47 protein-coding genes and 1 other RNA gene (2 of these 48 cut by a window edge) are annotated in these 57,671 nt (G+C 30.7%); 27 read left to right on the top strand and 21 right to left on the bottom strand.

The window, feature by feature from the left end; all coding sequences use genetic code 11:
• Nucleotides 1-56, bottom strand: the start of a protein-coding gene (locus tag B5464_RS12770) for an ABC transporter ATP-binding protein (protein ID WP_079738683.1). 643 nt of this gene lie to the left of the window's left edge; 56 of the gene's 699 nt are visible here — the first part of the coding sequence; the start codon lies at nt 54-56; the stop codon falls past the left edge of the window.
• Nucleotides 57-234: 178 nt separating this feature from the next.
• Between B5464_RS12770 and B5464_RS12765 the strand changes: the two genes are divergently transcribed.
• The 7 genes from B5464_RS12765 to B5464_RS12735 all read left to right on the top strand — a co-directional run bounded on the left by B5464_RS12765 (nt 235) and on the right by B5464_RS12735 (nt 5,038).
• Nucleotides 235-651 carry a thiol-disulfide oxidoreductase DCC family protein gene (locus B5464_RS12765; RefSeq protein WP_079738682.1) on the top strand — a complete coding sequence of 139 codons (417 nt, stop codon included), beginning with the start codon at nt 235-237 and terminating at the stop codon, nt 649-651.
• Between the two features lie 2 nt (nt 652-653).
• On the top strand, nt 654-932 hold the full coding sequence (locus B5464_RS12760; protein ID WP_149025850.1) for a hypothetical protein: 279 nt from the start codon (nt 654-656) through the stop codon (nt 930-932).
• A gap of 1 nt (nt 933) precedes the next feature.
• The gene (locus B5464_RS12755; protein ID WP_079738681.1) at nt 934-1,590 is read left to right on the top strand and encodes an HAD family phosphatase; all 657 of its coding nucleotides are present in this window, start codon (nt 934-936) and stop codon (nt 1,588-1,590) included.
• A 107-nt stretch (nt 1,591-1,697) separates the two neighbouring features.
• Nucleotides 1,698-2,075, top strand: a complete 378-nt coding sequence (locus B5464_RS12750; RefSeq protein WP_079738680.1) for a nuclear transport factor 2 family protein — start codon at nt 1,698-1,700, stop codon at nt 2,073-2,075.
• A gap of 197 nt (nt 2,076-2,272) precedes the next feature.
• Complete coding sequence (gene egtB / locus B5464_RS12745) at nt 2,273-3,421, top strand: ergothioneine biosynthesis protein EgtB (protein WP_079738679.1); 1,149 nt, start codon at nt 2,273-2,275, stop codon at nt 3,419-3,421.
• Nucleotide 3,422: 1 nt separating this feature from the next.
• Nucleotides 3,423-4,370: an L-histidine N(alpha)-methyltransferase gene (locus B5464_RS12740; RefSeq protein WP_079738678.1), complete on the top strand. Its 948-nt coding sequence runs from the start codon at nt 3,423-3,425 to the stop codon at nt 4,368-4,370.
• A gap of 11 nt (nt 4,371-4,381) precedes the next feature.
• Entirely contained in the window at nt 4,382-5,038 is a 657-nt protein-coding gene (locus tag B5464_RS12735; protein WP_079738677.1) for an aspartate/glutamate racemase family protein, read from the top strand.
• Nucleotides 5,039-5,090: 52 nt separating this feature from the next.
• Here B5464_RS12735 and B5464_RS12730 read toward each other — a convergent pair whose 3' ends face one another.
• Nucleotides 5,091-5,537 (bottom strand): peptidylprolyl isomerase, encoded by a 447-nt coding sequence (locus B5464_RS12730; RefSeq protein ID WP_079738676.1) that lies wholly within the window; start codon nt 5,535-5,537, stop codon nt 5,091-5,093.
• 332 nt (nt 5,538-5,869) lie between these two features.
• Between B5464_RS12730 and ttcA the strand changes: the two genes are divergently transcribed.
• Entirely contained in the window at nt 5,870-6,661 is a 792-nt protein-coding gene (gene ttcA / locus B5464_RS12725; protein WP_079738675.1) for a tRNA 2-thiocytidine(32) synthetase TtcA, read from the top strand.
• A gap of 12 nt (nt 6,662-6,673) precedes the next feature.
• Here ttcA and B5464_RS12720 read toward each other — a convergent pair whose 3' ends face one another.
• The gene (locus B5464_RS12720) at nt 6,674-7,069 is read right to left on the bottom strand and encodes a DNA-binding protein (protein ID WP_079738674.1); all 396 of its coding nucleotides are present in this window, start codon (nt 7,067-7,069) and stop codon (nt 6,674-6,676) included.
• Between the two features lie 407 nt (nt 7,070-7,476).
• Between B5464_RS12720 and B5464_RS12715 the strand changes: the two genes are divergently transcribed.
• From B5464_RS12715 to B5464_RS12700, 4 genes are read left to right on the top strand one after another with little or no spacing between them, the layout of a single operon-like run.
• Nucleotides 7,477-9,480, top strand: a complete 2,004-nt coding sequence (locus B5464_RS12715) for an ATP-dependent endonuclease (protein ID WP_079738673.1) — start codon at nt 7,477-7,479, stop codon at nt 9,478-9,480.
• A 32-nt stretch (nt 9,481-9,512) separates the two neighbouring features.
• Complete coding sequence (locus B5464_RS12710; protein ID WP_079738672.1) at nt 9,513-10,379, top strand: YkgJ family cysteine cluster protein; 867 nt, start codon at nt 9,513-9,515, stop codon at nt 10,377-10,379.
• Nucleotides 10,380-10,431: 52 nt separating this feature from the next.
• A complete protein-coding gene (locus tag B5464_RS12705; RefSeq protein WP_079738671.1) occupies nt 10,432-11,634 on the top strand; it encodes an exonuclease SbcCD subunit D C-terminal domain-containing protein in 1,203 nt (400 codons plus the stop codon).
• 12 nt (nt 11,635-11,646) lie between these two features.
• A complete protein-coding gene (locus B5464_RS12700; RefSeq protein WP_079738670.1) occupies nt 11,647-15,300 on the top strand; it encodes an AAA family ATPase in 3,654 nt (1,217 codons plus the stop codon).
• A 178-nt stretch (nt 15,301-15,478) separates the two neighbouring features.
• Here B5464_RS12700 and B5464_RS12695 read toward each other — a convergent pair whose 3' ends face one another.
• From B5464_RS12695 to B5464_RS12685, 3 genes are read right to left on the bottom strand one after another with little or no spacing between them, the layout of a single operon-like run.
• A complete protein-coding gene (locus tag B5464_RS12695; RefSeq protein ID WP_079738669.1) occupies nt 15,479-15,805 on the bottom strand; it encodes a hypothetical protein in 327 nt (108 codons plus the stop codon).
• The gene (locus tag B5464_RS12690) at nt 15,802-16,647 is read right to left on the bottom strand and encodes a sulfurtransferase (protein ID WP_079738668.1); all 846 of its coding nucleotides are present in this window, start codon (nt 16,645-16,647) and stop codon (nt 15,802-15,804) included. Before B5464_RS12690 ends, B5464_RS12695 begins: the two co-directional genes overlap by 4 nt.
• Nucleotides 16,648-16,659: 12 nt before the next feature.
• Nucleotides 16,660-17,988 (bottom strand): dicarboxylate/amino acid:cation symporter, encoded by a 1,329-nt coding sequence (locus tag B5464_RS12685; RefSeq protein ID WP_079738667.1) that lies wholly within the window; start codon nt 17,986-17,988, stop codon nt 16,660-16,662.
• Nucleotides 17,989-18,111: 123 nt separating this feature from the next.
• On the opposite strand from B5464_RS12685, the gene B5464_RS12680 reads away from it, so the two are divergent.
• Nucleotides 18,112-18,747 (top strand): DUF937 domain-containing protein, encoded by a 636-nt coding sequence (locus tag B5464_RS12680; RefSeq protein WP_079738666.1) that lies wholly within the window; start codon nt 18,112-18,114, stop codon nt 18,745-18,747.
• Between the two features lie 69 nt (nt 18,748-18,816).
• On the opposite strand, the gene bshA is transcribed toward B5464_RS12680, so the two are convergent.
• Together bshA and B5464_RS12670 are read right to left on the bottom strand one after the other, a co-directional pair.
• Complete coding sequence (gene bshA / locus B5464_RS12675) at nt 18,817-19,944, bottom strand: N-acetyl-alpha-D-glucosaminyl L-malate synthase BshA (RefSeq protein ID WP_079738665.1); 1,128 nt, start codon at nt 19,942-19,944, stop codon at nt 18,817-18,819.
• 142 nt (nt 19,945-20,086) lie between these two features.
• Complete coding sequence (locus B5464_RS12670) at nt 20,087-20,932, bottom strand: transketolase (protein WP_079738664.1); 846 nt, start codon at nt 20,930-20,932, stop codon at nt 20,087-20,089.
• Between the two features lie 323 nt (nt 20,933-21,255).
• Between B5464_RS12670 and B5464_RS12665 the strand changes: the two genes are divergently transcribed.
• The 3 genes from B5464_RS12665 to B5464_RS12655 all read left to right on the top strand — a co-directional run bounded on the left by B5464_RS12665 (nt 21,256) and on the right by B5464_RS12655 (nt 26,497).
• Complete coding sequence (locus B5464_RS12665; protein WP_079738663.1) at nt 21,256-22,941, top strand: helix-turn-helix domain-containing protein; 1,686 nt, start codon at nt 21,256-21,258, stop codon at nt 22,939-22,941.
• Between the two features lie 89 nt (nt 22,942-23,030).
• Nucleotides 23,031-24,719 (top strand): AraC family transcriptional regulator, encoded by a 1,689-nt coding sequence (locus B5464_RS12660; protein WP_172830886.1) that lies wholly within the window; start codon nt 23,031-23,033, stop codon nt 24,717-24,719.
• A gap of 53 nt (nt 24,720-24,772) precedes the next feature.
• On the top strand, nt 24,773-26,497 hold the full coding sequence (locus B5464_RS12655; protein ID WP_079738661.1) for an AraC family transcriptional regulator: 1,725 nt from the start codon (nt 24,773-24,775) through the stop codon (nt 26,495-26,497).
• Here B5464_RS12655 and B5464_RS12650 read toward each other — a convergent pair whose 3' ends face one another.
• Both B5464_RS12650 and dnaB read right to left on the bottom strand, forming a co-directional pair.
• Nucleotides 26,498-27,682, bottom strand: a complete 1,185-nt coding sequence (locus tag B5464_RS12650; RefSeq protein WP_079738660.1) for an asparagine synthetase B — start codon at nt 27,680-27,682, stop codon at nt 26,498-26,500. It abuts the gene before it with no gap.
• Nucleotides 27,683-27,829: 147 nt separating this feature from the next.
• Nucleotides 27,830-29,344, bottom strand: a complete 1,515-nt coding sequence (gene dnaB, locus B5464_RS12645) for a replicative DNA helicase (protein WP_077809084.1) — start codon at nt 29,342-29,344, stop codon at nt 27,830-27,832.
• Nucleotides 29,345-29,482: 138 nt separating this feature from the next.
• Between dnaB and B5464_RS12640 the strand changes: the two genes are divergently transcribed.
• The 5 genes from B5464_RS12640 to B5464_RS12620 all read left to right on the top strand — a co-directional run bounded on the left by B5464_RS12640 (nt 29,483) and on the right by B5464_RS12620 (nt 37,178).
• The gene (locus tag B5464_RS12640) at nt 29,483-30,553 is read left to right on the top strand and encodes a DUF3810 domain-containing protein (protein ID WP_079738659.1); all 1,071 of its coding nucleotides are present in this window, start codon (nt 29,483-29,485) and stop codon (nt 30,551-30,553) included.
• 103 nt (nt 30,554-30,656) lie between these two features.
• Entirely contained in the window at nt 30,657-33,608 is a 2,952-nt protein-coding gene (locus B5464_RS12635; protein ID WP_172830885.1) for an amidohydrolase family protein, read from the top strand.
• 11 nt (nt 33,609-33,619) lie between these two features.
• A complete protein-coding gene (locus tag B5464_RS12630; protein WP_079738658.1) occupies nt 33,620-34,915 on the top strand; it encodes an amidohydrolase family protein in 1,296 nt (431 codons plus the stop codon).
• A 214-nt stretch (nt 34,916-35,129) separates the two neighbouring features.
• Entirely contained in the window at nt 35,130-35,924 is a 795-nt protein-coding gene (locus B5464_RS12625; RefSeq protein WP_079738657.1) for an RNA methyltransferase, read from the top strand.
• Nucleotides 35,925-35,939: 15 nt separating this feature from the next.
• The gene (locus B5464_RS12620; RefSeq protein ID WP_079738656.1) at nt 35,940-37,178 is read left to right on the top strand and encodes a M48 family metallopeptidase; all 1,239 of its coding nucleotides are present in this window, start codon (nt 35,940-35,942) and stop codon (nt 37,176-37,178) included.
• On the opposite strand, the gene B5464_RS12615 is transcribed toward B5464_RS12620, so the two are convergent.
• Nucleotides 37,175-37,642, bottom strand: coding sequence for a hypothetical protein (locus B5464_RS12615; protein ID WP_079738655.1), 468 nt, complete (start codon nt 37,640-37,642; stop codon nt 37,175-37,177). The two genes, B5464_RS12620 and B5464_RS12615, sit on opposite strands and share 4 nt — an antisense overlap.
• A 113-nt stretch (nt 37,643-37,755) precedes the next feature.
• Between B5464_RS12615 and B5464_RS12610 the strand changes: the two genes are divergently transcribed.
• The 6 genes from B5464_RS12610 (at nt 37,756) to B5464_RS12585 (ending at nt 45,294) form a co-directional block, all read left to right on the top strand.
• Nucleotides 37,756-39,978: a bifunctional (p)ppGpp synthetase/guanosine-3',5'-bis(diphosphate) 3'-pyrophosphohydrolase gene (locus tag B5464_RS12610; RefSeq protein ID WP_079738654.1), complete on the top strand. Its 2,223-nt coding sequence runs from the start codon at nt 37,756-37,758 to the stop codon at nt 39,976-39,978.
• Between the two features lie 73 nt (nt 39,979-40,051).
• Entirely contained in the window at nt 40,052-40,501 is a 450-nt protein-coding gene (locus tag B5464_RS12605) for a Fur family transcriptional regulator (protein ID WP_077809077.1), read from the top strand.
• Between the two features lie 41 nt (nt 40,502-40,542).
• Nucleotides 40,543-41,814: an adenylosuccinate synthase gene (locus B5464_RS12600; protein ID WP_079738653.1), complete on the top strand. Its 1,272-nt coding sequence runs from the start codon at nt 40,543-40,545 to the stop codon at nt 41,812-41,814.
• Between the two features lie 218 nt (nt 41,815-42,032).
• Nucleotides 42,033-43,577, top strand: coding sequence for an OstA-like protein (locus B5464_RS12595; protein ID WP_079738652.1), 1,545 nt, complete (start codon nt 42,033-42,035; stop codon nt 43,575-43,577).
• Nucleotides 43,578-44,759: an aspartate aminotransferase family protein gene (locus B5464_RS12590; RefSeq protein WP_079738651.1), complete on the top strand. Its 1,182-nt coding sequence runs from the start codon at nt 43,578-43,580 to the stop codon at nt 44,757-44,759.
• Between the two features lie 184 nt (nt 44,760-44,943).
• Entirely contained in the window at nt 44,944-45,294 is a 351-nt protein-coding gene (locus B5464_RS12585; RefSeq protein WP_077809074.1) for a hypothetical protein, read from the top strand.
• A 150-nt stretch (nt 45,295-45,444) separates the two neighbouring features.
• On the opposite strand, the gene B5464_RS12580 is transcribed toward B5464_RS12585, so the two are convergent.
• The 10 genes from B5464_RS12580 to B5464_RS12535 all read right to left on the bottom strand — a co-directional run.
• Nucleotides 45,445-46,341, bottom strand: coding sequence for an anti-sigma factor (locus B5464_RS12580; protein ID WP_079738650.1), 897 nt, complete (start codon nt 46,339-46,341; stop codon nt 45,445-45,447).
• Between the two features lie 77 nt (nt 46,342-46,418).
• Nucleotides 46,419-47,090: a Crp/Fnr family transcriptional regulator gene (locus tag B5464_RS12575; RefSeq protein WP_079738649.1), complete on the bottom strand. Its 672-nt coding sequence runs from the start codon at nt 47,088-47,090 to the stop codon at nt 46,419-46,421.
• Nucleotides 47,091-47,158: 68 nt separating this feature from the next.
• Nucleotides 47,159-47,854 (bottom strand): peptidoglycan DD-metalloendopeptidase family protein, encoded by a 696-nt coding sequence (locus B5464_RS12570; RefSeq protein ID WP_079738648.1) that lies wholly within the window; start codon nt 47,852-47,854, stop codon nt 47,159-47,161.
• A gap of 63 nt (nt 47,855-47,917) precedes the next feature.
• Nucleotides 47,918-50,185: an aconitate hydratase gene (locus B5464_RS12565; protein ID WP_077809070.1), complete on the bottom strand. Its 2,268-nt coding sequence runs from the start codon at nt 50,183-50,185 to the stop codon at nt 47,918-47,920.
• Nucleotides 50,186-50,391: 206 nt separating this feature from the next.
• The gene (locus tag B5464_RS12560) at nt 50,392-53,166 is read right to left on the bottom strand and encodes a bifunctional aconitate hydratase 2/2-methylisocitrate dehydratase (RefSeq protein ID WP_079738647.1); all 2,775 of its coding nucleotides are present in this window, start codon (nt 53,164-53,166) and stop codon (nt 50,392-50,394) included.
• A gap of 230 nt (nt 53,167-53,396) precedes the next feature.
• An RNA gene (rnpB, locus tag B5464_RS12555) (RNase P RNA component class A) lies at nt 53,397-53,703 on the bottom strand.
• Between the two features lie 187 nt (nt 53,704-53,890).
• On the bottom strand, nt 53,891-55,030 hold the full coding sequence (dnaJ, locus tag B5464_RS12550) for a molecular chaperone DnaJ (RefSeq protein ID WP_079738646.1): 1,140 nt from the start codon (nt 55,028-55,030) through the stop codon (nt 53,891-53,893).
• Between the two features lie 69 nt (nt 55,031-55,099).
• Entirely contained in the window at nt 55,100-55,648 is a 549-nt protein-coding gene (locus B5464_RS12545) for a nucleotide exchange factor GrpE (protein ID WP_077811333.1), read from the bottom strand.
• Nucleotides 55,649-55,749: 101 nt separating this feature from the next.
• Nucleotides 55,750-57,060, bottom strand: a complete 1,311-nt coding sequence (gene murA / locus B5464_RS12540) for a UDP-N-acetylglucosamine 1-carboxyvinyltransferase (protein WP_079738645.1) — start codon at nt 57,058-57,060, stop codon at nt 55,750-55,752.
• Nucleotides 57,061-57,066: 6 nt separating this feature from the next.
• On the bottom strand, nt 57,067-57,671 hold the 3' portion of the coding sequence (locus B5464_RS12535) for a DUF4290 domain-containing protein (RefSeq protein ID WP_077809066.1). The gene runs 46 nt beyond the window's last position; the window shows 605 of its 651 coding nt (coding positions 47-651); its start codon lies beyond the right edge, outside the window; it ends in the stop codon at nt 57,067-57,069.

Here is a 57,671-nt window from a genome sequence, read left to right as displayed (position 1 = left end):
TGTAGAGAATCTTTACCAATAGGGTAAGATTTATGTAGTCCTTCTATTTTAATCATTTGGTGGTTGTTTTGTATAAAAGTATTGATTACCAATGAGTACACTTACTAATTTTTTGTTAAAAGCAAGAGTTCACATTTCAAATACACACATAAGACGTCTTAAAATAAATTATGTTACAAGAAATTTTAAAAAACTTAAAGTATCTTTGTTATAAATTTATGAGAACCTTTTTAAATGCTTGATATACCTAAAGACAAGAAGATAATTTTATTTGATGGTGTTTGTAATTTATGCAATAATGCGGTTACAAAAACGATTAAATACGATAAAAAAAACGAGTTTCTTTTTACTGCGCTTCAATCTAAAAAGGGTACAGAAATTATAAACTATTTAGGCATTGATACGCGTAAACTAGACTCAATTATTTTATATGAACCTGGCGTTTCTTATGATGTAAAAGCAACAGCAGCTTTAAAAATTATGCAGTCTTTTGGCGGTTTATGGCATTTAACACGCATATTTTACTTATTTCCAGAGAGTTTTAGAAATCATGTGTACGAGTTTGTTGCTAAAAACCGTTACAAATGGTTTGGCAAAAAAGAGCAATGCATGATACCCACCAAAGAGTTAAAAGCAAAATTTTTAGATTAGTTATGAAATTGATTAACGCCTTAAAATGTGGGGTAATCTCATTTGTTTTAACAATAGTAATAATTGTTCTATCAATTTATATGAATGAGACAAATACTTATGTTTCTTCTACAATAGTAGGTTTAATAGCAGCTATTATTTTATTATTGTCTATTATCGGAATGATATTTTTAATTACAGAAAGGAAGAAGCCTCAAAAAAATCAAATATTTGTGTCTTTTCTAATAAACTTATTGTTTTTAATGATGTATTCTTACTTAATAATTTCTAATTGGAAATAAAATGAAATTACCTTCACAAATAAAGTGTGTTATTTTTGATATGGATGGTGTAATTATAGATTCTGAAGAGATTCATAAAAAAGCCTATTACGAAACTTTTAATTCTTTAAACCTTACCGTTTCTGATGCTTTGTATAAATCTTTTACGGGATCTTCTACAATAAACGCTTTTCAGAAATTAGTAAAACACTTTCAGCTAAATGAAAATCCAGAAGATTTGGTTTTAGATAAACGCAGGCGATACGTTGACTTTTTCGAAAACGACCCGCACTTGCATTTGGTTGCTGGTGTAGAAGATTTAATAAAATACCTCTACCAGAAAAACATCAAATTGGTACTCGCCTCTTCTTCTGCCATGATTAACATCAACCGTGTTTTTGATCGTTTTAATTTACATCAATATTTTGCGGCTAAAATTAGTGGCGCAGATTTAAAGGAATCGAAACCAAACCCAGAAATTTTTAACAAAGCAGCTGTTTTAGGAAATACACCCAAAGAAAATTGTGTGGTTATTGAAGATTCTGACAATGGTGTTAAAGCTGCTAATGATGCCAATATCTTTGTTTTTGGGTATGCCAATATTTTATCCGAAGGACAAACATTAGAAAATGCCGATGCGGTTATTAAAGATTTTAAAGATTTAAAATCATTACTATAACTACTTGCAAATAGCACAGTATAAGGTACAGTGTTTACAAACTGTACTTTTTTTGTATCTTAGAGATTCTTAGTTTTTTTTAAATAAAAACTTTTAAAACCAAGCTCATGAATCTCGAAAACAATAAAAAAAATGCCATTGCATTTTATAAAATGGCTTACGAAGGCAATCCAGAAAAGGCTGTAGCCTTGTATGTTGGTGATACCTATATTCAGCACAACCCTTTGGTAGCAGATGGCCCGCAAGCATTTATCGATTATTTTACTAGAATGCACAAAGAGTATCAAGACAAGTCTATTCAGTTTGTAAGAACAATTGCAGAAGGCGATTTGGTGGCACTACACACACATCAAATTTGGCCAAGAAATGACCAATATGTTACTATGGATTTCTTTAGATTTACAGATGACGGTAAAATTGTTGAGCATTGGGATAGCATACAGCAAGTACCTAAAACATCTGCCAACAATAATACGATGTACTAATTTTTACACTAAAGAACAGCATACGAATCAGTTAAAAAATAATTACGGATTGTTTAGAAAGCTTTCTAAAAATTAGAATAGCAATTCATGTGAATTTAATGTAATGTTTCTTTTAACTTATGTACTAAGTAGGTAGCAATGCACTATAATTTTAGTAAATTTCACAAAACAATTAAACAAAGACCCCATTATAATTAATGCAGCTAAAAGAAAATTATAAAAAAATTAGAACTGCTACGATAGCCTTTTGCAATCATTTAGAAATAGAAGATTTTGCCATACAAGTGGCAAAATTTGCGAGTCCTGCAAAATGGCATTTGGCACATACTACTTGGTTTTTCGAAACCTTTATCTTAAAAGAAATAGATAAAAACTACCTAGAGTTTGATGCTAATTTTAACTACTTATTTAATAGTTATTACAACAATGTTGGTAGCAGAGTTTTGCAAAACAACAGAGGCAACATGTCTAGACCTAGCACAAATACTATTTTCGAATACAGAAAACATGTAGATGCTAAAATGCTAGCAGTAATAGATCGCATTACAGATCAAAAAATTATCGATTTAATTGTTTTAGGTTTGCAACACGAGCAACAACATCAAGAATTATTGGTTACTGATGTAAAATATATGTTGGGGCACAACCCTTTACTACCAACCTTTGCAGATACATACAATTTGGTTGCCCATAAAAACACAGCGCATACAAGTATTAAAATTGCCGCAGGTGTGTATACTATTGGGCATCAAGAAAAAGGGTTTTGTTATGATAATGAACTCGGCGTGCATAAAGTATATGTAGCAGATTTTGAAATAGACAATTACCTAGTAACTAATAGAGATTTTATAGAGTTTATAGAGGCTGGCGGTTATACAGATTTTAACCTTTGGTTAGATGAAGGTTGGTCTTGGATACAAGACCAAAAAATAAATGCGCCTATGTATTGGCATAAAATAAATAACCAATGGCATTATTACACTTTAGCAGGTTTACAAAAAATAGACTTAGATGCGGTGTTGTGCCATATTAGTTATTTTGAAGCCAATGCATTTGCAACTTTTAAAAACAAACGATTACCAACAGAATTTGAATGGGAAATTGCTGCTAAAAAATTAAACTGGGGTTTGCGTTGGGAATGGACAAATAGTGCGTATTTGCCCTACCCTGGTTTTGTTACTGCAAACGGTGCCGTTGGCGAGTATAATGGTAAATTTATGAGCAACAAAATGGTGTTAAGGGGTGCATCTACAGCAACCTCTGCAAACCATAGCAGGCACACGTACCGTAATTTTTTTAGTGCAACAGATAGATGGCAATTTACAGGAATTCGATTAGTAAAATAAGATGATAGAAACTTTTAAAGAAGAAATAAAACAAGGATTAACAGCAACACCTAAAACGTTGCCTTCAAAATATTTTTATAACAAAATTGGCGATGCGCTTTTTGTACAGATTATGAATCTGCCCGAATATTATTTAACAAGAAGCGAGTTTGATATTTTTAAAAATAAAACCCAACAGTTAATAGATGCTTTTGGTATTCATAAAGATACTCATTTCGAGTTGATAGAATTGGGCGCTGGCGATGGCACAAAAACCAAAGAACTTTTAAAGGTTTTAGACGCACAAAATTATCGTTTCGATTATATGCCAATAGATATTTCTGCAAATGCTTTGGCGCAATTAAAAAACAATTTAGCCAAAGAATTGCCAAATATTTCTGTAAAAACCCAACAAGGAGATTATTTTAACGTACTTCATTCTTTAAAGGAAAACAACAACCCTAAAGTGATGTTGTTTTTAGGTTCTAATATTGGGAATATGGATGATGAAATTGCTACAGAATTCATTTATAATTTAGGCGCAAATTTGCAAAAAGGCGACAAACTATTGTTAGGTGCAGATTTGATAAAATCAAAAGAAATTGTGTTGCCTGCGTATAATGATGCACAAGGTATCACGGCAAAATTCAATTTAAATTTGTTAGACCGCATCAATACAGAATTAAACGCAGATTTTAATACATCGCAATTTAAACATCAACCAGAATATAACGAGGCAGAAGGTATTGCCAAAAGTTTTATTATAAGCACCCGCGATCAAGAGGTAACGGTACAGCAATTAAACACCACTTTTCACTTTAAAGAGGGCGAAAAAATTCATACAGAAATATCTAGAAAGTACAACGATGCTTTGATACAACAAATCATTGCAAACACTAGCTTTACGCTAGATACTAAAATTATGGATACCAATGCCTATTTTGCGGATTACATACTAACTAGAAACTAAAATAATTTGCTATGAAATTAGCACTATACGGTTTGGGCAGCAGAGCAACTGCCTATTATTTACAAGAATTAAACAAACAATACAATTTAAAAAAAGGCGGGTATAGTACTTGCCCTTTGTGGTTGTACAACACTAATTTTAATAACATCAATCCGTTATTGCCAAATACATCAAAAGCCTTAGATGCTATTGTAAAAAAAGATTTACAAGCGATAAAAGGCGTACAACCTCATAAAATTATAGTACCTAATATTACATTACACGAAACAATAGATCGTATTGATACCCATGATGCTATTGTGCATCCATTGCCGTTAACACTAGAAAAGATTAAGCAACATCAAGTTTCTAAAATCCTTTTAGTTGGCTCTTTACATAGCATGCAAGCAGCGTATTTAAATTCGTTTTTTAAAGAAAACAGCATTGCCGTAGTATTGCCTACGGATGAAGAAATGGAATTAATTGATACCGCTAGAAAAGCAATTTATAGCTACACAGAAACAAAAAAACAAGTGAAAGCATATCAAAAAATTTTAAAAAACTATGCAGCCAAACACATTGTTGTAATTGCTTGTACAGAACTTTCTATTTTAAAACCACAAGGCAATCGTGCTATTGTAGACATGGCAGATCTTCAAATACAAAATGCTGTACAAACAGTGTTCTAAATAAAAAAGCCTTTGCAAATGCAAAGGCTTTTTTTATAAAATCGCTTAAAGCTTATGCTTCTGTAGCCGTTTCTGTAATTGCTACCACTTCAATATCAAATACCAAATCTCTACCCGCTAACGGATGATTTCCATCAATAACAATAGCCTCTTCTTTTACCTCTACCACCATTAAATTCATTTCGCTACCATCTGGTGCTTTAGATACCAAGCCCATACCTACTTGTGGCTCCATGTCTTGTGGTAAGTCTTTTTTAGCAACCTCTTGTATCAATTGTTCATTTACTTCGCCATACGCATCTTCTTTGGCAATGTTTAATGTTTTCTTCTCGTTCAGCTTCATGTTTAACAACCCTTTTTCAAAACCAGGAATCAAACGTCCTTGTCCTAAAGTAAATTCAATAGGCTCTTTTCCTTCCGAAGTATCAAAAATTTGTCCGTCTGTTAATTTCCCTGTGTAATGTACTTTTACAGTGTTGTTCTCTTTTACTTGCATCATACTACTTTGTATTTCATTTATAAGTTTGATAAACTACAACTCTTGCACTTTACAAACTTTTTTAATTTACACTTACAAAGCCACCAAAACCAAGCCAAAGCAGTTCTTTCTACTAAAAGTTCTAGCAAAATAGCAAAATGAGAGTTTTCAATTTAAAATTTGAGGCTATCAATGGCTTTGTAAAGACTTCACATTGTAAGTAAGTTTGTCAGTCTACAGAAAAGAATAGACAAACTTGTCATCCATACAAGTACAAAAGACGGTAATAAAATTTATACGATTAATTTTAAATTTCATTTTACCCTTCTTTTACAAACTACTATTTTTGCAAAATGGATACTAAGAAACAGATAATAAAAAAATTGCAGCGTTCGGTTGCAGAGGCTATCAAGCAATTTTCTATGATTGCAGAAGGAGACAAAATAATGGTGTGTCTTTCTGGCGGAAAAGATAGTTATGCCATGTTAGATATGTTATTGTATTTCCAGAAAGTAGCGCCTATTTCTTTTGAAATTGTTGCCGTTAACTTAGACCAAAAACAACCCGGTTTTCCAGAAGAGGTGTTGCCAACTTATTTAAGCAATTTAAAAGTACCTTATAAAATTATAGAAAAGAATACCTACAAAGTGGTAATGGATAAAACACCCGAAGGCAAAACTACTTGCAGTTTGTGTTCTCGATTACGAAGAGGTACTTTGTACGAGGCTGCCAAAGATTTAGGTTGCAATAAATTGGCTTTGGGCCATCACAGAAATGATATTATAGAAACCTTTTTCTTAAACTTTTTCTTTGCCGGAAAAATGGAAACCATGCCACCAAAGTTTAAAAACGATGCTGGCGATTTAGTGGTGTTAAGACCTTTGGCTTTTTGCAAAGAAAGCGATATCGAAACCTATGCAGCGTATCAAGAATTCCCGATTATACCTTGTAATTTATGCGGATCGCAAGAAAACTTACAGCGTAAAAAAGTAAAACAAATGATTGCAGATTGGGAACAAGAATTTCCGAATAGAAATTCGATTATGATGAATGCTTTGCAAAACGTATTTCCGTCACATTTATTAGACCATAACTTGTACGATTTCGACAACTTAGAAACCAAAGTAACAGAAAATGTATTGTAAAGTTTAAAACCCTTACACCCTACTACTTTCTTTATACACAGTTAACCCGCCTTTTAATTTTCTTTTCATTTTAAGAGCCGGTTGGTAATTGATATGAAATTTTTTAATGTTTCGTTTTACACTTAGTGCTTCTGGTGTAGCCGCCGCAACACCGCTAAAGCCCATTTTAAACTTACCTACATCACCAAGATCTACAATTTTACCTTCGCTTAAATGATAATCTAGCTTTTTACCCAATGCCATTAAAACAGCTTTTACATCTACACTGTGTAAAGTACACTCGTTGCTAATACTTTCGCTTAAAGTATCTAAATCTACCGTACCTGTATTTACGGCTTGTAAAATATAATTCGCGGTATTTTTACCAATGCTATTATTTCTTTTAGAAATTCTGTAACGTAACGCCATTTGTAATTTATTTTTTGTATCTTGTTAATTATCTTCTATTTACCTACCAATTTTAAATCTACAAATTATTCTACAATAATTTTAAAAATATACTAGTATATTTTTAAATAAATAGTACAATAGTTATACAAGAATACTAGTACTTCTTTAAACTACCTTAGTAGCAAAGCAACAAAACCTACTGAGCTATGCACAAATACCTACTGAGGGATGCACAAATACACCCTAGTGCAAATAGTATAACCTTACCACGCATAAATAGTTTACTTAGAAACAAATATGTATTTACTATTGGCTTTTACGTATAAATACACGAAATTCGCTAGCGTTGATTATAAATCATTGAAAAAGAGATTATGATTGACTTGAATTGCAACAAATTGAAAAAGAACGAAAATAACCTTTAAATGAAAATTGAGAATATTAGTATACAGAATTTTAAAACATTCGGACTTGAAAAAATAGAACTTACTTTAAATGACTTAACTGCTCTAATAGGAGAAAATAGTGTGGGAAAATCAAATGTTCTAGAAGCCTTAGATCTTTTTTTTAATTTCACAAAAACAAAAGTATCTACGAAAAGTTATCATCATAACAACTATTCTAAACCAATAATTATAAGGGTAAAATTCAAAAACTTAAATTTAGATGAATTAACAACATTTAAGACACACTTAGACAAACAAAATGACTTGACAATAACTCAGTATATAGAGGCGATTTCAAAAGAAGACGGAGTCGAACTGAAAGATGCTTCAATTGAAGATATTGACTTTATAGAATCGAAACACGGAACAAAACAAATTCCAACTAAAGAATATCTATGGACTATTGCAGACAAAAATCCAACAAAAGCTAATTTAAAAAAGTGGTGGATAAGTGATTTAAAAATTGGAGATTTTGATTTCAAAACACTTTTTGATAGTGAAGAAGAACCAACACAAGGAGAGTTTCGGGATAAATTAATTCAATTAAATGAAGAGCATTATGATGCAATACCTAAAGAACAAATAACTGGAGATGAGAAAGTTTTGGGATGGAAAAGTAAGCTAAAAGCTAATCTTCCAAAATTCTTTTACATACCAGCAATTAAAAATTTATCCGAAGATTTAAAAGTTACAAAAACAAGTGCCTTAGGTGAATTAATTAACTGGCTTTCAAGTTCTGTTTCGACAGAAATTAAACAAGAATTCAAAACAAAGACTGATGCTTTAGTAAAAGAATTAATCGAAAAAATCGACACAACCGAAAAAGGAGAATCAAAAATTCAAATAATAAATAAAGCTCTAAATGATAATATAGGTTTTGATATTGGTTGTTCACTAGAATTAAAATTCGGTTCACCTGAAATTCAAGACGTTGTATTTCCTCAGCCTAAAGTTTTTGCTAATGATGGATATGACTCAGAACTTACAGAGAAAGGGCATGGAATTCAAAGACTAGCATTATTTTCATTGTTAAGGACTTACAATACTTTCGATTTTGGTAAAAACACCAGTGAAAGTAATATAATAATCGGTTTAGAAGAACCTGAAATTTACTTGCATCCACCACTAAAAAGAGCAACTTACAATCTTTTAAAAGAAATCTCTGAGGGTAGTGACCAAGTAATTTATACAACACACGACAGTTTATTTATATCCGTTGACAATTTTGACCAAATAAGGCTTTTTAGAAAATCTTCTGAAGAAAATCCTAAAACAGTTTCACACGAACTAGGTGTTCAACAAATTATAAATCATTATAAAAATTTATACGGAAAAGAAGTTGATGAATTAAGCATTAGGCATAGATTTCATCATCTTATTGATGAGACTAAAAACGAAGGTTTTTTTGCAAAAAAAATAGTTCTGATTGAAGGGGAAACTGAAAAATATTCTTTACCAAATTATTTCCGTTCAAAAGGGTTTGACATTGATACAAATAGAATTTCACTAATAAACGCAGGTTCAGTTGATACTATTCCATATTTACTCTTATTATTTAACGAGTTCAGAATTCCTTGCTACGTAATTTTTGATGGTGATAAACCAAGTAAGCCAGTTGAAGATTTAAAAGGTGACGTTCGAAAAGACGCTATTAGTAAATCTAACAGGAATAAAGCTATACTCCAAATGCTTGGTCACCAAACAACAAAAGATTCATTCTTTTTCCCTCAAACAAATATTAATTCAAATTATTCAATTTGGGAAAAAGATTTTGAAGAGGAGTTTCATAAGAACATTGAAAATTATGAAGAGATAAAAGCAGAAGCAAAAAAATTATACAATAACAACAGTAAACCATTAACTGCTAGATATTTTTCAGAAAAAATATGTAAAACACCAGATAAGATCGACAAAAAAATTGACTTGTTAATTGAAAAAATAATAGAACTTGAATGGACTGAATCAATTATTGAAAGAATATAAACAATATATTTACCGTTTTATAGACTACAACAATGCAAACCACAAAACTAACATCAGAAAGTATTTTACCCCTTACCTGCTCTAGAGCCGGCACATGTTGTTATGGTAAAGCCGTAATGTTAAATCCGTGGGAGTTGTTTCAATTTAGCATCGAGAAAAAAGTATCTCCAAAAACGTTTCGAAATTTGTATACAGATTTTGGTGGCGTTCGTTTAACCTTTAACGGAAAAAAAGATAGCAAAGGGCAAAGTGCTTGCAGCCAATACATAGATACCAAAGGTTGCAGTGTGCATAATGGCAGACCGTTGGCTTGTCGTTTGTATCCTTTAGGGCGTCAAATACAGTTTAACAAAGCACATTATATGTTCGAGGGCACAGAATTTCCGTGTTTAACAGACTGTGCCGAGGTTTTAAATTTACCCAAATTAACGGTGGGTAATTATTTAAAAGGACAAGGAGCCACACCTTTTGAAAATGCCCAAGATGCGTATTTAGAAATGATGCAAAATATTGCAGATGTTGCTTTTCAGTTGTTGTTAGAAACAGGTTTGTCTGCATCCGGAGACACCAAAACACTGCAAATGTGGCAAGCAATGGGTACTGCATCGCCAGAAGACTTAACCCAACGCATTGGTACAGATTGGTTAGATGCTTTAATGTTACCGGCTATAGATAAGACCATAGACAATCCAATTGACTTTGCCACAGCACACAACGAGCTATTAATGGCTAAGATTCAAGATAACTTTGATGGCTTAGATACATTGGCTAAAATTAGCGATGCCGCCATTCTATTAATTGGCGTAGCCTTGCAATTGGCAAGAGGTTTGGGTGCAAATACCCAAGAAATTGCAAGCCATTGGGTGGCAACTGCAAAAAGTCATGGTGCTTTAGACTAATTGTTGTTAACTTTGTTTTTAGAAAAAGACACACTTCTTAAAATTGTAACCGATGAAAATATTGCATACTGCCGATTGGCATTTGGGACATAGACTGCACGAACAATCTCAATTTGAAGAACAAACACTATTTTTAGAATGGTTAGAAAACTACATCATTTTAAACAAAATAGATGTTTTATTGGTTTCTGGTGATATTTTTGATTCGGGTTCGCCATCTAACCAAAGTTTAGAAATGTATTACCGCTTTTTAATGAACTTAAAAGCAACTACATGTAAATCGGTTATTATTACGGGTGGTAATCATGATTCGCCAGGTACTTTAAATGCACCAAAACCTATTTTAGATACCTTGTCTATCAAAGTAATTGGCAAAGCTACAGAAGACATTAAAGACGAAATTTTTACCATTGATGTAAACAACCAACAAGTAATTGTTGCTGCCGTACCTTATTTGAGAGACGGTGATATTAGACGCGCCGTTGCCGGTGAAACTTTTGACGAGTTGATAGACAAATACAAAACGGCATTAATACATCATTACGATGCAGCTGCCGCAGCTGCAAAAGCTATCAACACTAAGAATGCACCTGTAATTGCCATGGGACATTTGTTTGCTACCGGCGGCTCTGTTTCTGATAGTGAGCAAAATATTTATGTAGGTACTTTAGGCCATATTGGTGCAGAAGATTTTAATAGCTATTTTGATTATGTGGCTTTAGGGCATTTGCACAGACCGCAAATAATTGGAGGCAACGAAAAGGTTCGATATTCGGGATCGCCAACAGTGTTAAGTTTTAGCGAAGTGAGTTATGAGAAAAAAGTTATTGTATTAACTGTAGAGGATAATACAATCTGTAATATTGAAGAAGCCATTGTACCAAGATTTCGCGAATTTTATAAAATTACAGGTACGGTAGCAACTTGCATCGAAACTTTTACAGAGCTTACTACCAACGATTACAATTTAACGCCTTGGGTAGAAATCGTTTTAAAAGAAGACCATACGGTAAATACAGAAGATTTAAAACGAGCAGCAGAACAGCACGCTTTTGAAATCTTAAAAATTGGCTTGCAAAGAGAACGCACTGTAAAAGGGATTGAAGAGTTATTAGAAAATACAAAATCTATAAAAGAATTGGTGCCTACAGAAGTTTTTAAGCTAAAATGCAAAGAAATGGCCTATGATTTAGAGCAAAAACCAGCCATTTGGGATGCGTTTAATGAGATTTTACAATCTGTAAAAAAACAGTAAAAGCATCTAGATATGAAAATTTTAAAAATTGAATTACAGAATATCAATTCCTTAAAATCTGATACACCTATTTGTATCGATTTTGAAAGTGAACAATTTAGAGATGTTGGTTTGTATGCCATTACAGGCGCTACAGGTGCAGGTAAAACCACTATTTTAGATGCAATTACCATTGCCTTGTACCATAACGTACCTAGATTTAACGGTACAAAAGGGACACTTTTAGATGTGGTAAGCCATGGAGCAACAAACGCGTATAGTAGAATTGTGTTTACAAACAAAACGGCTTCTTTTGAGGCTTTTTGGGGTATCAAAATTGCTGACAAAAATGGAAAACGTTACAAAAATGCCAAAGAAGAAGTAAGCTTAAAAAACTTAACGACAGGTGCTATTTTAGCAACTCAAAAAAGACAATTATTAGCAGAAGTGCTAAGAGTTTCTCAATTAGACTACAACCAATTTTTACGATCTGTAATGCTTGCCCAAGGTGAGTTTGCTGCATTTTTAACTGCCAAAGGACCAGAAAAAGGAAAGCTTTTAGAGCAAATTACCGGCGAACAGATTTATAAAAAAATTGGACAAGGAATCTTAGAACGAAAGGCCAAAGAAGAAAATACCTTAAAAGAAATTCAGGCAAAAATTAATGCGGATGATATTTTAAGTGAAGAACAAAAAAAGGAATTATTAGAAGACAGTAAAGGGATTGATTCCGCGATTCTAACAGCTGCAAATGTTATTAAAACATCGCAAACCGTTGTAGACTGGTATACAGAATTTTCGAAATTGACAAAAGCAAAGGAAGAGAATGAAAAAAATGCCGATGCTATTGAAAAATACGTTAAAGAACAAAAACCGAAATTAGACGCCTATGCTTTGCACGAAAAAGCATTGCCTTTTAAAGAAAAGATAAAAGAATTAAAAGAGCTAGATACTGCTATTCTAGAAAAAGAAAAAGCAAAAGGCAATTTAGATAAAGAATTAAAGGATTTACATCCTAAAATACTGCAACTAGAAAAACAGGTAACCGCAGATACCTTGGCCTTAAAAAAAGAAGAACAAAACTTTAATGCTTGGTTGCCAAAGTTTGAAGAAATTACCAAATTAGATGCTACGCTTAAAACCGAAAAGCAAGCTAAACTGAAAATTCTAGAAGATGAAAAGGTTTTAGACGCGCAAATAAAACAAGCTACTGAAGAAAGAAATCGATTAAAAGAGCAATTAAATACTATTGAGGCTAAAATTAAGAACGCAACGAATTACATCGAAAAGAATTCTTTTTTAACCTCGGTAGCTAAAGAACTCACCAACTGGCGAGAAGATTTTTCGGAGTTAAAAACTCACCATACGGCAATCACCGAAAGTGACGAGGCTATCATTAGAGTTAACAAAGAAACTGACGTATCCGAAGAATCATTAAAAAACAAAAAACTACTTTTTGACAAAGAAATCAATGCCAAAAAAGAGCTAGAAAATAAAATAAGTCTTTTAAACAAAGACTCAGAAAAAAACACACTACAAGACATTTTACAGCTGCAAACCATTGATGCAAAAGCAGCAGAGAACTGGAAAGAATTAAAAAGCCTTTCAGAACAATACATCCTTTTACAAAAACAGGTAGCCCATACGGTTTTAGACGTAAACAAATTAACTACAGAAGAAAAGGAAGTACAAAGCAACCTTAGTGCCTTAGAAAAGGACCTAAAAACACAAGAAGCGTTGGTAACAGATGCTACTAAAATTTTAGAATTAGAGCGCAGTGTTGCCAAATACAAAGCAGATAGAGCTAATTTAAAACCAGGAGAACCTTGCGGTTTGTGTGGCGCTACAGAACATCCGTTTGCAGAAAACTCACCCGCAATTCAAATTAGCGAAGCAACCGCCACGTTAACGAAACGAAAGGAAGATTTGGCAAAACTGAACGCAAAGCAAAATCAACTTTTACTACAAAAAACTAGCATAACTACCCGAATAGAAAATACAACGCTTCAATTAAAAAATAAAAAAGAAGAAATAACTGCATTAACTGCAAAAGCAGACAAAATACCTGTTGCTACTGCATTGGCTGATTCAGAAAAAATTGATGATGAAATTCAATTGCTGGCGCAGAAATTAAAAGTGCATCAAGAAAATATACAAAAAGCCCAAGAAACTCAAAACGAAAAAGACAGACTTAGCAAAGCAATGCAACTGCAACAGCAAACCTATAGTGCATTGCACACACAAATTGTTGCTTTAGAAGAACAAATGAAACATGCTAAAAAATCGATTTCAGCGCATAACGAAAAAGTTATTACCCATACAAAACTTAGCAAAGAAATAGAAGAACGCTTAAAAATTTCTTTAGCCAAATATGCTATAGAAATGCCTGCTATTGCTGCTATAAATCAATTTCTAAAAGATACAGAAAACAGCATCTTAACTTTTGATGCCAAAGAAAAAGAAATAGCCTCGTTTATATCTGAACAAAAGGTATTATCCGCTAAAATAGAAGCTATAGATAGTACTTTAAAGGTAAAACATCAAGATATGGATACCTTGCGAAAAACCTTTAAAGAAAAAGATGCCATTGCGAATAAAATTCTAGTACAAAGAGTAGCCATATTACCAATAGAAACCTCTGTAGATTCTAAAAGAAAAACATTACAATCACTTATTGAAAAACAATCGAAAGAAGAACGAATTGGTAAAGAAGCACTGCAGAATTTACAAAATTTAAAAACCAAACAAGAAACGTCTTTAGCCAACACAACAATTGATTTAGAAAAGCTAAAAGATGCCAAAATTAAACTAGAAAGCAACTTTAATAAAGAAGTTGAACTTAGTGAATTTTTAACCCGTACAGCTATAGAAATGGCTCTTTTATCTGACGAGCAAAGTGTAAATTATAAAAAGTTAAAAGAAAGAATACAAGAAAATTTAGTGAAGATTAAAACCTTAAAAGAAAATAATTTAAAGGAATTTAACGCTTTAAAGGCAACGAAAAACTGTACAACTACCGAGCAAGAAAGCAAAGAGTTATTAGCCACTGAAAAAGCCAAAAAAGATGCTCTTTTAACTAAAAAAGGTAAAATTGAAGAAACTTTTAGAAAAGATTTAGAAATTAAAAACAGAAATAAAGAGGTTTATAAAAAAATAGATGCTCAATCCGAAATTTGCAACGTTTGGCGCGAGTTGTTTAAAATTATTGGTAACTCAAAAGATGCCTTTAATGTGTATGTACAACGTTTAACATTAAAACAATTGTTAGATTTAGCAAATGTGCATTTGTATAATTTGAACAAACGTTATTCTTTAAAACTAGAAGACACTTACAAGCCCAAAGAAGAACTGAACTTTAATTTAATAGACCATTATCAAACAGATAGAGCAAGATTGGTAGACACTTGTAGTGGAGGTGAAAAGTTTATTATTAGTTTGGCATTGGCATTGGGGTTGTCTGATTTGGCAAGCAAAAATGTAAAAATAGATTCTCTTTTTATAGATGAAGGTTTTGGTACTTTAGATGGCAATACTTTAGAGACGGTAATTGCTACATTAGAAACTTTACAATCTCAAGGGAAAACAATTGGTATTATTTCTCATGTAGAAAACTTAAAAGAGCGCATACCTACACAAATTCAAATTACCAAAAAAAGTAGCGGAGTAAGTACAGTAAAAATTGTGTAACGCAGTATGTGCCTTTATTAAAAACAAACAACGGCTTTAAAAAGATTAAAGCCGTTGATTGATTGATAAAAAACTTCATTACGACCCTACTTATAATTTAGTAAAAACCCCCATTTCGACTAATCCATAGAAAAAAATTTCGTACGTGCAGGGTCAGTAATGCGTTTATTTATAAATTTTAGCTAATTATTTTCTTTAAAATGCTAAAACCTTTTTTTTCATGTTCGTCTACAGTTCCATCTGCAAAAAACACTTGTTTTATATTCTTTAATAATTCTTCTTTTTCAAATTGAGTAAATTCATTATCTGAAACAAAAGATTGTATTTTATCTAAATTTTCTTCATCAGAATCTACAACAACCTCTGTATGCATTCTATGAAAAGTTACTTCATCTACTTTGGTTCGGATATAATCTTGCTCTGCAATATCTTCTACATGGTTACAATGAGCTGCATATAATAATACGTAGGCTTCAAAGTCTTTTTTAGTCCAATCTAAATTCATACTTCTTTTACAATTGGTAAATTACCATTACTGGCCCATTCCGTCCAAGAACCATCGTAAACAGCTGTATTTTTAATTTCTAAAACTGCTGCTGCTAAGGCTAAAATTGAAGCCGTTATCCCTGATCCACAGGTAAATATGATTTCATTTTCGTTTTCAAATTTAGTAAAAATTTTAAATAAATCATCAAAAGATTTCATTTTTCTGTTTTCTAACACAAATTTGAATGGAATATTTATAGAATTAGGAATATGTCCACTAGATAATTCTGGTCTAGGTTCTGGCGCTGTTCCTAAAAATCTTTCTTCTGAACGAGCGTCTATAATAACACTGGTGTCGTTAGACATTGCTTTATAAACAGCTGCTGTATTTTTGAGTTTATTTGGCTTAAAATCGACTGTAAAGTTCCCTTTATCACTTTTAATAGAATAGTTAGCAACAGTTGGATAGTTGTTAGCATTCCATTCTGGCAAACCACCATCTAAAACCGCTATGTTTTGAAAACCCATTAGCTGAAACATCCACCAAACTCTTGGCGCACTATAAATGCCTAAATCATCATAACAAATTATTACAGAATTGTTATTTATACCTAATTCTTGAGCTTTCTTTTCAAATACTTCTGCCGTTAAAACTGTATTTGGTAACGTTGCATTTTGATCTGAAAAAGTCTTTTTTAAATCAAAAAACAGGGCACCTTTAATACATTTCTTTGCAATGCCTGTTGTAGCAACATCCGTCACTTTAGGGATTGTACAGTCTAAAACGACAAGATTTGTATCGTTTATATGCTTGTACAACCAATCTACAGTTACTAACGGTTTGGTTATTTTTAAAGACATTTTGTAGACGTATTATTTTACTTCGTCGTAATGATCGTCCCAGTTTTTTGGTGTTGGATTGTCGTGTAATTTACCAACAGATTTGGCTACTAAAGAGGCAACAGTTGCATCTCCGGTGACATTTATTACGGTTCTACACATATCTAAAGGCCTATCTACCGCAAAAATTAATGCCAAACCAATGGCTAATTTATCTGCTGGAAAATTAACCGATTCTAATACAATTACCAACATTACCATACCTGCACCAGGAACTGCAGCAGAACCAATAGAAGCTAATAAAGCTGTAATTATAATCGTTAATTGATCTACAAACGTTAAATCGAATCCAAGCGCTTGTGCAATAAAAACTGCTGCAACTGCTTGATATAAAGAGGTTCCATCCATATTAATGGTAGCACCAACCGGTAAAACAAAACTAGATACTTCTTTATCTACACCAATATGCTCTTCTACACGCTCCATAGTTACAGGTAAAGTAGCTGCACTAGAACTTGTAGAAAACGCCAATAATTGCGCCGGACTTAATTGTTTTAAGAACCAAAAAGGATTCTTTTTTGTAAACACTTTTACCAAAATCATGTAAAAAACAACCAATAAAAATAAACCACCAACAACGGTTGCGGCATACTTTAAAAGTGCAATTAATAAATCTGGATCATTAGAAGACACCACTACATTAGACAATAAAGCAAATACTGCAATTGGCGCAAATAACATAATTAAATCGACCATCTTTAAAACAACTTCATTCAAAGAATCGAAAAAATCTTTTAAAGGCTTCGATCTTTTTTCACCTATTAAAAGCATCGAAATTCCTAAAAATATTGTGAAGAAAATTACTTGTAACATCGATTTGTTGTTACTCATAGCTTTCATTGCATTATCTGGCACCATGTCAACTAAAAACTGTAAAGGCCCGCTACTTTTTTGTTTTGAAGCTTCTGCAATTTTTGCTTGCACACCACCACTATTGGCATATGTTTCTGTTAATTTTGTAATAGTTTCTTCTGATATACCATCACCTGGCTTTACAACATTAACCAATAATAAACCAATGGTAATCGCTATAACTGTTGTAAAAATATAGATTCCGATTGTTTTTAAACCAATATTTTTAAACTTAGAAATATCTTTTAAATCTGAAATACCCTTCACCAAAGAAGCTATAATTAAAGGAACCGCAATTAACTTTAATAATTTTACAAAAATGCTTCCAAAAGGATTAATCCAATTAGCAACAAAAGTAGAACCACCGTCTACTGTTGTCATTAACAATCCAAAAAGGATACCTACAACCATTCCTATTAAAATCTTCCAGTGTAATGCTAGTTTCTTCATCTATTTGTTTAAAATTATTTCAGTGGTGAAAGATAAAAAAATAATTAAAAATTTAAGTGACTTTATTTGTATATTGTGTCATATTTTTAGAAAACATTCATATTAATTATTAAAAACATAAAAATGTCAGGTATATTAGACTTATTAAACAGTGATTTAGGAAAACAAATTGTTTCTGGTGTAGCAGGTTCTACAGGTAACGATACAAGTAAAACAGGTAGTGCATTAACAATGGCTTTACCCGTTTTAATGAAAGCAATGGAAAGAAACGCTTCTTCTCCTGAAGGTGCAGCTGGTTTAATGGGAGCTTTAACAGGTAAACATGATGGTAGTATTTTAAACAACTTAGGTGGTTTATTTGAAGGTGGTGTTGATGAATCTGTGAAACAAGATGGTGCTGGTATTTTAGGACATATTTTAGGTAGCAAACAACAAGGTGTAGAACAAGTAATTAGTCAGAAATCTGGTTTAGATGCTGGTTCTGTAGGAAATATCTTAAAAGTTGCTGCACCAATTTTAATGGGTGTTTTAGGTAAACAAAAGCAAGAACAAAACATTAGCAATTCTGGAGATTTAACAGGTCTTTTAGGTGGTTTGCTAGGTGGTAGTTCTGCGAACAACGATCAAAGCTTTTTAGAGAAAATTTTAGATGCTGATGGTGACGGAAGTGTAATTGATGATGTTGCAGGAATGGTTTTAGGAGGAAATAAGAGTAAAGGTGGCCTTGGAGGAATGTTAGGTGGTCTTTTTGGAAAATAAGTTTTCTACATTTTTAGATATAAAAAAGCTCAAACATATTGTTTGAGCTTTTTTTATAAAGTTTAAGTGTTACTTTTTATAACAAGATTTGTATATTTCTTCGTACACAGGTAAAATACTATCTAAAGAAAATTGTTTGGTATGTGCTTTTGCATTTAGTTTAAACTGCTCTAAAGTTGCATCGTCTTTAACAATTGAAATGGCATTTTTAGCCATGTCTTCAACATCTCCTAAATTACTTAAGTATCCTGTTTGGCCATGAATGTTTACTTCTGGCAATCCGCCTGTATTGGTAGAAATAACAGCTGTACCTGCTGCCATTGCTTCTAATGCTGCCAAACCAAAACTTTCTGTTTGTGATGGTAATAAAAACACATCTGTATAACATAAAATTTTAGCAACTTCTGTGCTGTTTCCTAAAAAGAAGACATCATCAGTAATTTTTAAATCTTTTACTAATTTTTCTGCTTTTGCTCTTTCTGGCCCTTCACCAATCATCAATAATTTAGAAGGAATCTCCTTTCTTACTGCGGCAAAAACCTTTATTACATCTTCTACCCTTTTTACAGGTCTAAAATTACTAACATGCGTAAAGATTCTTTCGTTTGGTTGTGCCAAAGCAATTCTTTTACATTCTTCTTTATGTGCATTGTCGTACTTTTCTACATCAATAAAGTTGTAAATTACTTTTATGTCTTTTGTAATATTGAATAACTTATTGGTAGTATCTTTTAAATTGTTAGAAACAGAAGTAACTACATCAGAATTATTAATACTGAATTCTACGGCTGTTTTATAGGTTGGATGACTACCAACCAAAGTGATATCTGTACCATGTAAGGTAGTAACTACACGCACATCTAAACCTTTTTCTTTTAGCATTTGTTTTGCCATATATGCAGCGTAAGCATGCGGAATTGCATAATGTACATGTAAAACTTCTAAATCGTGTTTTCTTACGACTTCTACCATTTTACTTGACAACGCCAACTCATAGGGTTGATATTCGAAAAGAGGATATTCTTCGATAACAACTTGGTGAAAATGTAGATTGTGAGATAAAAAATCTAAACGAACTGGTTGATTATATGTTATAAAATGAACTTCATGTCCTTTATTAGCCAATGCCATACCTAATTCTGTAGCTACTACTCCACTTCCTCCGAAGGTTGGATAACAAACAATACCTATTTTCATGTAATTTCTAAAAAGGTTAAAAAATTAAATTCTTAGTTGTAAAGATACTTTTAATCTTACACTATTATTCTAAATAAAAATATAAAAGAGTTTTTCAAATGCATGAAAAACTCTTTTTGTGATTTATAGTAATAGTAAATGACTAGTAATCTCCTAAAGTTGCTGGATTTTGAGCTAATGCAGTTTCCAATTGCTCGTCACTTGGTGCTTTACCATGCCAAGCATGAGTATGCATCATAAAGTCTACACCGTTCCCCATTTCTGTATGTAACAATATACAAACTGGTTTTCCTTTACCGGTTAAAGCTTTTGCTTCTGCTAATCCTGCTAAAATTGCTTCGATATCATTACCTTCTTTAACATCTAACACATCCCAACCAAAAGCTTCAAATTTAGCTCTAATACTTCCCATGTTTAAAACATCGTCTGTAGCACCATCAATCTGCTTTCCGTTTAAATCTATAGTTGCTATTAAATTGTCTACTTTTTTTGCTGATGCATACATAATTGCCTCCCAGTTCTGACCTTCTTGCAATTCACCATCACCGTGTAAAGTATATACAATTTTAGAATCGTTGTTTAGTTTTTTTGCTTCTGCAGCACCAATACCTACAGATAAACCTTGCCCTAAAGAACCAGATGCAATACGCACACCAGGTAAACCTTCGTGTGTTGTTGGATGCCCTTGTAATCTAGAATCTAGTAATCTAAAAGTATTTAACTCTTCTACAGGAAAGAAACCACTATGAGCCAAAACACTGTAAAATACAGGTGAAATATGACCGTTAGATAAAAAGAATAAATCTTCATTTTCACCGTCCATTTTAAAATCTGTAGAATAATCCATTACTTCTTGATATAAACAAGTAATAAACTCTGCACATCCTAAAGAACCTCCTGGGTGACCAGAATTTACTTTGTGCACCATTCTCAATATATCTCTACGAACCTGTTGTGTAAAATCTTGTAATTGTTGTGTTGTTGGCATTCTGTTGTTTTTGTTTTAGCAAAAGTAATTTTTTTTAATACAATAGACAACTTAAAAGCGAAAGTAAAAGAAGGGTTCGAATATTTCTTTTTCACGTAAATTTTCCCTTTTAATTATCTAAGTTCGATAATAAACCCTTCTTCAATTACTCTTCGGTGTAAATGTATTTTTTTTTGAAAGGAAATTCTAATGAAGCTAGTCGGAATTCATGAATTACGACATACTAGGTACAAATGGGAACTTTAATTATCTGATAGCTAACTGAATAAAATTTCTTTAAAATTATGTGATAAATTAAGTATTTTTGCTAAAAAAAATTAAAATTGCACATTTCTAAGTTCGTATCACTTCTATTATTTGTTGTTAGCTTTAACACAATTTGCCAGCATTCTAAAAAAACTGAAAATTATACGTTTGATGAATTATCTGAAAAATACTATAAGTATAAATTTACAGACTCTATAAAGGCTAAAAAGTTTGTTGATCTTTATTTGAAAAAAGCAGTTAAGGAAAAAGATACAGTTAAGGCTATTTATGGTAAATATTATTTAAGAGAAGTTTACAATAAAGATTCAATTTTTATTAATTATATAGACTCTCTAATAAATTTAACTAAATTAAATCCTAACAAAATATTTCCTGCTTTTGCATATTATGAAAAAGGTAATTTATTTTTTGATAAAGAAATCTTCAATCTAGCATTAAACAATTACATACTATCCGTAAAATACTCTAAATCAAATAAAAACGATAGCCTCTACTATATAACAAAACAGAGAATTGGAGTTTTAAAAGGAGTTTCTAAAAAATATAATGAAACTAAAGACCTTTATTTAGAATGTTTGAATTATTACGACATTAACAGAAAAAAAATTGATCCTAATAATTATTTCTCTTTATTTTATAATTTATCTAATATATATTCTAAACTAAATAAAATTGATTCGAGTAAAATTTACATTGACAAAGCACTTAAATTTTCATATAAAATTAAAGATAGTATACTTATAGGTTATTGTTTATATAAACTATCCGAAATAGAATATTCATTTGAAAATTATGAAGAAGCAATCAAAATATCTAAAAAAGCAACACCTCACATTATTGAAGATGAAAATTATAGAATATTATTAAATAATTACAATTTAATTGCAAAAGCATATTCCAAATTAAATAATAAAAATGAAGCTTTAAAGTATTTTTTTTTAATTGATTCGGTTTTTGATAAAACTAAAATAATTCATAAATCATTAAAAGATAGTTATAAATATATAGCTAATCGTTACAAAGAAAAAAAAGACCTAAAAAGCCAACTTAATTACATAACTAAATACCTAAAAGTCGATAGTATTTTAAATTTGAGAAGCAAAAAACTTTCAAAAACATTTACAGAAGAATACGACAGGCCCAAATTAATTGCTGAAAAACAAAAAATTATTTCAAAATTAAACAACGAGGTTTCTTTTTATAAGAAGTCACGAATTTATATTGCGATAATTTTAATTCTATCATTTATATTGTTTCTGTATCAATTTAGAAAACGAAAAAAACAAGAACAAAAATTTGATAACCTTACGCTCAAATTAAAAAATAAAAAAGTAGTTGAAAATTCAGTAAACTCTAATACAAATACTCAGAAAACCTTACCTAAAAATATTATTACAGAATTGCTTGCTAAGTTAGATTCTTTTGAACAGCAGCCAGAAAACTTTACAAATAATAAGCTTACCCTAAGCATACTTGCTAAAGAATTAGAAACAAATTCTAATTATCTTTCTAAAGTTATCAATCAGAAAAAAGGTTGTAATTTTTCAACGTACTTACGAAAATTGAGAATTGATTATGCCCTAGATTTATTAGAAAAAGATGCTACTATTCGTAGGTTTAGTGTCCATGCAATTGCGAAAGAAGTCGGTTTTAAAAATGCAGAAACATTTTCGAAAGCTTTCTTTAAAGAAACTGAATTGAATCCTTCTTTTTATATCAAACAACTAAAAAAAAAGAAGTAGTGTTTTTAAAATAGACTTAAAACTTAAGCACTGGTTTACGAAAATAAATAAAAATGTATTTTCGCATTGAAAAAAGAAAAAGCACTCCTTTGAAAATAGTTTTACACATAACATCATTCCTTTTGTTTCTTGGCAATTTTAATACAATTGCCCAGAATTCTAAAAAATTTGAAAATTATACGTTTGATGAACTAAGTGATAAATATTACGAATATAAATTTACAGACTCTATAAAGGCTAAAAAGTTTGCCAATTTTTATTTTAATAAAGCGGTTAAGGAAAAAGATACAGTTAAGGCTATTGACGGGAAGTATTATTTAAGCGAAGTTTATAAAAACGATTCTATATATATAAATTATTTAGATTCTTTAATTAGTAAAACTAAAGTGAATCCAAATAAAATGTATCCTACTTATGCTTATTTAGAAAAAGGCTTATTTTATTTTCATAAAGAGAATAAAAACTTATCATTAGAAAACTGGATCTCTGCTCTTAAAGAGGTTGAGATTCACGGTAACGATAGCCTAGAATTCATCATAAAAAAAAATATTGCTGCTTTAAATTATGATAATAAAAAGTTTATTAGAACAAAAAAACTTTATTTAGAGTGTTTAAGGTATTATGAAAAAAATAAACTAAAAATTGAACCTAGTAATTATTTTTCACTTCTAATTAACACATCAAAAGTTTATTTGAATTTAGAAAATATTGATTCAGCTAAAATTTTTAATGAAAAAGCAAATAAATACGCGAAAAAAACAAATGAGAATATATTTATTGGATATTGCTTTTATGGAAGGGGTACTATTAATTTTAGAGAACAAAACTATGAAGGAACAATAGAAAACTTAAAAAAATCGATACCCTATATCGTAGAAGATGAAAATTATAGAATTTTGTTTAAGGTGTACAATTTAATTGCAAAATCTCATACCAAATTAAATAATAAAAATGAAGCTTTAAAATATTATTTTTTAATAGATTCTATATATAATAAAACGAAAATACCTTCTAATAAAGTTAAAAATAGTTATAATTATCTTTCTAATCATTACAAAAATAAACAAGACTTAAAAAATCAACTCAAATACATTAATAAATACCTGAAGGTCGATAGTATATTAAATATAAGAAGTAAAAACCTCTCTAAAACATTTACAGAAGAATACGACAGGCCCAAATTAATTGCTGAAAAACAAAAAATCATATCAGAATTAAACAACGAGGTTTCTTTTTACAAGAAATCACGAATTTATATAGCGATAGTTTTAATTCTATCATTTATATTATTTCTATATCAATTTAGAAAACGAAAAAAACAAGAACAAAAATTTGATAACCTTACAATCAAATTAAAAAATAAAAAAGTAGTTGAAAATTCAGTAAACTCTAATACAAATACTCAGAAAACCTTACCTGAAAATATTATTACAGAATTGCTTGCTAAGTTAGATTCTTTTCAACAACAGCCAGAAAACTTTACAAATAATAAGCTTACTCTGAGTATACTTGCTAAAGAATTAGAAACAAATTCTAATTATCTTTCTAAAGTTATCAATCAGAAAAAAGGTTGTAATTTTTCTACTTATTTACGAAAATTGAGAATTGATTATGCCCTAGATTTATTAGAAAAAGATACTACCATTCGTAAATTTAGTATCGATGCAATTGCGAAGGAGGTCGGTTTTAAAAATGCAGAAACATTTTCGAAAGCTTTCTTTAAAGAAACTGAACTAAATCCTTCTTTTTATATCAAACAACTAAAAAAGAAGAAGTAGTGTTTTTAAAATAAACTTAAAACTAAAGCACTTGTTTACGAAAATAAATAAAAATGTATTTTCGCATTGAAAAAAGAAAAAGCAATCCTTTGAAAATAGTTTTACACATAACTTCATTCCTTTTGTTTCTTGGCAGTTTTAATACAATTGCCCAGAATTCTAAAAATATTGAAAACTACACGTTTGATGAATTAAGTGATAAATATTATGAATATAAATTTACAGATTCCTTAAAAGCTAAAAAGTTTGCCCATTTTTATTTTAATAAAGCGCTCAAGGAAAAAGATACTGTAAACGCTATTGACGGGAAGTATTATTTAAGTGAAGTTTATAAAAATGATTCTATTTATATAAATTATTTAGACTCTTTAATTAGTAAAACTAAATTGAATCCAAATAAAATGTATCCCACTTATGCATTTTTAAAAAAAGGAAATTTATTCTTTAATAATGAATTGTTCAATGTCTCTTTAAAAAATTATATTTTAGCATCATCTAATTTAAAAAAAAATAAAAATGATAGTTTAAATTATCTTCTTAAAATTAGAATAAGTACACTTAAAAACTTTGATCAAAAAAATTTAGAGTCTCTTAAAATTTTATTAGAGTGTAATCAATACTACATAAAGAATAAAAGTAAAGTTTCTGATAATAAACATAGTGCTGTATTAATGAATATATCCATATTATACGCTAAGTTAAAAAAAATTGATTCTAGTAATATTTTTATAAATAAAGCAATAGAGTTTGCTTATGAAAAAAATGACAATTTCTTAAAAGGTTATTGCTATTACCTAAAAGGAAGATGTTTTTTTGAAAATGGTGCTTACAAAAAAACTATTTTAAATATTAAAAAGTCAATTCCCTACTTAATAATTGATGAAAACTATAGGAATTTATCTCTTTGTTATAGTTACATTGCGAAATCTTATGAAAAACTGAACAATGAGAAAAATGCTTTAAAATATCATTTTTTAGTAGACTCATTATATATTACAACTAAAATACCTTCTAAAAAGGTTAAAAATAGTTTTAACTATATTTCTCATCATTATAAGGATAAAGGAGATTTAAAAAACCAGCTTAAATATATTGAAAAACAAATTTTTGTTGATAGTATTCAAGCGTCTGTTGGAAAAAACCTCTCTAAAACATTTACAGAAGAATACGACAGACCAAAATTAATTGCTGAGAAACAAAAAATTATTTCAGAATTAAACAACGAAGTTTCTTTTTACAAGAAATCACGAATTTATATTGCGATAGTTTTAATTCTATCATTTATATTATTCTTGTATCAATTTAGAAAACGAAAAAAACAAGAACAAAAATTTGATAACCTTACGCTCAAATTAAAGAATAAAAAAGAAGTTGACTATTCAGTAAACTCTAGTACGAGTGTTCAGAAAACCTTACCCGAAACTATTATTACAGAATTGCTTGCTAAGTTAGATTCTTTTGAAAAACAGCCAGAAAACTTTACAAATAATAAGCTTACCCTGAGTATACTTGCTAAAGAATTAGAAACAAATTCTAATTATCTTTCTAAAGTTATCAATCAGAAAAAAGGTTGTAATTTTTCTACGTACTTACGAAAATTGAGAATTGATTATGCCTTAGATTTATTAGAAAAAGATGCTACCATTCGTAAATTTAGTATTGATGCAATTGCGAAGGAGGTCGGTTTTAAAAATGCAGAAACATTTTCGAAAGCCTTCTTTAAAGAAACTGAATTGAATCCTTCTTTTTATATCAAACAACTAGAAAAAAAAAGATAATTATGTTTTTTGCTTTTTCTTCTTGGCTGCCGGAAATAAAACATTGTTTAAAATTAATCGGTAACCAGGTGAAGTTGGGTGTAAATCTAATTCGGTTTTAGGGTCTCCTACTCTATGGGTATAATCTTCAGGATCATGTCCGCCGTAGAAAGTAAACATCCCTTTACCTTTTGTTCCGTGAATATATCTTGCTTCTCTATTCACTTTATTTTCTCCTAAAACTAATACATTACTTTTAATTGTATTTCTATCAAAAGAAGTAGTTTGTCCCATAAATCCTTTTACTAAAACTGTATGGTTTTGTGTTAACATCGTTGGCACAGGATCCCATTTTGCAGAAAACTCTACCAAAGAAAAATAATCTGAAGTTTTAGGTATTTTACGTTTTCTTGTCATATCAATAGAAGAAAACTCGTAAGTTGTTGGATTTTTAATTAAATCGAAATTTTTAAATGCAAAGGTTTTGTTATAATTTATTTTCGATTGATAATTTGGTGTAGACGCATCTCCATCAAACATTGCTTCTGCAATATCAATTCCGTCTGCAGACAAAGCAATATCAAAGCTATCGGTAGCAGAACACATTGCAAACATAAATCCGCCACCAACTACATAATCTCTAATTTTCTTTGCTACAGCTAATTTTTCTTCAGAAACCTTATTAAAACCTAATTCGGTTGCTAGTTTTTCTGCTCTTTGCTTTCCTTCTATATACCATGGCGTCGTTCTAAAAGAACCATAAAATCGGCCATATTGCCCTGTAAAATCTTCGTGATGCAAATGCAACCATTCGTACAACAACAACTTATCGTCTAAAACTTCTTTGTCATAAATTACATCAAAAGGAATTTCTGCATAGGTTAAAACCATGGTTACAGCATCGTCCCAAGGCATTTTGTCTTTAGGAGAATATACCGCTATTTTGGGCGCTTTTTCTAAGGTAACAGCATCTTGATTTGAAGAAGGTGCAGCAATTTTCTGTAAAATTAATTGTGATTTAGCATCTGAAATTACTTGATAAGAAACACCTCTAATTTTACATTCATTTTCTACAATCTTATTATTTTCAATTAAAAATGCGCCGCCATCATAATTTAAAAGCCATTTAGATTTTAAACCTGCTTCTAAAGAATAATAAACAATTCCGTATGCTTTTAAGTGATTTTTTTGATTATCATCACTCATAGGAACATATATAAATGATGCCCAAATTGAGTTGGAAACGAATAGAAATATAAATATTGTTAGAAGTTTCTTCATATTAAAAACTAAAATACACAATTACTTTAGAAGCAATTGTGTATTTCTATAAATTTATAAATACTTTAATACTTAAAAAGGAACATCATCATCACCAAAAGCATCTTTTGGATCTACGCCTCCTTCTCCGGCAAATGGATCTTCTGGGAAATCTGCATTCATAGAAGATTGAAATTCTGAACTAAATCCTTCTTCTAAATCTGAGAATTTTGCTAAATGACCTGTAAATTTTAAACGAATATTATCTAAACCACCATTTCTGTGTTTTGCTACAATAAATTCTCCTTGTCCTTCACACGGTGAATGGTCATCGTCATCCCATTCTGTCATTCCGTAGTATTCTGGACGGAAAATAAAACTTACAATATCGGCATCTTGTTCAATTGCACCAGATTCACGTAAATCTGATAATAAAGGTCTTTTACTTCCTCCACGAGTTTCTACCGCACGAGATAATTGAGAAAGTGCAATAACCGGTACAGAAAGTTCTTTTGCCAAAGCTTTTAAGTTTCTCGAAATCATAGAGATTTCTTGTTCTCTATTTCCGCCTGCTTTTCCTCCTGCAGTCATCAATTGTAAATAATCAATTACTAAGATTCTAACGTTGTGTTGCGACACCAAACGTCTTGCTTTTGCTCTTAAATCGAAAATAGATAACGATGGTGTATCATCAATAAATATTGGGGCATCAGACAAACGTTTTACTTTTACATTTAACTGTTCCCACTCGTGTGGCTCTAGATTTCCTTTTCTTAATTTTTCTGAAGTCAATCCTGTTTCCGAAGAAATCATACGTGTAATTAACTGCACAGAAGACATCTCTAAAGAAAAAATAGCAACACCATGATTAAAATCTATTGCCATATTTTTAGCCATCGAAATTACAAATGCTGTTTTTCCCATACCGGGTCTTGCAGCAATAATAACTAAATCTGATGGTTGCCAACCAGAAGTTAACGCGTCTAATTTTGTAAAACCTGTAGCCAAACCAGACATTCCTTCTTGGTTACCAATTTCTTGAATCTTTTTTAATGCTTGCTTAACAAGCGATCCTGCATCTTCTGAACTCTTTTTTAAATTTCCTTGTGTTACTTCAAATAACTTACCTTCGGCATCATCTAAAAGGTCAAAAACATCTGTACCTTCATCATAAGCATTTTCTATAATTTCACTTGATATAGAAATTAATTTTCTTTGGATGTATTTTTGAAGAATAATACGAGCATGGAACTCGATATGCGCAGAAGAAGCTACTTTTTGTGTTAAACGAATTAAATACAAATCTCCGCCAACAAAATCTAGTTTAGAATTCTTTCTAAGCAAGTTAGATACTGTTAATAAGTCGATTGGTTCTGAGTTTTGAAACAATTCGTAAATAGCAGCGTATACTTCTTGATGCTTTTGATCGTAAAATGCTTCTGCACTTAAAATATCAATTACATCGTCAATTCCTTTTTTATCAATCATCATTGCACCAAGAACAGCTTCTTCTAATTCTACTGCCTGTGGCGGGATTTTCCCTTTTTCTAGACTAATAATTTTACTCTTGTCTATCTTTTTTCCTGCGATTGCACTCGTTTTTTCCATGATTGCAAATGTACTTTTTTACTTTGTTAGATGTTTGTAATATATAACATTTATTTGTTGACAAATATTGTAAACTAAATTGTTATTATCTTGTTAATAACCAGTCAACTTCTATTTTGAATTCTTATTTTTACACATATGAATTTTAATAAAAAACATTTATTTTTAGCCTTTTCTTTGCCAATAATGATTCTTTTAGTGCAGCTTTCGGCAAAGAATAATGCGTTTATAGAGCATTATTATTCTAACGGAATTTACCCTTACATTTCTAAATTTTTAAGAATAATTTTAGGTTGGATTCCTTTTTCTGTTGGCGATCTTTTAATTGCTTTTTTACTTTTTATTTTCCTTCGTTTTTTATTTCGATTAATTAAAACTCGATTTAAAAATTTTATTCCGAAAATGATTCATTTTACTGCAATTATAGCAATAATTTACTTTTGTTTTTATCTTTTCTGGGGATTAAATTATTACAGAGAACCTTTGGCTAAAAACTTAAATTATCATCAAAATAAATATACAACTGCACAATTAATTTCTACCACAACATTAATTATTAATAAGTTAAATAAATATCAATTTGAGCTAACAAATAACGATTCTTTAAAAGTTAAAAATCCGTATAGTCAAAAAGAAATGTATAAAATGGCTATTAATGGGTACAAGAACTTAGAAACCGATTTTCCGCAATTAAAATATCAATATAAATCTGTAAAAAGTTCTTTAATGAGTTTGATACAAACCTACAACGGCACATCTGGTTATTTGAATCCGTTAACAGGTGAAGCGCAAGTAAATAATAGAATTCCGAAAACAGGATACCCAACAACTATTTGTCATGAAATGGCGCATCAAATTGGTTTCGCAGCCGAAAATGAAGCGAATTTTATTGGTTTTTTAGCGGCAAATTATAATGACGATTTGTACTTTAAATATGCCAGCTACAGAATGGCTTTTAGTTATTGCATATCAGAAATTAGAAAAAGAGATTTTAAACAATACAAGGAACTTTGGAAAACGGTTAACCCTGGAATTTCGAAAGATTTTAATGCGAGCTATCACTTTTGGCAAGAATACAAAAACCCGTTTGAACCTATTATAAAAAAAGGCTATAACTCTTATTTAAAAGCAAATAATCAAACAAACGGAATTGAATCTTACAATTATGTTGTCGATTTATTAATCACCTATTTTGATGATATTGAGTAAATTTCATTTTCTTAAATTTATGTTAAATTAACCACATTTAACAGTTAACAAAATGCAACTAATTAAATTTAGGGCAATTAATTCAAATAACTATTTCAAACTCATGAGAAAATTACTCTTATTATTCTCGTGTATGTTGGCTTTTTCTATGCAAGCGCAAGATTATTTTCCAACAGACGCAGGAGTAAAAATTACAGACAACACATTAGTTGCATTTACCAATGCTACTATTTATGTGACACCAGAAAAGGTGATTAAAAAAGGAACTTTATTAATAGAGAATGGTAAAGTTACCAATGTTGGTAGATCTATTAATGTACCAAAAGGTGCAAAAATTGTAGATTTATCTGGCAAAACAATTTATCCTTCTTTTATTGATTTATATTCAGATTTTGGTATTAAAAAGCCAAATAGAGCATCTGGTAATTCTAGAGGAACGCAATATGCTGCTTCTAGAGAAGGTTATTATTGGAACGATCATATTAGACCAGATGTGAATCCTATTAAAGATTTTTCTTTCGATTCTAAAAAAGCCAAAGATTTAATTAACGCTGGTTTTGGTGTAGTAAATACACATATGAATGATGGAATTATTCGTGGAAACGGTTTATTAATTGCTTTAAATCCTAATTCTTCTGATGCTTACAGAATTTTAGACACTAAATCTGCTCAATATTTATCTTTTAATAAAAGTGTAACTTCTAGACAAGCATATCCTGGCTCTAGAATGGGTGCAATGGCTTTGTTAAGACAAACTTATAATGATGCTAATTGGTACGCTAATGGTAACATGAAAAATAAAGATTTGGCTTTAGAAGCTTTAAACAGCAATAAAAATTTAGTGCAAATTTTCGAAACTAGCAATTTACTAGATGCTTTAAGAGCAGACAAAGTTGGTGATGAGTTTGGTATTCAATATACAATTGTAGGTTCTGGAGACGAATTTGAAAGAATAGCAGATATTAAAAATACAAATGCCAATTTTATAATTCCTATTAATTTTAGCAATGCATATGACGTTTCTAATCCTTTATTAGCGCAACAAATTTCTTTAAGAGATATGCGTAAATGGAATCAAGAACCTTCTAATTTAAAAGTATTATCAGAAAACGGAGTAAATTTTGCTTTAACAACGCGTTCTTTAAAATCTGTAAAATCTTTTCATAAGAACTTACAAAAAGCAATTAAATACGGTTTTGATTCTAAAAAAGCATTAGCTTCTTTAACTACAATTCCTGCAACTATCATTGGTAATAACAATATTGGTAATTTAAATCAAGGTAGTTATGCAAACTTTATTATTACTTCTGGTGATATTTTTGATGCTAAAACAACCATTTATGAAAACTGGATTCAAGGAGATAAAAATGTAATAAACGATATCTCTATTAAAGATATAACAGGGAACTATATGCTTTCTGTTAACAATAAAAGTTACGATTTAACCATTTCTGGTAAAGGAGCAAAACAAACCGCAGCTATTAAATTAGGTGACAAAAAGATTAAATCTAAATTTTCATTTAAAGATAATTGGATTTCTATTACTTTAAATGAAGATAGCGGCTATACAAGAATGATGGGTAAAATTATAAACCCAGCTAACGTAATGCAAGGTACTGCTTTTGATACTTTAGGTAACGAAACAGCTTGGTCTGCTAGTAAAAAAGTAAAAAAAGATAGTAAAAAGAAAAGTAAAAAATCGAAAGAGCAACCTGTTGTTGTGCTTCCGGTAAGTTATCCAAACCTTGGTTTCGGAAATTATTCTTTACCAGAAACAAAAACGATTTTAATTAAAAATGTTACTGTTTGGACAAGTGAAGATGCTGGTATTTTAGAAAATACAGATGTATTATTAGAAAATGGTAAAATTGCAAAAATTGGTAAAAATTTAAAAGCAAGAAGAGCTACAGAAATTGATGGTACTGGTAAACATTTAACTGCAGGTATTGTAGATGAACATTCTCATATTGCTGCATCTGCTGTAAATGAATGGGCACAAAATTCTTCTGCAGAAGTTACTATGGAAGATGTTATAGATCCTAACGATATTAATATTTACAGAAACCTTTCTGGAGGTACAACATCTTCTCAAATATTACATGGTTCTGCAAACCCAATTGGTGGTCGTTCGGCAATTATTAAATTGAAATGGGGAGAAAATGCAGAAAATATGATTTATGACAACTCGCCTAAATTTATAAAATTTGCTTTAGGTGAAAATGTAAAACAATCTAGAAGTCCTAACGGAACTCGTTTTCCTCAAACAAGAATGGGTGTAGAACAAATGTTTACAGATTATTTTACAAGAGCAAGAGAATATGAAGCTTTAAAGAAAACTGGTAAACCATACAGAAAAGATGACGAAATGGAAACATTAGTCGAAATCTTAAACGGAGAACGTTTTATTTCTTGTCATTCTTATGTTCAATCAGAAATTAATATGTTAATGAAGGTTGCAGAAAAATTCAACTTTAAAGTAAACACATTTACACATATTTTAGAAGGATATAAAGTAGCTGATAAAATGGCAGCTCATGGTGTAGGTGGTTCTACTTTTTCTGATTGGTGGGCTTACAAGTACGAAGTTAATGATGCTATACCATACAATGCGGCAATTATGCATAATGCTGGTGTAACTGTAGCAATTAATTCTGATGATAGAGAAATGTCTAGACGTTTAAACCAAGAAGCTGCAAAAACAATGAAGTATGGTGGAATGTCTGAATTAGAAGCTTGGAAAACCGTAACTATTAATCCTGCTAAATTATTACATATAGATGATAGAGTTGGAAGTATTAAAGAAGGTAAAGATGCTGATGTTGTTTTATGGAGCCATCACCCAATGTCTATTTATGCAAAAGCAGAAAAAACAATTGTAGATGGTAGAATTTTCTTTGATAGAAAAGAAGACATCAAAAAAAGAGCTGCTATAAAAGAAGAAAAAAGCAGATTAATTAATATGATGCTTAACGAAAAAATGAATGGTGGTAAGACAAAAGTACCAATGAAAAGAGCAGATAGAGATTTTCATTGTGATACTTTAGAAGAAATTTAAAACTAGAAAACATGAAAAAAATTATATATAGTTTACTATTCTTCTTTGTTATAGGAAATAGTATCGCACAACAAACACCCGCAGATAAGCAAACAAAAGCTTTTTCAATTGAAGGTGCAACGGCTCATATTGGTAACGGAAAAGTTATTGAAAATTCGTTAGTAATGTTTAACAATGGTAAAATTACTTTTGTTGGTAGCGCTAAAATGAAAATAGCTAGACAAGGAACTATCATAAACGCAACCGGAAAACATATTTACCCAGGTTTTATTGCTGCAAACGCAACTTTAGGTTTGGTTGAAATTGATGCTGTAAAAGCCAGTGATGACCAAAGAGAAATTGGTAGAATGAATCCGCATATTAGAAGTTTAATAGCCTACAATGCAGAAAGTAAAATTGTAGAGTCTATGAGACCTAACGGAGTTTTAATGGCACAAATTACGCCAAGAGGCGGTACAATTTCTGGAACTTCTTCTATTGTACAATTGGATGCTTGGAATTGGGAAGACGCTTCTATTAAAACAGACGACGGAATTCACATGAACTGGCCTTCTAGTTTTACAACTGGTAGATGGTGGTTAGGCGAAGATCCTGCTTTAAAACCAGATTCTAGATATGCTGGTAAAGTAGATGAAATAAAATCTTATTTTAAAAATGCTAAAATCTATTTAGCTGGTAAAAAAGCTAAAACTCATTTACCATACCAGGCTACAGAAGGTTTATTTAACGGTTCTAAAAAGCTTTTTATTCACGTAGACGGACAAAAAGAAATTACAGATGCAGTTACCATTGCTAAAAATTTAGGTATTAATAACATTACAATCGTAAATGCAGAGCATGCAGATAAAGTAGCCGATTTGTTAGTAAAAAATAATGTGTCTGTAATTTTACAAAGACCACATAGAAACCCAGGTAATGAAGATGATTCTTACGATTCTACATACACTGTTGCAAAAACACTTTTAGATAAAGGTATTATTGTAAGCGTTGGTATGGAAGGACAAATGGAACGTATGAATACTAGAAACATACCATTTTATGCAGGTACTTTTGCAGCACATGGTTTAACTAAAGAAGAGGCTGTACAATTGATTACATTAAATACAGCTAAAATTCTAGGAATCGATTCTTTTGCTGGTTCTTTAGAAGTTGGTAAAGATGCTACTTTATTTATTTCTGAAGGTGATGCATTGGAAATGAGAGGAAACATTTTATCAAAAGCATTTATACAAGGTAGAGATATAAGTTTAGAAACGCACCAAACTAAACTTTGGAAACGTTATTCTAACAAGTACAAAACCAAATAAAAATTTTCTACAAATAAAAAAAGGCTCGCAATTTGCGAGCCTTTTTAATCAAAAACAGTTAACAGTAATAAAACATACTTAAATTCTCCTTTTTCTTAGCAATCGGATCTTAAAACAATCTGTCTAACAATTTAAAGTAATTGTTTTATTACATCACAAATATTGTATAAAATCTTTATTACTACAATACCTATAAATAGGTATATTTGTATTGATGAAAGAAATTACAAGCATACAAAACACATACGTTAAAGACCTTTTAAAACTTCAAGAAAAGTCTAGAAAACGCAAAAAAAAAGGATTATTTATTATAGAAGGTAAAAGAGAAATTTCTTTAGCAATTGCTGCTAATTATAATTTTGACACTGTTTTGTTTGTAGAAGATATAATTACAGAAAAAGAAATCTTACATCTATTTAACGAAAACATTCACCGTATTAAAATCTCTACAGAAGTTTATCAAAAATTAGCTTACAGAGATAGTACAGAAGGCATCATTGCGGTTACAAAATCTAAAAACTTTTCTTTAGACGTTATTAAATTCTCTTCTAGTAATCCGTTAATTTTAGTAGCAGAAGGTGTAGAAAAACCTGGAAATATTGGTGCTATTTTAAGAACTGCAGATGCCGCAAATGCAGATGCCGTTTTTATCGCAAATCCTAAAAGCGACATGTACAATTCTAACATTATTCGTTCTAGTGTTGGTTGTGTATTTACAAATCAAATTGCTGTAGGTTCATCCGAAGAAATTATTGCTTTTTTACTAGAGCATAACATTAAAATATTTGCAACTACTTTACAGAATTCTAATGAATATTATAAAGAAAATTATACAGAAGGAGCTGCGATTGTTGTGGGTACAGAAGCTACAGGTTTAACCGAAGTTTTTAGAGAAAAAGCAACACAAAATATAAACATACCAATGCAAGGAAAAATAGATTCTATGAATGTTTCTGTAGCAGCTGCAATTGTTTTATTTGAAGCAAAAAGACAAAGAAATTTTAAATAAACTCATCAATTAACAATGCAACCTACAACTTTGTTTTACATATTAATTGCGATTCTAATTATTAGTTTTGTTATCGATAAAATTTTAGATTACTTAAACGCAAAATGTTTTGATGATACAATTCCGATTGAATTAGCAGATGTTTACGAAGAAACTGCCTATAAAAAATCTCAAGCTTATAAAAAGACAAATGCAATATTCTCTAATCTTACAAGTACATTTTCATTTACTTTAACCTTACTTTTTTTTATTTTGGAAGGATTTAGCTATGTAGATAATTTTGCCCGTAGTTTTACGGATAATAACATTCTTGTAGCTCTAATTTTCTTTGGTGTAATTATGTTGGGTTCTGATATTTTAACTACGCCATTTTCTTACTATCAAACATTTGTTATCGAAGAAAAATTTGGTTTTAATAAATCTTCTAAAAAAACTTTTTGGTTAGATAAAATAAAAAGTTGGCTAATGACAATTATTATTGGCGGACTTATTTTATCGATAATTATTTGGTTTTATCAGCAAACAAAAGAAAATTTTTGGCTGTATACTTGGCTCTTAGTTTCTGTCTTTTCTTTGTTTATGAATATGTTTTATGCAAAATTAATTGTGCCAATTTTTAACAAACAAACTCCGTTAGAAAACGGAGAATTAAAAACTGCTATCGAAAAATACGCAGAAAAAGTTGGCTTTAAACTCGATAATATTTTTGTTATTGATGGCTCTAAACGTTCTACAAAAGCAAATGCGTATTTTTCTGGTTTTGGTTCTCAAAAAAGAATTACACTTTTTGACACACTAATAAATGATTTAGAAACAGATGAAATTGTTGCCGTTTTAGCACACGAAGTTGGGCATTACAAGAAAAAACATATCATTTTTAATCTTGTTACGTCAATTTTAATAACAGGATTTACACTTTATTCATTATCGTTATTTATTAATTATCCGATATTTTCTGAAGCCTTAAGTGTTACAAAACCAAGTTTTCATATTGGTCTAATTGCTTTCGGAATTTTATATTCACCCATAACAGAAATAACTAATTTAATAATGAATTTTATTTCTAGAAAATTTGAATATCAAGCAGATGATTTCGCAAAAAAAACCTATGCAGCAAAACCATTAATAAGCTCTCTTAAAAAACTTTCTAAAAATAGTTTAAATAATTTAACGCCACATCCTGCCTACGTTTTTATGCATTACTCGCATCCTACTCTATTAGAAAGGGTTTTAAATTTAAATAATAAAAGTTAGTTTTTCTTTAATACCGATTTTACTATATCCTTAATCATTTCTTTATCTGTTTTTAATGCATTTAAAGGCAACATTGTGGTTAACGATATACATAAACTATCTTGCATACTAATAATATATTCTGATTTTACATAACGTTTATCAGATTTACTAATTTCGTAATTCGTAGTATATACTTTTTTACCATATGCACTTTTTTCTGCCCAAACTTTATCGTTTTGTGTACTAGCTATTTTTAGCTTTTGATCTTCATAAGAATTCGGTAAATACAAAGCTATAACTACGGCATCTTTATTTTTAGATCCGTACATATTTGTTGCAAAATTTTCAAAAAGAGCTGCGTCTATATCAATATTAATTTTCCTTTTTTGGATTTCGAAAATCAAATGCTTCTTATTATTTTCTTGCGCATAAAAATTAAAACTAAATAATGTTAGTAAGGTTACGAGTAATAGATTTTTCATTTTTCAAAAATAATAAATAATACTGCTGTTAATTTAGAAAACGAAATGCTTGTTTGTTAAAATTCTTATTCTTAAATTCACTTTAGAATAATTCATTATCTATAAAGTAATATATGCAGTACACAGCAACTATAGAAGAAGAAAATAAGGAAATTGCAAATAGATATAAAGATCTATTAAAAGGTACTTATGAAATTTTATCTGCAGATGATAAGAAGTTGATTAGAAAAGCTTTTGAGATTGCAGTAGATGCCCATTCGGAACAACGAAGAAAAACAGGAGAGCCTTATATATTTCATCCTATTGCTGTAGCTAAAATTGTTGCTATGGAAATTGGTTTGGGTGCAACTTCTATTGCAGCTGCCCTATTACACGATGTTGTAGAAGATACTGACTATACTTTAGATGATATGGAGCAATTGTTCGGAGAAACAATTGCCAGAATTGTAAACGGTTTAACTAAAATTTCTCGATTAAACAAAGAGCAAGATGCTTCTATACAAGCAGAAAATTTTAGAAAAATGCTCTTAACTTTAAATGATGATGTTCGAGTTATTTTAATAAAAATTGCCGACAGATTGCACAATATGCAAACTATGGATGCAATGCCTGCACACAAACAGGTAAAAATAGCCTCTGAAACCTTATATATTTATGCGCCACTAGCACACAGATTAGGATTATACAATATTAAAACAGAACTAGAAGATTTAGGTTTAAAATATACCGAACCAGAAGTTTACACAGATATTGTTACTAAAATTAAAGAAAGTAAAGAAGAGCAACAAAAATACTTAGAAACATTTGCCGAAACGTTAAAAAAAGGTCTAGACAAAGAGAACTTTACGTATGAAATAAAAGGTAGGTTTAAATCCATTTATTCTATCCGTAGAAAAATGAGAAAGCAAAATGTAACTTTTGAAGAAGTTTATGACAAATATGCAATTCGCATTATTTATAAACCTACTTCCGATGATGATAAATTTGATGCTTGGAAAATTTACACAATTGTTACAGATTATTTTAAACCAAACCCAACAAGGCTAAGGGATTGGATTTCTCAGCCAAAATCTACAGGTTATGAGGCTTTACACATCACTGTAGTTGGGCCAGATGCACAATGGGTAGAAGTGCAAATTCGTTCTAGCAGAATGAATGAAATTGCAGAAAAAGGTTATGCTGCACACTTTAAATACAAACAAGGTAATTCTAACGAAAGTGGTTTAGAAACTTGGTTAAATAGACTAAAAGAATCCTTAGAAAACCAAAGTTTAAATGCGGTAGATTTTGTAGAAGAGTTTAAACTGAATTTATATGCAAAAGAGATATACGTTTTTACACCAAAAGGAGAATTAAAATCGTTGCCAAAAGATGCGTCTGCTTTAGACTTTGCGTTTACAATACATACAGATGTTGGTTTAAAATGTAGAGGCGCAAAAGTAAATGGTAAATTGGTTCCTTTAAGTCATAAATTAAAAAGTGGCGATCAAATAGAAGTAATTACTTCTTCTAATAACAAACCAAATGCTAGATGGTTAGATTTTGTAATTACTGCAAGAGCAAAAACAAAAATTAGAGCGGCTTTAAAAGAAGAAGAAAAGAAAATTGCAGAAGAAGGTAAAGCAATTTTAACAAGAAAATTAAGACATTTAAAAATACCATTCAATGAAAAAACAATAAACGAACTTGTAAACTTTTTTAAGATTAGAACTAGTTTCGATTTGTTTTTTAGAGTTGGTAATGGTGCTATAGATAATACTAGCTTAAAGGCATATGTTGCGCAGAGAAACAGTACTATTTTAAACTTTTTCAAAACAAAGTTAAGAAGGTCTCCATCTAACAATAAAGAAACTGTAGACACAGAAGAAGTTACAAGCAAATACGATGCTTTAGTGTTTGGTAAAGAAGAAGAAAAATTAGATTATAAACTTTCTAAATGTTGTAACCCTATTCCTGGTGATAATGTTTTTGGCTTTTTAACAATTAACGAAGGTATAAAAGTGCATAAAAAGAATTGTCCTAATGCAATTTCTTTGCAATCTAATTATGCCTACAGAATTATGCTTGCCAAATGGATAGATTCTACAAAACAAGACTTTAAGGTTATTTTACACATTAGCGGTGTAGATAATAGAGGTATTATAAATGATTTAACAAAAATTATTTCTAGCAATATGGGTGTTTTTATTAACAGTATAAACATTGCAGGTAATGAAGGTATTTTTGATGGTAAAATTAGTTTAAGTGTTAAGAATAGCGGACAATTAAACAAACTAATTAACAGCATTCAGAAGGTAGAAGGTGTTAAAAAAGTAGACCGTGTTAATAGTTTATAAATATACTCTTCAAAAAAGAAGTTATTTATTCAGAAATAACTGTATTTTTGCTTTTTCGTAAAATTTTAAGATAATGAGTAATTCTCTTGAAAATCAAGAAGTAGTAAAAAAAGTATTTACAGCATATTTAGAAGAAAACAAGCACAGAAAAACACCTGAACGCTACGCTATTCTTCAAGAAATATATGACGCCGACGAACATTTTGATATAGAATCTCTCTATATTAAGATGAAAAACAAGAACTATAGAGTTAGTAGAGCCACACTTTACAACACTATAGAAATTCTGTTAAGTTGCGGTTTGGTAAGAAAACACCAATTCGATGGGCAATCTATGGCCCGTTATGAAAAAAGTTATTTCGACAAAAATCACGATCATGTTATTTTTACAGATACAGGTGATGTAAAAGAATTTTGTGACCCAAGAATTCAAATTATCAAAAAAACCATAGAAGATATTTTTGATATTGATATTCAAAATCACTCACTTTACTTTTACGGTACAAAAAAGAAAAAATCTTAATTAACAACAATACACAACACAAACAACAAATTACACAACTAATGGCTGTAGATTTATTACTAGGACTGCAATGGGGAGATGAAGGAAAAGGAAAAATCGTAGATGTTTTAACAACAAACTATGATATTATTGCTCGTTTTCAAGGAGGCCCAAACGCAGGACACACTTTAATTTTTGATGGACACAAACACGTTTTACATACAATTCCTTCAGGAATTTTTCATAAAACTGCATTAAATGTAGTTGGTAATGGTGTTGTAATAGATCCTGTAATTTTTAAAAAAGAACTAGAAAATTTAGATAAACATAACATAGATTATACTTCTAAATTATTAATTTCTAGAAAAGCACACTTAATTTTACCAACACATAGATTGTTAGATGCTGCATCAGAAACATCTAAAGGTAAAGCTAAAATTGGTTCTACTTTAAAAGGAATTGGCCCAACTTATATGGACAAGACTGGTAGAAACGGAATGCGTGTTGGTGATTTAGAATTAGACAACTGGAAAGAAAAATACGATGCTTTAACAGAAAAGCATATCAAAATGTTAGAATTCTTTGATGTTCAGATAGAATATGATTTAAAAGAATTAGAAGCAGAATTTATCAAAGGAATCGATAAATTAAAAACATTAGCTTTTATTGATAGCGAAGAGTTTTTAAACCAAGCTATTAAAGATAAAAAGACAATTTTAGCAGAAGGTGCTCAAGGATCTTTATTAGATATCGATTTTGGCACATATCCTTTTGTAACATCATCTAACACAACTGCCGCTGGTGCTTGTACAGGTTTAGGTGTTGCACCAAATAGAATTGGTGAAGTTTTCGGAATTTTTAAAGCGTACACTACTCGTGTTGGTTCAGGACCTTTCCCTACAGAACTTTTTGATAAAGATGGTGAAGAAATGGCTAGAGTTGGTCATGAATTTGGTGCTACAACTGGTAGACCAAGAAGATGTGGCTGGTTAGATTTAGTTGCTTTAAAATATGCTGTAGATGTAAACGGTGTTACACAATTAATGATGATGAAAGGAGATGTTCTTTCTGGTTTTGATACTTTAAAAGTTTGTACATCTTACAATTATAAAGGTGAAGAAATTTCTCACTTACCATATAACATCGAACCAGAAAATGTTTCTGTAAATTATTCTGAATTTAAAGGTTGGGATGAAGATTTAACAAAAATGACTTCTGCAGATCAGTTGCCAAAAAACTTAATGGATTATGTTGCTTTTATTGAAAAAGAAACCGGTGTACCTGTTAAGATTGTTTCTGTTGGTCCAGACAGAAAACAAACTATTATGAGATAGTTATTTTCTAAAACTATATAATTTAAGCATCTTTTATTCATTTAAAAGATGCTTTTTTGATTTTTAAATCTGTTTAAATGCCTTAATTATTTTCACTTTTCTTTAGTAATCAACTACTATCTTTTCAGTATTTTTGCCTAAAACAGTAACTTTTGAAAAAAATACTATTATTTACTTTTCTTTTAATTAGTTTTTTAGGATTCTCACAATCAAAAAAAATGATTTATTCTGCAGAACAACAATATGTAGATGAAAGCAAATATCCTGGAGCAACCGTATTAATTGGTAATGTAAAAATGACGCATGAAGGCGCGATTCTTACATGTAAACAAGCTTTGTTTTATCAAAAAGAAAACTTTTTTAAAGCATTAGAAAATGTAACTATTAAACAAGGTGATACGATTACGCAAACTAGTGATTATCTAGATTATGATGCTAATTCTAAACAAGCTTTGTCTTGGGGAAATGTAGTTTTAAAAGATCCGGAAATGACTTTAACTACAGATACTTTGCAGTTTGATAGATTAAATCAGAAATTATATTACCGAAGTTATGCTACTATAAAAGACCAAACAAATACCTTAAATAGTAAAAACGGAAACTATTATTTAGAAACTAAAAAGTTTACAGCAACTACAAGAGTTACCGTTGTAAACCCAGAGCACAACCTAGAATCTAACCATTTAGATTATTATACAAACTCGGGTTTAACCTATTTATATGGTCCTTCAACAATTACAAATACTCAAAACGAAAATAAAATTTATTGTGAAAGAGGTTTTTACAATACAAAAACTGATATTTCTTATTTTGTAAAAAATGCAAAACTTTTTTTGAAAGAAAGAACTGTAGAAGGCGATAGTTTGTATTATGATAAAAAACAAGGTTTTGCCTCTGCTACAAACAATATTCAGGTAATAGATACTGTTAAAAACTTTGTTACTCGTGGTAATTATGCCGAAATTTTTGAAGAAAAAGATTCACTTTTTATCATTGAAAAAGCTGTGGCAATTTCTATTGTAGACAAAGATTCTACATTTATTCATGGTGATACGCTTTTGATAACTGGTGCTCCAGAAAAAAGAATTGTAAGAACTTATCATGATGTCAAAATTTTCAAATCGGATCTGCAAGGTAAATGCGATTCTATACATACAGATCAAAAAACAGGTGTTACAAAAATGTTTAGAAACCCTGTGTTATGGTCTGATGGCAACCAAATAACAGGTGACACTATTCACTTAATATCTAATGTAGAAACTGAAAAATTAGATTCTTTAAAGGTTTTAAATAATGCTTTTATAGTTTCTAAAGATTCTCTTTCTATAGATGAATATAACCAAATAAAAGGAAGAAATATGTTTGGTAAATTCAAAGAAAATAAACTTAAATTATTGTTGGTAAAAGGAAATGCCGAATCTGTATATTATAACAGAAACGAAGAAACCGGTGTTATAGAAACAATTACCAAAGAAATTTCTAGTAATATTGAGTTTACCCTAGAAAACGGACAAATTGCTACAATTAAATATTTAAAAAAATCAGAAGGAAAAACATATCCTCCTTCCCTATTTCCATCAGAAGATAAAAAATTACAAGGATTTATTTGGCGAGAAAGCGAGCAACCAAAAACAAAAGAAGATATTTTTAAAGATGATAAAAATCAAAAGTTACCTGTAAAAAGTGATAAAGATTTTATAAAACCTTTAATTATGAACGATCCAAAAAATAACACTAGAGAAAGTACTTCTAAAAATAAGTAAATGAAAGAAGATTTCTTTAAATATCAAGCGCAAACGTCTCCTCACCCATTTGCTTTAGAAATATCACATGCAAAAGGAAGTTATATTTTTGATACAGATCAAAAAAAATATTTAGATTTTGTTGCTGGCGTTTCTGCAAATAGCTTAGGCCACAATCATCCGAAGGTTACAAATGCTATTAAAAGTCAATTAGATGCTTATTCGCATGTTATGGTTTATGGTGAGTTTGTACAAAAACCGCAGGTAGACTTATGTAAAATCTTGGTAAAAAATTCTCCGGAAAAATTAAATTCAGTTTATCTTACAAATTCTGGTACAGAAGCTACAGAAGGTGCTTTAAAATTAGCAAAGAGAGTTACTAATAGATCTGAAATTATAGCCGCAAAAAAGTCTTATCATGGCAATACTATGGGCGCAATGAGTATTTCTGGAGTCGAAGAACAAATTCAGGCTTTTAGACCTTTAATTCCTGGTTCTAAATTTATTGAATTTAATAATGAGCAAGATTTAGACAAAATTACAACCAAAACAGCTGCTGTAATTTTAGAAACAATACAAGGTGGCGCTGGTTTTATTGCACCAACAAACAATTATTTAACTAAAGTAAAATCGAAATGTGAAAAAGTAGGTGCACTTTTAATTTTAGATGAAATACAAACAGGAATAGGTAGAACAGGAACCTTTTGGGGCTTCGAAAACTACAATATAATTCCAGATATTATTATCACGGGTAAAGGTTTGGGTGGCGGAATGCCAATAGGTGCTTTTATTGCTGATTTTAAAAATATGGAGCTTTTAAAAGAAAATCCAAAACTTGGTCATATTTCTACTTTTGCAGGAAACCCTGTTATAGCAGCTGCGGGTTGTTCCACAGTGACAGAGATTTTAAATGAAAATTTACTTGAAGAAAGTTTACGTAAAGAAGATTTAATTAGAAAGCATTTAAAACATCCAGCTATAAAAGAAATTAGAGGAAAAGGTTTAATGCTTGCTGTAATTTTAGAAAATCCTGATATTACAGCTAAAGTAGTTTTTGATTGTTTAGATAAAGGTCTTATTCTTTTCTTTTTACTTTTTGAAAATTGTGCACTTCGTGTTACTCCTCCTTTAAATATTTCTGATGAAGAAATTATTTTAGGTTGCAACATAATTTTAGATAGTTTAAACAATAACTCGAAATAACTTATTACAAAATATTTATTTAAGAAATTTAGTTATTTCAACTTTTAAAAACTACAAGAAAACTCTTAATTTTCTTAAATTCAGTTAAATAGCGTTAATAAAATCATAAACTAGTACTTTGTGTGAAACCTTTTTAGGTTAGTGTAGTCTTTACAGTATAACATTAATCTCAAACACACTTATTATGAAAAATTTTAAAACAATTATCGCAGTATTAGCAATTAGTTTATCAACAGTATTTACAGCCACTGCAACAGACCCAGTATTAAAAAAGACCAAAGAAAATTCTAACTTAAGAACAGAAATGTCTTCTTATTTAGGAAATAAGATTCCTGTTGTTTTAAAACAAACTACCTCTGCAGAAGTATCTTTTATAATTAATAATAAGAACGAAATAGTTGTTCTGTCTGTAGATTCTAAAGTATCAGAATTAAACACCTACTTAAAAAGTAAATTTAATTACAAGAAAGTTAATTTAAAAGGAATTAAAAAAGGTGAAATTTATTTGATGCCTTTAAAATTCGAAATAAAATAATACAACTTGGTTGGTTAGTTGGTGCTCATTTAAAATTTATTTTTACTTGAGCATTTTTTTTGATAAAAACTGAAAGAGCAACTCAAAAAAATTGAATTGCTCTTAATAATCAACCATTAACAAAATTAAATAGTAGATATATTTTTTCAGTTATCTAGTTACTGTTCCAGATAAATTTACAACAGGGCCTGCTCCCATTGTTAAAACTGTATGGTCTTTTGCGGTACTTGGTACTAAATGCGCTAATGGTTTTAATGTAAATGGAGCCGTACTATTGTCTGGACTTGGCTCTATCGATATTACAATCGTTGCTCCTTTTAAATCTGTAGGAAAATCTACACCAGCTGCAGAACCCATTACATAATCTTCTCCAGGATATCCAGGACCATTATTTAAAGTTCCTTTAAAAGGAGATGTTGCAGCGTTATCATCGGCTCCTGAACCCGTTAAAAATGTTCCGGTACTAACAGGTGTGCCATTTATTACTACCCAACCTTCATATTTCCATCCATCTGTTAAAGCAGGTAAACCTAAACCAGCTGTAACTGTTGGAGCATCTGAATTGTCTAAAAACCAAACTCCGCTTGCTTCATTTGTATCATCGTCATCTGTTGGAGTAGCTAAAATATATTTTCCGTAAGATTCTCCTAAAGTTTTTAAATCTCCAGAAGCATCAACTACAATATTATCTGAATTTACACTTGCTGAATTTCCAGAAAAATCACCAGCTAAAATTTTAGTTGCTGCAGGTGCTGGGTCAGAATCTACTGCTGGCTCAATAGATAGCACAAACTTAGTAGCGTCTTGCAAATCTGCAAGGTTTACAGTGTAACTCTGCGGAAAATTAACACTAGTAAATGTACCTGTACTAACCGGAGATCCGTTTACAATTAACCAACCTTCATATACAAAATCTGCACCTAATTCTTCTAATCCTGATAAATTTACAGTTAAATTACCTGTGGTTGGTTCATTTTCATTGTCGCTACATGCAACAAATAGTGTTGTTAAAGCAAAAATAATTGCTAAGTTTAAAACTTTTTTCATCTTATTAAATGTTTATTGTTAATGTTGATGACAAAGTTAAAAGCTAAAGAAATATTTAAATGTTAGCTAGCGAACACTTAAGCAGTTTTTTGTAAAATTCTAAGTTCTTTTCTATTAAAGTTTATAATATTTTCTTCTTTAAGTTCATTCATTAAAACATTTAAATTAGATCTAGATGTACCAATTAAAGATGCAATGTCTTTTTGGGTATACGGATGAACTATTATTTTATCTCCGGTAGATTCGCAATCGTAGCCATATTCTTCACAAAGTTCTTTTGTAAATTCTAAAAAACGAGTTCTGGTATCCTTAAATAAAATTAATTGTAATCTTCTCTCTAACTTTTTAAATCTAAGTCCTAAGAATTTATAAATTTTTAAACTAAATGTTTTATTATCACGCATTAAATCATGCATTGTTTCTACACTTATTGGGCAAATAGACGTTTTCATATCTATAGATTGCGCAAATTCATTTCTTTTTTCTTCTCCCAAAATAGCCTTTTCACCAAATAGCTCTCCTTTTGTTAAAATTGCATTGATAATTTCTTCACCAGCTTCTGTGTAATAACCTATTTTAACTTTTCCTTTTTCAATAAGAAAAACTTTATTTGCTGCATCTTCTGTAAAATAGATATAATCACTTTTTTGATAAGTATCAAAACTGTGGCATTTTTTGTAGTCTTTAAATTTATGTGGACATAAAAGATGAAACAAATTAACGTGATCAAAAAACCATATATTTTTCATAAGGGTAGTGTTTTAGACAATTATTATAAAAGTCTTAAAACAGCTTATATACTTACAAAAAGTATGAATTAATCCTTAATTTTTAATAATAAGTTAGGGTTTGGGCAGTTCTCTTTATAAAAATCTAAATCTTTACTAGAGGAAACACCTGGATAATCACCTTTATTACCTTGTAAATTTTTTATAATTTGAAAATGTAAATGTGGTGCATAATCTCCGTTTACTGTAGCATTTCCTAATTCTGCAATTACTTCTCCTTCATTAAATTTATCACCAACTTTTAAATTTTGAATCGAATTTTCAGATAAATGTCCATATAAAGTATAAAAGTTATAATCTGCGATTTTATGTTCTAAAATAATTGTTGGTCCGTAATCACCGTGATTTTTATTAAAATTAAAACTATGTACTTTTCCCTTTAAAACGGCCAATACTTTGGTTTTTTCTTTACACCACAAATCAATACCTAGGTGTATATTTCTTTTATCTTCTTCACTTAAATTTTTAAAATACGCACTTCTGTCATATAAATTTCTTTTTTCTAAATAACCACCATAAGCTACATGCTTATTTTCTTTTTTTAAAAAAGCTTCAATATAATTTTCCCAATCATTAGAAGAAGAAACATCAAAACTTAATAAGTCTTTATTTGTATTAGAAATGTTTATTGGCACATAACTAGATAGATGTATTTTTTTATCTATAGCTAATAAAGGCGTTTCTGATATATTCTTTAAAAAAGATTCAAAAGGATTTAATTTCATAAAATAAAAGTAAAAAAAACTCTCGAAATTCATCGAGAGTTTTACATTAAATTGACTTAAATATTAAGCATTTTCTTTTTTTATTAAGTTTAATGCAGAACCTTCATTATACCAATCTATTTGACTTTGGTTATAAGTATGGTTTACAATAATAGTATCTTTAGATCCATCTGCATGTACTAATTCTATAGTTAAAGGTTTGTCTGGTGCAAACTCATTTAAATCTAAGAAATTAAATGTATCATCTTCTTGAATTAAATCATAATCTGCTTCGTTTGCAAAGGTTAAACCTAACATTCCTTGTTTTTTAAGGTTTGTTTCGTGAATTCTTGCAAAAGATTTTACAATTACAGCAACTACACCCAAATGTCTAGGTTCCATTGCTGCATGCTCTCTAGAAGAACCTTCACCATAGTTATGATCTCCTACAACCACTGTTTTTATTCCTGCTGCCTTATATGCTCTCGCAGTATCTGGCACTCCACCAAATTCTCCTGTAATTTGATTTTTTACAAAATTTGTTTTCTTACCAAACGCATTTACTGCACCAATTAAACAGTTGTTAGAAATATTGTCTAGATGACCTCTAAAACGTAACCAAGGTCCTGCCATAGAAATATGGTCTGTTGTACATTTTCCGAAAGCTTTAATTAATAATTTTGCCCCAGAAATATCATTTCCAATTGGCGTGAATGGCTCTAATAATTGTAATCTTTCAGAATCTTCATTTACAGCAATTTTAACGTGACTTCCATCTTCTTCAGGCGCTAGATAACCATCATCTTTAACTTCAAAACCTTTTGGAGGCAATTCCCATCCTGTAGGTTCATCTAACATTACTTCTTCTCCGTTTTCGTTAATTAATTTATCTGTAATAGGATTAAAATCTAAACGACCAGCAATAGTTACAGCTGCAACCATTTCTGGTGAAGCAACAAATGCATGCGTATTAGGGTTACCATCTGCACGTTTTGCAAAGTTTCTATTAAAGGAATGAATTATTGAGTTTTTAGGAGCATTTTTTGGATCTTCATAACGTGCCCATTGCCCTATACAAGGTCCACAAGCATTTGTAAAAATCTTAGCATCTAATTTTTCAAAGATTCCTAAAATACCATCTCTATCTGCAGTATATCTAACTTTTTCAGAGCCAGGATTTATTCCAAAATCTGCTTTCGTTTTTAACCCTTTGTCTATAGCTTGTTGGGCTATTGAAGAAGCTCTTGATAAATCTTCGTAAGAAGAATTTGTACAAGACCCAATCAATCCCCATTCTACTTTTAAAGGCCAATCGTTAGCATTAGCTGCTTCTGTCATATCAGCACCAGCTTTTGTAGATAAATCTGGAGTAAAAGGACCATTTAATAACGGACTTAGTTCTGATAAATTAATTTCTATTACTTGATCGAAATATTGCTCTGGATTCGCATATACTTCTTTATCTCCTGTTAAATAATCTTTAACTTCATTTGCAGCATCAGCTACATCACCTCTGTCTGTAGCACGTAAATAACGTTCCATAGATTCATCATAACCAAACGTAGAAGTTGTAGCTCCTATTTCTGCGCCCATGTTACAAATTGTACCTTTACCTGTACAAGACATAGAAGTAGCACCTTCTCCAAAATATTCTACAATAGCACCAGTACCTCCTTTAGCAGAAACAATACCAGCAACTTTTAAAATAACATCTTTTGGCGCTGTCCAACCAGATAATTTACCTGTTAATTTTACACCAATTAATTTCGGAAACTTTAACTCCCAAGGCATACCTGCCATAACATCTACTGCATCTGCACCACCAACTCCAATGGCAACCATACCTAATCCTCCAGCGTTAACTGTGTGAGAATCCGTACCAATCATCATTCCTCCTGGAAATGCATAATTTTCTAAAACTACTTGGTGTATAATTCCTGCACCTGGTTTCCAAAAACCTAAACCATATTTATTAGAAACAGATTCTAAAAAATTAAATACTTCATTACTTGTATTTAATGCATTTTGCAAATCTGAACTTGCGCCATTTTTGGCTTGAATTAAGTGATCGCAATGGGTAGTGGTTGGTACTGCTACTTTAGATTTACCAGCTTGCATAAATTGTAACAATGCCATTTGTGCTGTTGCATCTTGCAAAGCAATTCTATCTGGAGCAAAATCTACATAGTCTTTTCCTCTTACAAACGCCTTATCAGAATTACTATCCCATAAGTGAGAATATAAAATCTTTTCTGCCAAGGTTAGTGGTTTTCCTGTAAGTTCACGAGCAGCATCAACACGTTCAACAACGGTTGAATACACTTTTTTAATCATATCAATATCAAATGCCATAAGAATTATAAATAATTTAAAGGTTTTTGTTATAAGTTTTACTAATTCACAAGGTACAAAATTTATAATTATTTGATAAATGATTTATTTATTAATAAAGATTTAAAACTTATACCTAAATAGAAAAATTTGATACTCATTTTAGATATAAACAAAAAAATCCTGAGTTTAAAAACTCAGGATTTTCTATTTATATAAATTTTTAATTATCTAACTAATTGTTTTTGTGAAGGCTTAAATTTAGTTAAAACAATACCGTCAACAGCAGCTTCATATTCTGCCATAGTTGGTGTTCTTCCTAAAATTGTTGATAAAACAACTACAGGTGTAGATGATAATAAAGACTCTCCTTTTTTCTCTCCAGAATCTTTTACAACTCTTCCTTGAAACAAACGTGTAGATGTTGCCATTACAGTATCTCCTGGTTCTGCTTTTTCTTGGTTACCCATACATAAGTTACAACCTGGACGCTCTAGGTATAGCAGGTTTTCGTACTTTGTACGTGCTAATCCTTTTGGTGCGCTATCGTCAAATTCAAATCCTGAGTATTTTTGTAATACTTCCCAATCTCCTTCTTCTTTAAGCTCATCAACAATATTATATGTTGGTGGTGCTACAACCAAAGGTGCTTTAAATTCTACTTTCCCATTTTGAGCTTCGACATTTTTAAGCATTTGAGCTAAAATTTTCATGTCTCCTTTATGAACCATACATGATCCTACGAAACCTAAATCTACTTTTTTAGTTCCTCCGTAATATGATAATGGTCTGATGTTATCGTGTGTGTAACGTTTTGAAACATCGTCATTATTTACATCTGGATCTGCTATCATTGGTTCTGCAATTTCATCCAAATCAATAATAACTTCTGCATGATAAACAGCATCTGCATCTGGTCTTAAAGAAGGCTTAATACCTGTTTTAAGCTCAGTGATTCTAGTTTCTGCTTTTTCTACAAGACCTTTCAACACTTGCTTATCATTATCCATTCCTTTATCAATCATAATCTGAATACGACCTTTAGCAATTTCTAATGACTCTATTAAAGTATCATCTTCTGAAATACAGATAGATGCTTTAGCTTTCATTTCTGCTGTCCAATCTGTAAATGTAAATGCTTCATCTGCCGTTAAAGTACCAATATGAACCTCGATTACACGACCTTGAAAAACATTTTCACCTCCAAATTGTTTTAACATTTGTTGCTGTGTTGCGTGCACAACATCACGGAAATCCATATAAGATTTCATTTGTCCTTTAAAGGTTACTTTAACTGACTCTGGAATTGGCATTGATGCCTCACCTGTTGCCAATGCTAAAGCTACAGTACCTGAATCTGCTCCAAAAGCAACACCTTTAGACATACGTGTGTGCGAATCTCCACCAATAATGATGTCCCAATCACCAACAGTAATATCGTTCAATACTTTATGAATAACATCCGTCATTGGGAAATATTTCCCTTTAGGATCACGACCAGTAATTAAACCAAAATCGTTCATAAAGCTCATTAATCTTGGAATGTTAGCTTTAGATTTATCATCCCAAACTGATGCTGTATGACAACCAGATTGGTAAGCACCGTCAACAATTGGAGAGATAACTGTTGCAGCCATCATTTCTAATTCTTGAGACGTCATTAAACCTGTAGTATCTTGCGAACCTACAATGTTTACTTCTGCACGAACATAAGAACCTGCGTGTAATGTAGCTCCTGATGTACCTACTGCATTTTTATTAAATATTTTCTCAACAGCTGTTAAACCTTGACCTTCTATAGATACTTCTTTTGAAGGTGCATATACTTGTGGCACTTCAATTCCTAAAGTTTTACAAGCAAATGTTTGTAATTTTTTACCGAAAACAACAGCGTAAGAACCACCTGCTTTCATAAACTCCATCTTTTGCGGAGTAAAGGCTGCAGAAATATCTTTTAATTCTGTTTTACCGTGGTATAATTTTTTTTCTTTTGTATTAATCGTTAAAACAGTACCTGTTTCTACAGAATACATTTGTTTTAAAACTGGTTCTCCATCTTCATCTACAATAGTATTACCTTTTTCATCTTTTTGAATTACCCAATTTTTAAGATCTAAACCGATACCTCCTGTTACGCCAACCGTTGTTAAAAAAATCGGAGCAATACCATTTGTACCAGCAATTACTGGTGCAATGTTTATAAAAGGTACATAAGGACTTGAAGGAATACCTGTCCATAATGCAACGTTATTTACACCAGACATTCTAGAAGATCCAACTCCCATAGTTCCTTTTTCTGCAATTAACATTACACGTTTATCAGGATGCTGTTCCTTTAAAGCTAATAATTCATTTTGCATGTCTTTGTTATGCTCAAACATACATTGCCCATGTAACTCACGGTCAGAACGTGAATGTGCATCACCTCCCGGAGATAATAAATCTGTAGATATATCACCTACACCAGCTATGTAAGTAACTACCTCAATTTCTTCTTCTATTTCTGGCAGCTTTGTAAAGAATTCTGCTTGGGCATAACTTTCAATAATATCTTTAGAGATAGAACTTCCGTTATTAAAAGCTTCTTCTAAACGATCTGTGTCTGCTTCATATAAAAATACTTGAGTTTTTAAAACTTTTGCAGCTTTACTCGCTATTACTTCATCAGCACCTAAAGCTAAATCAAGTAATACTTTAACCGATGGTCCACCTTTCATGTGCGATAATTGCTCGAAAGCGAAATCTGTAGAAATTTCTGGAACGATAGATTCACCTAAAATAATCTCTTTTAAAAACTTAGCTTTTACAACGGCTGCACTTGTTGTACCCGGTAAAACGTTATAGATAAAAAAGTTTAGAGATTGTTCTCTATACTCATTTTCTGTATCTTTAATTTGCTCAATAATTGCGCTTAATAAATCTGCACCATCAATTGGTTGTGGATGAAGTCCTTTCGTTTTTCGTTCTTCAATCTGTTTTAGGTAATCTTTATAAATACTCATGAAAGAAATCTTTTATTACTGTAAGTCTTTTGTTAAAAATTTTAAAAAATTAAGTTTTAAACTCTTTAAAATTTATTCTCGCAAACTTACATTTTTTATATTAATTTTAAAAGATAAATAACCGATTGCAATAATTAATAAATAAAAAAAGGCAAATTTCTAAATAGCTGAATATTATTCAATAAAAAAGAAGATAATCTATTTTTTATTAAGGATATCGTAATCAAATAAAAAAAAGCAGGCTAATAAGCCGAATTCTGTTCCTTATAAATAAGGCTCTTATCATTTATCTAGTTCTAAAATTACTCTTAGAATCAATCTGTCTACCCTTTAGAATCGAGCGAGTAGCTCTCAAGTTCTAATATACATGACATTGCACCTCATAGAGTTTACCTGGTTTCACTACAGCCGAACTGTACTTGCTTTCTGTTGCACTTGTCCTCAACTTACGCTGGACGGATGTTATCCGCTATGATACTCTTTGGTGTCCGGACTTTCCTTCTTAATTAAATTAAGACGATAAGATAAGCCTGCTTTAAATTGTATTGTACGATTTCTATTTGATAAAAAAAACCCACTCAATAAATTGAGTGGGAAAAATTGCTATGAAAAAGAAAAAGTGTTGTTGGCGAACCAACAACACTGCAAATATATATTAAATCTAGTAAAAAAAGTATCCTTTTTATTTAATATTCATTTTTTTACTGATTTTTTTAACATATGTCTACGAAAACATATCTTTAACTTTCTCAAAAAATGATTTATCAGATTTATTTGGCGCAGGAACAAAGTTGTCATCGTTCATCATTTTATCGAAAAACTGCTTTTGTTCTTTGTTTAATTCTTGCGGTGTCCAAACATTAATATGGATTAAAAAATCTCCTGTGCCGTATCTTTCGATACTTGGTAAACCTTTTCCTTTTAATCTTAAAATTTTTCCAGATTGTGTACCTGCATCAATTTTAATTTTTACTTTACCAGTTACAGTTTCTACCTCTTTACTAGTACCTAAAACTGCTTCAGAAAAGTTTACATACAAATCGTAATGAATATTTGTTCCTTCTCTTTTTAAAGAATCATGTTGTATTTCTTCAATTAAAACTAATAAATCTCCAGCGATAGAATTTTTACCAGGAGCCTCGTTACCTTTACCTCCTACTTTTAATTGAACTCCTTCTGTTACACCAGCTGGTATATTTATAGAAACTGTTTCTTCTGCAACAATTAAACCTTGCGCATCTGCTCCGTTTGGTTTGCTACTAATAATTTCTCCTGCACCAGAACAAGTACCACAAGTAGTTGCAGTTTGCATTCTACCTAATATTGTGTTTGTAACACGCATTTGTTGCCCAGAACCATTACAAGTTGTACAAGTTTTATACTTAACACCGTCTGCTTGAACTTTACGTTTTACTTTTACTTTTTTCTCTACTCCTTTTGCAATTTCTTCTAAAGTTAGTTTTACACGAATTCTCATGTTACTTCCTTTAACTCTAGCTTGACGTTGACCACCGCCACCGCCGAAACCACCACCAAAGCCGCCGCCGAAACCGCCACCGCCAAAGATGTCTCCGAATTGGCTAAATATGTCATCCATATTCATACCACCGCCACCAAAACCGCCTCCGCCTTGAGGACCATCAAAAGCAGCATGACCGTATTGATCGTATCTTGCTTTTTTGTTTTCGTCACTTAAAACTTCATAAGCTTCTGCTGCTTTTTTAAAGTTTTCTTCTGCGGTTTTATCATCAGGGTTTTTATCTGGATGATATTTTATAGCCATTTTTCTATAAGCCTTCTTAATTTCTGCCTGAGTTGCAGATTTAGAAATACCTAAAATTTCGTAAAAATCTTGTTTTGCCATTTTTATTTCAATTATCAATTAACAGTAATCAATGATCAATGGTAATTGTGCATTGTTAATTGTAATTATTTACTGTCCGATTACCACTTTTGGGTATCGAATAATTTTATCTCCTAATTTGTATCCTTTTTCTACACAATCAATTACTTTACCTTTTAAATCTTCTGATGGTGCAGGTATTTGAGTAATTGCTTCATGAATTTCAGCATCAAAAGTATCGCCAGCTTTTGTTTCTACTTTTGATAAACCTTTTTGCTCTAAAGTATTGTAGAATTTTTGATAAATTAACAATACACCTTTTCTTAATTCTTCTGCTTCTTTATCTTCTTCAATATGTGTCAGTGCTCGCTCAAAATCATCAATAATTGGCAGTAAAGATGTCATTAATTCTTGTCCTGCAGTTTTAAATAACTCTATTCTTTCTCTTGATGTTCTTTTTTTGTAGTTTTCAAACTCTGCAAATAAGCGTAAAAACTTATCTTTTTCAGCTTGAATTAACTCTTCTGCTGTAGGCTCTTCTTTAGCAACATCTGCTTCAATCTCTTGATTTTCTTCAACTTGAGAAGTACTTTGCTCGTTTTTAAGTTCTTCTTCCTTTATATTTTCTTTCTTACTCATTTCTTTGTAATCATTTAATTGTCTATTACTTAATGGCAAAAATGTTGCCAACAAAAAAAATAGTGTCAAACTGACACTATTTTCATTTTATATACTTAAAATTAATCTTCTATTCTTTCAATTTTCGCTCCAATAGATTTTAGTCTAGCTTCTATATTTTCATAACCTCGATCTATTTGTTCGATGTTATTAATTATTGATGTTCCTTTTGCAGAAAGTGCTGCAATTAATAAAGAAATACCTGCTCTAATATCTGGCGAAGTCATTTTTGTTGCTTTTAATTGACTCTCGAAATTGTGCCCAATTACTGTTGCTCTATGCGGATCACATAAAATAACTTTTGCGCCCATGTCTATCAATTTATCTACAAAAAACAAACGACTTTCGAACATCTTTTGATGTATTAAAACAGTTCCTTTTGCTTGTGTTGCAATAACTAAAACAATACTTAGTAAATCTGGCGTAAAACCAGGCCAAGGTGCATCTGCAACTGTTAATACAGAACCATCTATATAATTCTGGATTTCGTATGATTCTTGTTCTGGAATATAAATATCGTCTCCTTTTTTCTCTAGAGTGATTCCTAATTTTCTAAAAACACTAGGTATTTGTCCTAAATCTTTCCAGCTAACATTTTTAATTGTTAATTCTGATCTTGTCATAACCGCAACACCAATCCAAGAACCAATTTCTATCATATCTGGTAAAACCGTATGCTCACAACCTCCTAAAGACTCTACACCTTCAATTACTAACAAGTTAGAACCAACCCCTGATATTTTTGCGCCCATCGCATTCAACATTTTAGATAATTGTTGAATATAAGGTTCACAAGCAGCGTTGTAAATTTTAGTTTCTCCTTTTGCTAATACTGCAGCCATCAAGATATTTGCTGTACCAGTTACAGAAGCTTCGTCTAACAACATTTCTGTTCCTTGAAGTTCATCGGCTTCTACTCCGTAAAAGTATTCTTCTTTATTATATCTAAATTTTGCGCCTAATCTAATAAAACCTTCAAAATGTGTATCTAATCTTCTTCTACCAATTTTATCGCCACCAGGTCTAGGAATATAACCTTTACCAAATCTAGCTAATAACGGTCCAACAATCATAATAGAACCTCTTAAAGAACTTCCGTCTCTTTTAAAGTCTGCCGATTCTAAATACTCTAAATTAATATCATCAGCTTGAAAAGCATAAGCATTACTACCTAACTTCTCTACTTTTACACCTAATTCGCCTAAAATAAAAATTAGTTTATTTACATCAATAATATCAGGAACGTTATTTACTACTACTCTATCCGGAGTTAATAAAACAGCACAAAGTATTTGTAAAACTTCATTCTTTGCTCCTTGAGGTGTAATTGTTCCGTTTAATTTATGTCCGCCTTCAATTTTAAATGATGCCATAAACGTTTATCTTTTTCTATTTTTATGTTGATTATTGTGTTGCTTCTTGTAATTACTCTTCGAATTATTCTGACCTTGAGAGTTTCTTTTTCTAAGTAAGTTTTTACTTTCAGAAAGTGGTTCTGTTGTTTCTCTTAGATCTATTTTACCGTCTGATAAATCGAATAAATGTTTAAAAATAACTTTATCGTCTACCGTATCTTTGTTCCAGTTTAGATAACACTTTTTCATGTGATTGGCAATTGTATAAACTAATGCCTCCTTTTTTTCTCCTTCTTCCCAACTTAAAGCAACATCTATCATGGTTTGTATGTTATTACCATAATATCGGTATCTAGATGCTGATTTTGGATATGCCAAACCTTCTGGCTTCTCTCTAAGTTCTTCTTTAGAAGGCTGCGGATAAGGAGATTCTACATCTAATTTAAAATCAGCCATAATATACAATTGATCCCAAAGTTTGTGCTTAAAATCTGGCACATCGCGCAAATGAGGTTGTAAATTACCCATTACATCTACAATTGCTTTGGCCATTTTGTCTCTTTCTTCTTTAGTTTCTAAAGCAACACAATGGTCTACTAATTTCTGTATATGTCTGCCGTATTCTGGTA

Origin of the sequence: Polaribacter sp. KT 15 (assembly GCF_900143115.1) — a bacterium.
In the GTDB taxonomy this organism is placed as follows: Bacteria; Bacteroidota; Bacteroidia; order Flavobacteriales; family Flavobacteriaceae; genus Polaribacter; species Polaribacter marinaquae.
The sequence above is the reverse complement of the archived record's forward strand: the minus strand, read 5'-3'. Positions and strand labels throughout refer to the sequence as shown.

Bases quoted from the DNA above. Each gene is read 5' to 3' on its own strand.
- B5464_RS12765 (WP_079738682.1), top strand. From the start codon at position 235: ATGCTTGATATACCTAAAGACAAGAAGATAATTTTATTTGATGGTGTT.
- B5464_RS12760 (WP_149025850.1), top strand. From the start codon at position 654: ATGAAATTGATTAACGCCTTAAAATGTGGGGTAATCTCATTTGTTTTA.
- B5464_RS12755 (WP_079738681.1), top strand. From the start codon at position 934: ATGAAATTACCTTCACAAATAAAGTGTGTTATTTTTGATATGGATGGT.
- B5464_RS12750 (WP_079738680.1), top strand. From the start codon at position 1,698: ATGAATCTCGAAAACAATAAAAAAAATGCCATTGCATTTTATAAAATG.
- egtB (WP_079738679.1), top strand. From the start codon at position 2,273: ATGCAGCTAAAAGAAAATTATAAAAAAATTAGAACTGCTACGATAGCC.
- B5464_RS12740 (WP_079738678.1), top strand. From the start codon at position 3,423: ATGATAGAAACTTTTAAAGAAGAAATAAAACAAGGATTAACAGCAACA.
- B5464_RS12735 (WP_079738677.1), top strand. From the start codon at position 4,382: ATGAAATTAGCACTATACGGTTTGGGCAGCAGAGCAACTGCCTATTAT.
- B5464_RS12730 (WP_079738676.1), bottom strand. From the start codon at position 5,537: ATGATGCAAGTAAAAGAGAACAACACTGTAAAAGTACATTACACAGGG.
- ttcA (WP_079738675.1), top strand. From the start codon at position 5,870: ATGGATACTAAGAAACAGATAATAAAAAAATTGCAGCGTTCGGTTGCA.
- B5464_RS12720 (WP_079738674.1), bottom strand. From the start codon at position 7,069: ATGGCGTTACGTTACAGAATTTCTAAAAGAAATAATAGCATTGGTAAA.
- B5464_RS12715 (WP_079738673.1), top strand. From the start codon at position 7,477: ATGAAAATTGAGAATATTAGTATACAGAATTTTAAAACATTCGGACTT.
- B5464_RS12710 (WP_079738672.1), top strand. From the start codon at position 9,513: ATGCAAACCACAAAACTAACATCAGAAAGTATTTTACCCCTTACCTGC.
- B5464_RS12705 (WP_079738671.1), top strand. From the start codon at position 10,432: ATGAAAATATTGCATACTGCCGATTGGCATTTGGGACATAGACTGCAC.
- B5464_RS12700 (WP_079738670.1), top strand. From the start codon at position 11,647: ATGAAAATTTTAAAAATTGAATTACAGAATATCAATTCCTTAAAATCT.
- B5464_RS12695 (WP_079738669.1), bottom strand. From the start codon at position 15,805: ATGAATTTAGATTGGACTAAAAAAGACTTTGAAGCCTACGTATTATTA.
- B5464_RS12690 (WP_079738668.1), bottom strand. From the start codon at position 16,647: ATGTCTTTAAAAATAACCAAACCGTTAGTAACTGTAGATTGGTTGTAC.
- B5464_RS12685 (WP_079738667.1), bottom strand. From the start codon at position 17,988: ATGAAGAAACTAGCATTACACTGGAAGATTTTAATAGGAATGGTTGTA.
- B5464_RS12680 (WP_079738666.1), top strand. From the start codon at position 18,112: ATGTCAGGTATATTAGACTTATTAAACAGTGATTTAGGAAAACAAATT.
- bshA (WP_079738665.1), bottom strand. From the start codon at position 19,944: ATGAAAATAGGTATTGTTTGTTATCCAACCTTCGGAGGAAGTGGAGTA.
- B5464_RS12670 (WP_079738664.1), bottom strand. From the start codon at position 20,932: ATGCCAACAACACAACAATTACAAGATTTTACACAACAGGTTCGTAGA.
- B5464_RS12655 (WP_079738661.1), top strand. From the start codon at position 24,773: ATGTATTTTCGCATTGAAAAAAGAAAAAGCAATCCTTTGAAAATAGTT.
- B5464_RS12650 (WP_079738660.1), bottom strand. From the start codon at position 27,682: ATGAGTGATGATAATCAAAAAAATCACTTAAAAGCATACGGAATTGTT.
- dnaB (WP_077809084.1), bottom strand. From the start codon at position 29,344: ATGGAAAAAACGAGTGCAATCGCAGGAAAAAAGATAGACAAGAGTAAA.
- B5464_RS12640 (WP_079738659.1), top strand. From the start codon at position 29,483: ATGAATTTTAATAAAAAACATTTATTTTTAGCCTTTTCTTTGCCAATA.
- B5464_RS12635 (WP_172830885.1), top strand. From the start codon at position 30,657: ATGAGAAAATTACTCTTATTATTCTCGTGTATGTTGGCTTTTTCTATG.
- B5464_RS12630 (WP_079738658.1), top strand. From the start codon at position 33,620: ATGAAAAAAATTATATATAGTTTACTATTCTTCTTTGTTATAGGAAAT.
- B5464_RS12625 (WP_079738657.1), top strand. From the start codon at position 35,130: ATGAAAGAAATTACAAGCATACAAAACACATACGTTAAAGACCTTTTA.
- B5464_RS12620 (WP_079738656.1), top strand. From the start codon at position 35,940: ATGCAACCTACAACTTTGTTTTACATATTAATTGCGATTCTAATTATT.
- B5464_RS12615 (WP_079738655.1), bottom strand. From the start codon at position 37,642: ATGAAAAATCTATTACTCGTAACCTTACTAACATTATTTAGTTTTAAT.
- B5464_RS12610 (WP_079738654.1), top strand. From the start codon at position 37,756: ATGCAGTACACAGCAACTATAGAAGAAGAAAATAAGGAAATTGCAAAT.
- B5464_RS12605 (WP_077809077.1), top strand. From the start codon at position 40,052: ATGAGTAATTCTCTTGAAAATCAAGAAGTAGTAAAAAAAGTATTTACA.
- B5464_RS12600 (WP_079738653.1), top strand. From the start codon at position 40,543: ATGGCTGTAGATTTATTACTAGGACTGCAATGGGGAGATGAAGGAAAA.
- B5464_RS12595 (WP_079738652.1), top strand. From the start codon at position 42,033: ATGATTTATTCTGCAGAACAACAATATGTAGATGAAAGCAAATATCCT.
- B5464_RS12590 (WP_079738651.1), top strand. From the start codon at position 43,578: ATGAAAGAAGATTTCTTTAAATATCAAGCGCAAACGTCTCCTCACCCA.
- B5464_RS12585 (WP_077809074.1), top strand. From the start codon at position 44,944: ATGAAAAATTTTAAAACAATTATCGCAGTATTAGCAATTAGTTTATCA.
- B5464_RS12580 (WP_079738650.1), bottom strand. From the start codon at position 46,341: ATGAAAAAAGTTTTAAACTTAGCAATTATTTTTGCTTTAACAACACTA.
- B5464_RS12575 (WP_079738649.1), bottom strand. From the start codon at position 47,090: ATGAAAAATATATGGTTTTTTGATCACGTTAATTTGTTTCATCTTTTA.
- B5464_RS12570 (WP_079738648.1), bottom strand. From the start codon at position 47,854: ATGAAATTAAATCCTTTTGAATCTTTTTTAAAGAATATATCAGAAACG.
- B5464_RS12565 (WP_077809070.1), bottom strand. From the start codon at position 50,185: ATGGCATTTGATATTGATATGATTAAAAAAGTGTATTCAACCGTTGTT.
- B5464_RS12560 (WP_079738647.1), bottom strand. From the start codon at position 53,166: ATGAGTATTTATAAAGATTACCTAAAACAGATTGAAGAACGAAAAACG.
- dnaJ (WP_079738646.1), bottom strand. From the start codon at position 55,030: ATGGCAAAACAAGATTTTTACGAAATTTTAGGTATTTCTAAATCTGCA.
- B5464_RS12545 (WP_077811333.1), bottom strand. From the start codon at position 55,648: ATGAGTAAGAAAGAAAATATAAAGGAAGAAGAACTTAAAAACGAGCAA.
- murA (WP_079738645.1), bottom strand. From the start codon at position 57,060: ATGGCATCATTTAAAATTGAAGGCGGACATAAATTAAACGGAACAATT.